The sequence below is a fragment of the Aliivibrio sp. 1S175 genome, from assembly GCF_001690985.1.
GTDB lineage: Bacteria > Pseudomonadota > Gammaproteobacteria > Enterobacterales > Vibrionaceae > Aliivibrio.
Map to the genome: position 1 here is coordinate 173015 of NZ_MAJS01000013.1, position 57671 is coordinate 230685.

Sequence of the window (57671 nt, forward strand, 5' to 3'; positions counted from 1 at the left end):
CACAAATAACAACGAAATCACCATAGGTTTGTTCCATTGCATTTCTTAGATTCCCCGCTTTAAAACCTGTATTTCCTTCCCTTGTGATATACCCAATATTCATCTCTTGTGCTAACTGAGCCATAGACTCTCTTTTACCATCATCAAGAATGAAAATATTGATATCTATATCGTGTGGGTACGTTACTTTTTGGGCATCAAGAATACTCAGTTTAACCAATTCAGGCTCTTCATCATAAGAAGGGAAAAAGACATCAACACTGATTGGTCTATCTTCTTCTGTATCTAATACGCACTCTTTAATTTTATGCGGCGGCGCTTTTTTCGGCTCGTCTTTTGTTTTCCACAAATTAAAGGTAAACAGCAAAGAACCTATAAATGCACAAGACTCAGCAAACGCCAATGGAAGAGAAAACCATAACGCATCATAATTCAAAGCAAAACTCCAACGCCACCATAGATACCAAATACCTAAAGTTAGATTACAGGTTGCTAAATATTGATATAATAACTCTCTCGAATTACTGTGGGGGACAGGTTCCGGTGGTTTTCGATGTTCGAATTTCTTAAAGTAAAAATCCATTTAATCACTCCAATAATGACGCAGAGGGCATCGAATTCCATCATTAGAATTCATTGCTTTCATAACAGTTAACTTAGGATATAAAAGGCTAAAAAAGTAATTAAAGCTGCCTTTTTTCATCAAGCTATCGCTGAAAGTTTTTCTCTTTCTATTTGCTTTAGAGACCAATGAACCATTTTAATGAATTCCTTTGGTTTACTAATGTAATAACCTTGAATGTAATCACAGCCCAATTCTTTAAGTTCACTAAACAATTCTTTATCTTCTACCCCTTCGGCAACAACGTTACACCCCAAGCTATGAGCAAGGTAAATAGTTGACGCTACAATCGCATAATCACTGTTACCAATAGCCATATTGCGAATAAAAGATTGATCAATTTTTATTTGATTAAATGATAGAACTCGAAGAAGAGACAATGAAGAGTAACCAGTACCAAAGTCATCAATACTGATATAAAAACCAAGTTCGGAGAGTTTTGATAGCATTAAATAAGCCGAATCAGCATCCGTCATTAATGCGCTTTCTGTTACTTCTAAAATCACATCAGATGGTAATAATTTTTGGTTGTGAACCAAAGTAAACAACTGGTCATAAAGATCATCATCATGAAGATCCAGCGTCGATACATTAATATGAACTTGTGGGTGTAAGTTCTCTCTCTTAAAACCGGCAATATCACGAGTGACCTGATTCACAACCCAGCGAGTTATCCCTTTGATATAATTATTATCTTCTGCAATTTTAATGAACTTATCAGGAGGGATCATCGTGCCATCTTCTTGAGGCCAACGTATCAGCGCTTCATAACCATGAATCGTTTTATCAATACTGTTTACTATTGGTTGGTAATACAATTCAAATTCATTATGAGGGATGGCATAAATTAATTTATTAAGAATATCTACTTCTTCATAAATAGATTTAGTATAAGTACTGCGGTAAAAATCAATAATTAACCCTAACTTTTTAGCTTTATAACAAGCGATATCTGCTTGCTTAATAACTTCATCAGTATTGGTTGCTTTTGATGTACAGATAACACAGCCCATAATGGGTTGAAGAAGAAAGTTTTTCTCATTCATTAAGATAGGCGATATCAACACATCGTGCATTTCTGTCGCAATCTCGGTAAGTTCATTTTTATTTGTTGCATAACTAATTATTATAATCTCACGGTTATCATGAAAAAAATCCAAATGCTTATTTTTTAAGGTTTTTTTTAACATCAATACGGCATGAGATATCACTTTAGTGAAGGTTTTATTTGTTGATGTATCAATTAATTTATTGTTGTTGTTAATTTTTATCTTAATAAAACTAAATGGGATCCCTGAACCTATTTTAGTAGATATGATTTTTTTATACGTAACACTCTTAATATTAGAGCTTAGAATCCCATAATTATTATTTATTTTTTTTATTAATAAAAAATGATTAAGTAAACGACTCATTACCAATAAACTCATAACTAACGTTTGAGTCGCTATTGTTGTTACAACTAAAACTACGGTATCAGAACGGTCAATAAAACCATAATTTATAAAATAACCTTCGATGTATAGAAAAACACCAAGGTAAACAGAAAAAATAATTGATAAATATGTTTTTATATACTTAACATTATGTAATCCTATCCTATTAATCAGGAAAGCAGAATAAAGTAATGCAATAATATTAAACACAGTTAATACATTAAAAACTATATAAACATTCATATAGAGTACCTCAATGTTAAGACAGAAAAATTATCCTAATGCTGACTCTAAATTTAGATTATTACTTGAAAATATAGTGTTTAACTTAATCAATGTTTCTGACTGTATTTGTCTAACACGTTCTTTTGATAATTCCAGATCACGGCCTAACTCTTCAAGAGTTTGAATATTATGACCAAATAATCCATAACGATTAATAATAATTTGCTTTTCTCTTCCATGTAAAGAGTTAATCCAAGATGACAAATTTTCTTCTAAATTAACTTTAGATAGATACTCATCAGGATCCTTAGCGCGATCATTAATGCATAAATCAACCATAATTGATGATTTATCCTCAATTAAAGCAGAGCGAAAGGTTGAAGAAGATGGCACTAATTCCATGATTCTATTAACTTTACCCGCCTCTTTTTTACAATATGAAGAAATATCGCTGATCGAGGGTTCCTTTTTAAGAGATTTCGTTAATTCACGAGCCGCTCTTAAGTAGACATTTAACTCTTTGGTTATATGAACTGGCAGACGTACCGTTCTTGAATGATTAAACAGAGCACTTTCAATCGATTCTTTTATCCACCAAACAGCATAAGTTGAAAAACGATATCCTAATTCAGGATCAAACTTATCAATCGCTTTTATCAATCCTAAATTACCTTCTTCAATAATATCAAGTGGTGATAAATCTGTTTGATTTCTGTTTCTGTATTTATTTGAAATTTTAACAACAAGGCGTAGGTTTGATTCAATCAATTTATTTCTAGATTTCATACATCCCATTTTATAAGATCGGCTATAGCTAACCTCCTCTTTTGCTGTAAGAAGTTGATATCTATTTATTTCTTTTAAATATAATGAATATGAATCTAACGTACTATTTACCGTGTTTTTTTTATCTTTACCTGAACTAATCATACAATATCCTTTACCTAGCAAACGTAATATTATTTATCTATCCATCTGTATATTCAGAGGTATAAATAAACTATGGTGCAAATACGTTTAATACACAATACTGTAACAATAATTTCACCTAGTAAATAAAGGTAATGGGAGTTCCGTCACGAATACTTGACACAAAATATCAAATTTAAGACGTCATGATATTGACACTGTTAAAAATATCCGTTAATGACAAATAAGGCAATAAAACACTTTTTATTTAAATAACCAGTTAAAATGTTAAATTTACTATAAATTCCATTATATTCACCTGCTTGTTATTGCAATAAATAGTAAACCACGCTGATTTACGTTATCCCCTCTTATTTAACTTCATTATTTATCATCCGTATTAATTGATGATTTTATCGTTAAACGCTACCAAGAGCCCTAAGTCCTACTTAACTTTCTTTTTATCTATGACTTTTAACTTATCGAAGGTATATCATTCTGATTTTATTTTGACTGAAACGTGTATTTACATCATGCATTGAAAAGTAGCATGATTCTCAATCATACCGACTCACAACTCGGATAAAAAATCAAAAAAGTACAATAAAATCAGCAATAAACTCACCTATATAGCAACAAAAAATTTCGTAATATCACACAAATGACTACTTTTTTTTGTTTAATATCCTATGCTTCCTAATATTAGGTCAGGACGAATGGCTTTTTCCAACAAGGATTGTTTTATGTCATTAATGAATAGGTTTTCTATCAAATTAAGGTTATTGACCTTAATTATTCTCCCTTTAATTGTCTTATTTTTTTTATCCGCAAAAGAGATACGTACACAATTTCATAATTTAAGTACTCTCAGTGCGATTAATGAACGATTGTTATTTAATGAGACCTTATCTAGTTACGCGACTGCCATGCATAACTTACGTTTAAACTCATTATATGAAAATAATAATGATGTTGAGAAATCCTCATCCAAAATAGCTTTAGAGCAATTACGCTCTCACATAAAGAAAAATGATCCCCCCGAACTGGACACTGCACTGAATGAACTAATAAAAATTAACTCTAAAATCAGTAATTTTTCTACTGATGATATAGAAGAGTGGTCAACTTCTGTATCTGATGTATTGAATACAATATACACACTAGAACATGCTGAGCAGCTACCATTCTCATCTAACGATATAAATAAAAAACAAAGGATAATCCTACAGCTCCAGTTACTCAATTATTGGGCTACACAAGAAAATTGGTATATAAATCTTGATGTGAACTCTGAAAAAACGCAGTATCACGACGAGTTATATTCTCTATTTTATCGTCAAGAACTGTACATTACCCAGTTCATATCTATGGATAAACACACCTCTAACATCGAACTTTTACTAAACACATTTACCAATGACAGCTTTACTAACAGCATGAAATTTCGCAACGATGTGATCAAAAACAAAGCAGCAAATTATTCAATAAGAGACATGAATTCAAGCATACAAGCACTTCACCATCGACTGCTATTAATCCAATCCGTAACCAAAGTACTGACTAATGAGCTGAAAATTAATCTACAAAATCAGCTACAGGTCAGTTACTACACGATTTTATTTTCTATCAGCGCCCTGTTGCTGTCTTTACTTGTTATGTCTTACCTTGGTATTTCATTATCAAAACGAATTAGTTCATACTTAACCACTGTCGTTCACTCGATGGCTTTAATTGAAAAGAATCATGATTTCACAACTAAAATTCATATTAGTGGCAATGATGAGCTGACTTTTTTCTCTAAAAAAATCAATGCATTAATATCAGAAAGAGCAAAAAATGAAGAAAGAATCATTGGCGAAAAAGAAGAAGCTGAACAAGCAAACTTAGCTAAAAGTACTTTCCTAGCCAATATGTCTCATGAAATAAGAACGCCCCTGAATAGTATTATTGGTATGTCGGGCATTTTATCAGAAACAAAACTGTCACCAATTCAATATGACTACCTCAATACAATAGAAACCTCTTCTCAAACGCTGTTAATTTTAATAAATGACATACTAGACATATCAAAGATCGAAGCGGGTAACTTAACTCTTCAGATTCACAGTTCCGATTTACGTGAGCTTATTTTTGACACCATATCCATCAGTCTCTCAAAAGCGACAGAAAAGAATCTTGATATTAATGTGGCTATATCTCCAGATTTACCTCGCTATTTAATGTTAGATGAGCACCGGATCAAACAAATATTAATGAATTTAACTTCCAACGCGATTAAGTTTACTCATCAGGGTCACATTACTATTACCGTTGATTTTATATCAACAAGCATGAATAAAGGGCGAGTCTCTATTTCAGTCTCAGATTCAGGTATAGGGATAAATAGCAAAGCACAAACAAAGATCTTTGAGCCGTTTATGCAAGAAGACAAATCTATTACACGTCAATATGGTCGAACAGGGTTAGGGTTAGCCATCACTCAGCAACTAATAAAACTAATGGGGAGTACATTAGAGGTCACTTCTGAAAAAAACAAAGGGAGCGATTTTTCTTTTTCAATTAATACTGACATTGTTCATGAAAACACATTACCCGCAACTGGATTAGATCGTACTTCAATTATTTTAGTTGGTAACAAGGCTAGTTTTGAAACGGCAATTCTAGAAGAATTAAAATATCAACACTTACTGAAATTCATCACTGTCGAATCTGTTGACGATATTATTTTGTTTGATAAAGAACAAGCCATCATCCTTTACTGCATTGATAACTGCGTGGATATGTGTTGTAAAAACAAACTATTAGCACTTCGTAAAACATACCAAAAAACATCTATTGTTTTAATTCAAAATCATCAAAATCGAGCCGCCCATTTTGAGTCAATCATTGATGGTTTAGTCACTTATCCTTTGCTTGGTTATCGCTTTACCAAAACATTAGCTCATTCTTTAGCTTTTCACTCAGAAAATATACCTATTACTTCTGTTCAACATCAACAAAATCCTATTTTCCAAACAGCAACTGATCATCGTCATTTAGAAAAAAAACCAACAACAGAACACATACTAATAGTTGAAGATAATCTTGTTAATCAGAAAGTAGCCTCTTTGTTTTTAAATAGTTCAGGATACACTTTTGATATCGCGAATAATGGCCAAGAAGCCATAGAAAAATTTAAAAAAAATGACATCTATAACTTAATCCTAATGGATTGCATGATGCCAATTAAAGATGGTTTTTCTGCAACTAAAGAAATCAGAGAAATAGAGAAGATACAAAACAGGAAGAAAATTCCTATAATTGCACTTACCGCAAGTGTTCTTGATCAGGATATTTCTAAATGCTATGAATCAGGAATGGATGACTATGTAGCCAAACCGTTCAAAAAAGAAATGTTATTAGAAAAAATAACAAGGATGAAATAATCTAACATTATGAATTTATTAAAAAACAGAGAGAATACAAAAAAAACAGACCAATTTAATATTTTAATTGTCGACGATTGTCGGGTATCGTCTTTGTCTCTATCTAAACTTCTCATGCTGTTAGGTTTTAAATCAATAAGTTATGCAAAATCTTACCAACAAGCTCTTCAAATGTGTTCTAAAAAACACTACTCTTTGTTATTTATTGATTATCACTTGGAGCAAGTCTTAAATGGTTCAGAACTTTATGATTTATTAAGAGAAAAGGGATTTATCCAACCTTATACACGAGTTATCACTATCTCAGGGGATAATACGACACAAACAGTACTAAGCACCCTCTCAAAAGGCAATGGGGATTATCTTTGTAAACCCATCAGCCAATCGATACTTAGCTATAAAATGGCCGATGCTTATCAAGAGTTTCAGTTCTTTAAGTATCTCTATTTTTTAAAAAAAGAAGGTAATAATGCAGATATTCTTAAAGAAAAAACCATCTCTTTAGCCAAAAATAAAAATCTAAATGAATTAGATCTCTTTTTATTTGATCTCTTCATTCCTAACGATAAAGAAAACTTAATTAAGTTATGTGAACAGCCAGAATTTATTAACAGACGAAATTACATTCTCACAAAATTACAGCTAGAAGCGGAACTTGAACTCACTACGCCTAGTGAATTGATTGATAAAACAGAATCTCTTTGCCGAAAACATCCTTTATTTGCCTCTGCTTTTGATTTTTTAAGTCAATTACAAATTAAACAATTGCGCTATGAAGACGCTTTGTTTTCAGCCCATACAGCGTTAGATCTTACTCCTAGCGTACCTTCAAGATCACTACAAGCAATGAAGCTTGCATTAAGCTGTAATAACAAAGTTTATTTTCTTAAGTCTTCTCATTTACTTGCAAATCATTTGCCTATTGCAGACCAAAATTGGGGTTCTTATGTCGCGGAATGTTTCAGTTATTACGAAAGTTACATTCAAAATTGCCAATCGGAAAGTGATAAAAAGCAGTTACGTCTTGAGCAGAAAAATTTTGTTCGTCGTTCTGAGTACCGTTTAACTGATACACAAAAAATACAATTGAGTGTTCTATTTAGCTTTAGTGAATGTAAACAGCTAATAACAAACGGCGATATTATTAAAGCAAAGCAAATCACCTTAAAAGTCGTTCAACCTTTTTTTGATAATTTACATCAATTAAATTCAGTGGTTCTTATTGAATTGCTCTATTTATTATCATTTTTTGGAGAGCTATGGTTACTTGAAAGAGTCAACTCTGTTATTAAAACTAAACATCGATTTAATGACTATTGCACAGATTACCTTAACATATTAAAGAATGACTCAGATCTAAAGGAGTCAATATTGTTATTGTCATACACTATCAATCAAATCGATAACCATCAGAATAAAGTTTTACCTGTTAATGAGTTAACAAATAACTTAGACCGTTATCAGAAAACCTTTGTTCAATTCCCATACTCTTCAGAAGTGATCATTGGCATCTTGGAGTATTATATCGCGTTGAGTATAGATAACCCGACAAAAATAAGCGCGATGGTATCTTTAATTAAAGATATGCCTTTATCTCAGAATCTAATGGATAGAAGAGACGTTGTCTTAAAAGCACTACATACACACGACAATTTTATTGAGGAAAAAAGTGCTACATCAGCAAACTCAACTCTAGTAAAGCATGTGATAACAAATGAACAGCGTCCATTTAAGACTCTTCCTACAAAATAATTAACAATTTACTCACTACTATAATGATACTCATTTTGCATTCATATTATCGAACTTAATATATCTAATTAACTTTCTTCTTTTCAAAAAGTTAACATTTTAAAATACGATCTTTCCTCTTTATTTACTCATCTCTATTTAACTTAATTTCACATAAGCTTCTTACTCTGCAAACTGCAATGCAAATTGAGAATGTCTTCAATAAAATCATTCGTAATGTAGTTATAAAACACATAACTACCTGAAATTTGAATATTAATTTTTTTGGCACACTTACTGCTCTATTAAACTTATCAATACAACATTGATTTATTCTTAGGAGATAATTATGGAACTACATCAATTTGAAACAAATCATGAAGTACTCGTTTTATCAGTACAAGGGGACATGGATGCTATCGGCTGCCGAGATATCCAACCAACTATCGATGAAGTCATTGAACAAGAGCATCGTCAAGTTCATATCGACTTAGCTCAAGTGGCGTTTTTAGACTCTTCAGGAATTGGCGCCATTGTTTATCTATACAAGCGATTAATTGAAAAGGAACGCACTATGCAAATTCAAAACGCGCATGGCCAACCTTTAGAGCTACTTAAACTACTTCGTATTGAAAATGCGATTCCTGTAAACAACATAACACATTAATTATTTCGCTTTAATGGATCGTCGAACACATGGAGAGGCACATCATGAACAAACAAAAATTGCTCATTCTAAGCGTTGGATTACTTTCTATTTCAGGTTGTACTTCGTTTGCCGAACCTGGTGAAGGTGGAGAAGCAGAAAATTATCCTCAAGCTGCATTTTCTCCCGTGATGCCAGACCAACCATTAGGCCCAGAACATGGATTACGTTTTGATTGGGAACTTGCCGCCCGCCACCTTGATATTCTTATTTTAGAAAAAGCAGAATGGTGCTTTCCTGCAACCGTTCATCAAGCAAAACAAAACGAAGCCCGTATTGCTCGTGAGTTAGAGGGAGGACTACAGCTAGATGCGGCTAATGACCTTATCATTCAACGAAATTTATTAACACGATTAGAGCGCCAACTGGATTATGTTAAAAGACAAGAAACTTGTCAGCCACCATCAGATTCAAATTCAGGGAATTCAGACATCGAGTTAGCACAAGAAATCTATGATCTCTTAAACCGAGACAATCAATTTGCTTTTAACTCTGCTGAATTAAATCCTAAGTATGTGGTGAACCTATCAGAGGCATCTCAATTACTGATTAAAAATAAAGATTTTAAATTACTCGTAACTGGCCATGCTGATGCGGTTGGTGAAGAGAATGGAAATCAAGAACTTGCACTTAAAAGGGCAAAACAAGTGAAGCGCTACTTGAGTATTTTTGGTCTTGAGCAAACCCGTATTCATGTTGATGCTGTTGGTTCAGACGACCCTTATTTTGAAGGGACAGAGCCTCACGTAAGATTAACCAATCGTCGAGTCACTATTGAATTATTAGAACTTGACCAACCTTTGCAACTTGAACAATAACAAAGGACAAAATCATGCGTATTATTCATATTTTATTCATCACCATTTTGTTCTCTTCTATCTCAATGGTGCACTCAAAAGACACGGAAAAAACCATTCGTGTTGGTGATGTCATCACCATCATGTTGCCAGGTGAAGAGTCTTTAAACAAAGATTTTCAAGTGGATAAACAAGGCCGAGTAATATTGCCAGAAATTGGACCTTTATTCGTTTCAGGAAAAACTGAAGCTCAGATGGTATCTAGTGTCACATTAAGTTTAAAAACCATATTACAAGATTTACGTAACCTGCAAGTCTTTGTAAGTAAGCGCCAACTTATCATCAATATTCAAGGTTATGTAAAACAACCTGGGGAATATACCTTATCAGATGGTGATTCTGTTCAACTGGCTCTTTATGCGGCTGGCGGCTTACGCTCTGGGGCTCAATTAAACCGCTTGCAACTCCGTCGTTCAGACAAAGTGACGACCTTTAATTACAAAGCGTTTTTAGACTCGGGTGATCAATCTTTACTTCCAAAACTTCAATCATTAGATACGTTATTTATCCCTGCATCCCCAATGGTTGGTAATATCGAGCAAGAGTTTGATCCATCAAAATTATCCCAAGCCGGTGATGCAACTGATGGTAAAAAAGCGATTAAAGTCTTTGGTGAGGTAAACGCTCCAGGGACGTTCTCTTATAAATCAGGAACCAATCTTGTTGATGTATTAATGCGTGCTGGTGGGGTTACCCGTTACGCTGGTGTCGAACAAATTCGAGTTATCTCAAAAAACCAACCCGCCCTATTTAATCTAAAACGTTATTTAGATACCGGTGATGACAGTTTACTGCCCCCACTTGAAGTCGGGTCAACCATCTTTGTTCCAAAACAAGAAGAAGAAATCAAATCGGGCTCAAACATGGTCTATGTCATGGGTGAAGTAGCAAAACCTGGTGCGTTTGAAGGTAAAAAAGGCGCTACCTTTATGGATATCTTAGCGAACTCAGGTGGACCAACACGATTTGCGGAATCTCGTCAAATACGAATTATTAAAGCCAATGGTGCGGTAATTAATTTTGATTTATCCGGTTATACTGAAGGAACAAACTACCAACGCCCACCTGTAATTTCGGCTGGTGACGCGATTTTTGTTCCTGAAAAAACAGACATGAATGAAAAGTCGTGGTTAAAAATAGCGCCAAGTCGTGCTGTTCGAGTATTAGGTGAAGTACAACATCCAGGCCGTATTGAATGGTCAGATGAAATGTCATTTTTAGATTTATTAGCTCATGTCGGTGGTCCAACCCTTCGAGGAGACACAACTCGAATCGAAATCGTAACCCCTGACCGTGAAGGTAATAATCAAGTTTATACTTTTAATTTAGATTCATTTATTACCAAAGGAAAACCAGACTCTGCCCTGCCAACCATTAGAGCAGGGGCAACCATTCGAGTTCATGATTTGCCTCAAGATCCATCAGACAATAAAGCACAATGGGTTCGTCAAAGCTCAGACAGTTCAATCTACGTGTTTGGTCAAGTAAATGCCGCGGGGCGTTACCGTTTCACCAATGAAATGCATTTTCTAGATATTTTATCTGCTGCTGACGGTCCAACTCTGGATGCCGATATTCATAATATTCGAGTGACGCATCGTGATAAAACTTACTCAAAAGTAAGTAAGTTAAATCTAGCGCTTTATTTTGAAACAGGCGATGAATCCTTACTCCCTATTGTAAAAACAGGCGATACCATTTATATCCCAGAAAAAAACCGTATTTGGATTAATGAAAGCAAAGAAACGACCATTAGGGTACTTGGTGCGATCAACAAACCGGGACGCTACCGTTTCAATGACTCAATGACGTTATTGGATTTATTAGCAGAAGCGGGAGGCCCAAGTAATGTCGCTTATCTAGAGAAAATCAGTGTGGTAAATCACTCTCTAGATAAAGGGCGAGCAAGAACATTTGATCTTGTAGAGTTCAGTCGTACTGCTGATTTCAGAAGCCTTCCTGTATTAAGAGCCGGTGATACTATCTACATTCCCAATAAAGATGAAAGTACAATGGAACAAGTTCGAGTCGTAATGAAAGATGTTTTTCAAGTCGTAGCAACTATTGCATTAATAGGAGCCTTGTAATGAAAATACCATCATGCAACATGGAAATTGAACAAGTCTTTTTGCAATTAGAACAACAAGAATGTCGTTCATTGTGTATTACGTCAACCAATTCAGGAGAAGGGGTTACCTCTTTAGCCCAAGCATTGACTGAGCGACACTTATTGGCAGGTTATCGAACGCTTCTGGTTGATCTTAATTTATTAAACCCAAGTTTAACGGCTTTATCTTTTATACCAGAATCAACACTCAACCCGACATCTACCCCACATTATCTCGCTTTGACAGTGCAAGATAATATCGTCTTATCAGGGCTTCCTACGCCAACCGATAAAGCCGACATTATGGAACTTCGTCAACCTAAAAACCTAAAAAAACAAATAGTTAAATGGCTTACTGAATTTGATAAGGTCATCATAGATTCGTCTTCACTATCTCAATTACACGCCGAAAGCATTCCCGCTCAAACCATTGCGGGCTCATGCGACGGAACCATCGTCGTCGTACTATCAGGACAAACCCTAAAAGCCGAATTTCAAGCCGCAATAGAGTTATTAGAAAAAAACAAAGCAAATATCACCGGGTATGTTTTAAATGATAAATACAATCTAAGTTTAAAAAAGGAACTTTGTAGCAAGATTGAACGTTTGCACTTTTTACCTAAGCGCCTTTCTACTAAGTTAATTTCTATGATTCAACGTAATCGATTCTTATCAACAGTGGTGTAATGATGACTAACTCCGTTTTATTTTTTGAAGACACTCAACCAACATCATTGAACTCAGTCAGAGTATTACGTCAGTCATTATCTAAGATACTCGACCGTTTAGATATTCATCAAACGTTTAAACATCAGTGCTTACTTTGCTTTTCTGAATGGAGTACGAACCTTGTTCTTCATCCAAAACAAACCAGTAAAAACATCACCGTCGCCTTAAAGAAAACAACAAAGTATTGGCAATTAGACATCACTGACACGGGAGAGGTTTGGGACCCAACAAAACAGCACATCAATGCAAATATAAGCGACTTTAGTTTAAAATGTGGCGGTCGGGGTATCGATATCATTCAAAACCAAACTGATGAGGTTGTTTACACTTCTTCGCATCAAAATAATGTTCTGACTTTAAAATGGGATCGCACTACTTTTCAAAAAAAACATCATATATTGATTGTCGAAGACGACGCTACACTAAGGATCCTTTATCAAGCTTATCTTCAAAAAGAATTCACAATTACCACAAAAAATAACGGGGAAGAGGCGCTTGAATTTTTAAATCATGAAACGGTAGATTTGATCATATCCGATATTCAAATGCCCAAAATGAGTGGATTAGAACTAAGATCGCAACTGGAAAAAAAGGACACGTTTTTTACTCCTTTTATTTTCCTGTCGCGTTTACAAGATACACATACCTTACAAAATGCGAATCAACTTGGTATTGATGATTACTTAGATAAATCCATTCAGAAAGAACAATTATTGCTCTCTATACATCGTGTATTAGCTCGCTTTGAACAAGTATATAAATCTCTTTCTCAACGGGTAAATCAAAAAATAACAAATACATTACTGCCACATACTGAACTTAATTCCTCCCATTGGAAAATCGTATCCCAGCAACGTAATACAGGTCAGGGCGGAGGCGATTTTTTACTTTCTAAAACAGAAGGAGGGACATCACTATTATTACTTGCGGATGTCATGGGCCACGATGAAAGTGCCAAGTTTTTCGCTTACGCTTATGCTGGATACATCCGAGGTTTAATGCAAAATACAGATATCACTCAACCCGCACAATTGTTATCTCACCTCTCAAATAATGCATTTAAAGACCAACTGTTGTCACAAACCATGTTAACAAGTTGTTGTTTAAGTTTCATTTCTGGTGATACGATAAAGATCAGTAGCGCTGGACACCCTGCCCCTCTCCACATTTCATCAAAAGGGCTACAGACTATCGATATCCAAGGGACATTGCCGGGGTTATTACCACAAACAAAATATAAGGAAAAGCCCTTAACACTAAAGAAAGGTGAGCGTTTAGCTCTATTCACGGATGGACTATTTGAATCCGGTGATTCCATTTCAGAAAGAGAAACGCTAGAAACCGCATTAAAAGAAAACTTAGTATCAACGCTACATAAGCCAATCGAACAAGCTCTAGAAGACGTAATGAAGTGCTTTGATAAATTAGCAGGGACACCTCCTAATGATGATGCATTATTGCTTTTAATTGAACGCAAAAACTAATGAAATGGCACTTTAGAGATGAGAGGCAACTTATGAACACATATAAAAAAACAGCACCAAAAACATGGGCCAGCATCATTACCTTTATTGTTCTTCTTATTTTAGCTATTCAATTTAGCTCAGGAGTCCTTCAACTAATATCGACAATCAGTATCGCTTTTTTTATCGGGGTATTAGTCACTCGAGCTCAGTTGCAGCCTATTGATACTCCGATAAAAGATCAAAAAATCGCCTCATCTAAAGTCGACATAAAAAAAGAAAAAAAATCAGAACAAGATAATTATCATGTTGATGAAACCATTTCAGAATCGCCAACACTACAAATGCAAACTACGTCACAAAATGAAGAGAAAGAAGAAGAAGACGAACCCTCTATGGTATTAATTGATGAAAAGATTATTCAACAAATCATCAAAGATACCGACGCTAGTGTCATGCCCGAATTAATTAAGTTCTATCTTATAGAATCCAAAGAGCGTGTTGAAACCATTACAAATGCCGCCCATACTAAAGACTTGTATGTACTAGAATTTGAAGCCCATACGCTAGGAAGCAGCTCTCTCACTCTTGGTAATGCTGCCTTATCTGCCATTGCTCGCCAAATAGAATTACACTGTATTCAACACCAATTTGATGATGCTTTGGCCAAGGCCCGTTTATTACCAGACATCGCACAAGAGTCATTTTTAGCACTAGAGCAACGAAACGCTTTAGGCTTCACAAATTAAAATCAAAAAAACAGTACAATAAAAAACTGCTAGGTAAAACAGGACGTTGCTTATGCTACAAAAAGTACTTTTAGTTGAAGATTCAACCTCTTTGGCTATCCTCTACAAACAATATGTAAAGGATGAGCCTTATGAATTCTTTCATGTCACCACAGGAGAGCAAGCAAAAGCTTTCATGGAGAAGAATCCACCACAGTTGGTGATTCTTGATTTAAAATTGCCTGATATGTCTGGGCAAGATGTTCTGGCATGGATGAAAGAAAAACAATTGCCATGTGCCGTCATCGTTGCAACTGCACACGGAACAATTAATATCGCCGTCAATTTATTACAAAGCGGTGCTGATGATTTCATTGAAAAACCCATCCAAGCTAATCGCTTAAAAGCCTCTATCGCTAATCATTTAAAACGTAATAAATTAGAAGGGTTAGTCGAAGATCTACAGAACACCTTTAACCGTAAAAAATATCAAGGGTTTATTGGCTCAAGCCTACCAATGCAAGCGGTATACAAAACCATTGATGCTGTAGCTCCAACCACGGCTAGCGTGTTCATTTATGGTGAAAGTGGTACTGGTAAAGAAGTCTGTGCAGAAGCCATTCATTATCAAAGCCAACGCAACAACAAAGCTTTTGTCGCAATAAACTGTGGTGCCATCCCTAGAGACTTAATGGAAAGTGAAATATTTGGTCACATAAAAGGGGCGTTTACAGGGGCAACAACCGATCGTAAAGGCGCGGCAATGATGGCTAACGGTGGCACGTTATTTCTCGATGAGTTATGCGAAATGGAATTGGAAATGCAGAAAAAATTACTGCGATTTCTACAAACGGGACGCTTTACCCCATTAGGCGGAAGTAAAGAACTCAGTACAAACATTCGTATTATTTGTGCGACTAACCGAGATCCTCTTACCGAGGTAAACGAAGGTCGCTTTAGAGAAGATCTCTATTATCGAGTTCATGTCGTTCCTATTCAAATGCCACCACTGCGAGATCGTGGCACTGATATTATTGATATTGCGTCTTTCTTCTTAAAGAAATACGCAAAAGAAGACAAAAAGAAATTCAAAGCCATGTCTCGTGAAGTTGAATTAAGACTGTGTAATTACGCATGGCCAGGAAACGTTCGCCAACTGCAAAATATCATCAGAAACGTCGTGGTTCTTCATAATGAAACTCATGTGGCAATAGAGCATCTACCACCACCATTAAATCAACCGTTAGCCTCTCCTATTGTAAAACCAATGGCATCACGAGAAGCACCAACACAAGTATATAAAGAGGCCGAGGCGGTAGCCCAACCAATAACTGAACCTACTCAAGCGCATCATCAAGACGTTAACACTAGTACGATTCGCCCTATGGCTGATATTGAAAGAGAAGTCATTCAAAATGCCATTGACCATTGCGATGGAAATGTTCTCAATGCTGCGGTATTGCTAGAACTAAGCCCATCAACCCTGTATCGAAAAAAACAGGCATGGGAAGCGTATGAAGAGTCAGATTCATAAAAAAAACACTGATATTTGGTTATTATTAGACAGCCAAGATGTGGGAGGCATTGAATCCCACATCTTGCAACTTGCACAAGGACTAAGATCATTCCAACGTTCGGTTCGAGTTATTTTTCTGCGTCAATACGAACACACGCACCCTCTGATCAGTTTGTTAAACGACGCTAATATTCCTTATCGCTTTTTAAATGGATCATTACGTGATTTATTTCGTTATGCTCGTCACCACTCCCCTTCTGTAATCCATTCTCACGGTTACAAAGCGGCGATATACTCACGGTTACTGCGTTTATCTTTACTTACCTCCCATCAAAAAATACGCTTTATTAATACGTTTCATGCCGGGGAAGTGAGTAAAGGTAAATTGGCAATTTATGATTTTCTAGACCGTTGGACCGCCCTATTAAGTCATCACAACTTTTCTGTCAGTGAAAACATTAATCTGCGTATACCAAGTAACACAACGGTATTAAATAATTTCATATCAACAAAAAATCTTTCTTTGTCTCAAGGAACCAATATTGCTTTTGTGGGGCGATTAAGCCATGAAAAAGCGCCGGACCGATTCATTCAATTAGCCGAGCAGCACCCAAAGCATCAATTTCATGTTTATGGCTCCGGCCCTATGGAAAAAGACATAAATCAACAAGCACCAACCAATGTGATGTGTCATGGCCATCAAAATTCAATGGATACTATCTGGCAGGACATTGGATTATTAATTATTTGCTCTCGCTATGAAGGCTTACCGATGACAGCCCTAGAGGCAATGGGAAGAGGGATCCCTGTTATTTCAACTCCTGTCGGTAATTTGAAAAAATTAATAACACACGGAGAAAATGGTTGGATAACTGCACCAGAACAGCTTTCTCACTGTTTATCAAACTGGTTTATACTCCCTCACTTACAAAAAGAATCAATACAACAGAGCGCACAGCAAACCATTAAAAAACACTTTTCTAGCGATGCGATTATCCCAATACTATTAAGTGTCTATCAGGTATAAGCCCCTATCAATGTATATTTCATTTCTAACGATTGTGCTTTTTTTAAATAGAAAATGATTCTCAATTTGAGAAAACGCAGTAGATATAAATTATAAATCGTTTAAAATCAAAAAGATAAAAGACATTACAATCTGGCACTTTCTTTGCTCTATCTCTATATGTTCAAGAGTAAAGTAAGGGAGGTGGCTCATGTCAAACAACATAAAAAAAACGTTACTGTTTATACATTATGAGAATGGTTGGAATCGTAGTTCTGAGATCTGTCTAATCAACCTCATCAAAAATATTAACCACCAAAAATATAACTGTATTTTATGGTGCAACCAACAATACCTTGCAGATAAAATACAGAAGCAAATCATTGCAAGCTATATCACACCGTTTACGGTATTACTTGGTTGGCAATCTCCCCGTTTTTCTCTTTCTAATTGGCATGAGTTTTATCAGCAGGGTAAAGATATTATACACCGACATCATGTTGATTTAATCCATTGTAACAGTGCCGTCCCCTGTCAATGGATGAACCTAGTCGCTCGTCATACTCATACTCCACTTGTGACCCACTTACATGCCCAATATTCATTACGAGATCGCTTAAGCTTAGGCCTTCATTTTAGCCCTAAATTAATCACGGTCAGTGACGCTGTTGGTCAAAACTTATTACTTGATGGCTATAAAGAGAGAAATATAACAATAGTTCCAAATGGGATAAATACAAAGAAGCTAAACGCTCAAAAATCCACGTTATTAAGAGAACAATTAAACATTGATAAAAGCGCTTTTGTCTTGGCTACGTCAGGCTCACTGATTTATAGAAAAGGCATTGATTTAATTATAGAAAGCTTACATAAACTCGATGCAACCTCACTTAACTTGCATCTGGTAATTATTGGAGATGGAGAAGAAAAAACCAATCTAGAATCCCAAGTTGAGCAGTTAAAATTAACAAATAATGTTCATTTTTTAGGTGAACAATGCAATGTTGTTGGACTATTAAAAAGTGATATCAATGCTTATATCAATGGCGCTAGAGACGAAGCGTTTGGATTAGCTTTAGTTGAAGCGTCTCTTGCTCAGTTGCCTGTTATTGCTCCTATGGTTGGAGGGATCCCAGAAGTCATCTCTCATTATGAAACCGGCCTATTAACCCAAGTAAATGACAGTGATTCTTTTGCCAAAGCCATCATGGTATTGATGAATAATCCATACTTGGCTAATCGAATGGGACGAAGAGGTAAAGAAACCGTATACCGTCACTTTACTCTGTCCCACTACACTCAACAATTTGAGCATATTTATGAAAAGCAACTCAGTACAACAACCAAATCAAGGTATTCAAGACCATTTTGGCAAACGATCCAACCTCTTTTATCCAATGCCTTCGACCTGTTTTTTAAAAATAATGAGATAAAATAATGGTAACCAACGACACACCACTTCAATCGAAAACTCTTCAATGGTTTACCGCTATTGCCTGCTCTCTATACGCAGGGATTTTGTGGCGCTTGTTCCCTCACCCTGCTTTGATTGTGGTACTTGGTATCTTACCTCTGGCCGTTCTTTATACCCTAAATCGCCCATTTTTAATGGTGTTGTTATTTGTTATTTTCTCTTTCTTTCGAATTCACGAAGTCTTCCCTCAGATTTATAATTTAAAAATACCTTTATTGCTCTCTCTTGCTTCTTTGGTAGCACTTAGCTGGCAAGTGATTATCACTAAACAAATTAAATTTTTTTGGTGTAAAGAGTTCACTTTGCTTACTTGTTTTATGGTGTTAATTGTCATCGGAATTATATTTGCAAGTAATCGTCCAATTGCCATTGAATACTTTAAAGGCATCTATTGGAAAATCATATTAATGACATTTGCCATTGCAATATTAGTACGAAGTCCTCAACAACTGTCATTTACATTAAAAGCCATTACCATTGCTGGCGTATTGGTTGGGATAGTTGCCATTCAAAATAAACTAGGGGGCATTGGGTTAGTGGAAGGAACGCGAGTCACTATCGGACGAGAATTTGGTTCTATGCTTGGTGACCCTAATGATCTTGCCTTAGTACTGATGTTCCCTATCTCTTTTGCGGTTGGCTTACTCGTTACCCATCAATTGCCTTGGCATCAACGAATGATTGGGGTTATTTCTATTCCTATTTTATTTTGGGCAGTCATGGCCACTCAAAGTCGGGGGGGATTATTAGGTATGATTGCTGTATTTGGCATTTATGGATTACAACGAATTAAATCTAAATCCCTTTTACTGTCTATTGCGTTTATTGCGGGATCAATCTTATTTATTATGGCCGGCATTTCAGACAGGTCGTCAGGTGGAGCAGCAGAAGCTGGTATTGATGAATCAGCCATGGGGCGCTTATACGCTTGGGAAGCGGCAGTTAAAATGGCTCTCGCACACCCGTTAACCGGCGTTGGCTTAGATAATTTTTACGCCAACTATTTTTATTACAGCCCTCATTGGGATGGGTTAAACCATGCCGTTCACAGTACATGGTTTGGGGTATTAGCAGAAACAGGGGTTCTCGGATTCATTATTTTTATTAGCTTGATTATCGTACTCATTAGAAATGCTCATAAAACCCTAAAAGCGGTTAAAGCGGTGCAAAATGAAATTGACCCTGCAATTTATACGTGCGCTCAAGCAGTATTTGCAGGCCTCATCGGTACCATTGTCTCTGGTACTTTTTTAACACAAGGGTTTAATTGGCCCATTTATATTTTAGCCGCGTTAGTTATTGCGGTAAGTAAGATAAGTGAGCAAGCACTCAATGAATTAACTCACTAATTTACATCACTTATTCCTCCTCAAATAGATTCTCAAAATGAGAATTTTAATTATCCATAAAAACAACCAAAACTATCTCATTGAAAATAAAGTAAAAAATAACTGGCACAATCCGTGAAGTATTCCTTGTATGCGTTATCAATAAAGGAATTTACACATGAATACTTTATCTGTTTATCGATTCAAACAATGGCTAAAAGAGGGGGACACTCCGTTAGCCTCTCGCCTATTTCGTATTGCGAAATTCATACGTCATTTTGAATTACCAACCCCCTGTCTACTAAATAAATTCTTCTATGGATTGCATAAAACGCTCACAACCCAATGGCAGGCGATAGTTCATCTTTTTTTCTACCTTCCCGCTTTTAAAGGGCGATTAAATTCATACGGAAAGCGTACGTTATTATATGGGGGGATCCCTTTCTTTAGTGGCCCTCTGATAATGAATATTGGAGACGATTGTCGTATATCAGGACAAACGACCTTTAGTGGCCGCACTAACTCAACTAATCCAACCCTTAATATTGGCAACAATGTCGATATCTGTTGGCAAACAACCATCGCTGTCGGTAATAACGTGATCATTAATGACAATGTTCGCATTGCTGGGCAGGGTTTTCTGTGCGGTTACCCAGGGCACCCTATTGACCCAATAGAACGCGCATTAGGTAAAGCCGATCTAGACATACAAGTGGGCGATATTATTTTAGAGAAAGACGTATGGCTTGGATCTCGCGTTAGTATTATCGGTAATGTCACCGTAGGGGAAGGCACAATTGTCGCATCTGGTAGCGTCGTAACCAAAAGCTTACCGCCGTTTGTCTTGGCCGGAGGTAACCCAGCAAAAGTGATCAAAAAATTAAAAATAGAACATTCAAAAGCAATCAAAGAGGACATTAGTTATGAAGCATGATCTGATTGTTTTTGGCGAAGATTGGGGCGGTTTACCATCTAGTACTCAACATTTAATAAAGCAACTAGCACTGACTAGAAAAATACTATGGGTCAATTCTATTGGGTTACGTCAGCCAAACTGGTCATTACATGACATTAAACGAGCTTGGAAAAAACTAACACAACCTAAAACAGAAGATATTGAGGCGACAACCACATATAGCCCCTTTCAAACGGTGAATCTAAAAACGATTCCAGCCCCAAAAGGACGCTTTACTCGATGGCTGGCAAAAAAATTAATCGTAAAACAATTAAAACCGCTCATGAAAAAAGCAGGATTAAAAAATCCGGTTCTATGGACGTCTTTACCAACCGTTGCTGATATTTGTGGCAGTTTAGGTGAATCACGCGTCATTTATTATTGTGGGGATGATTTTGGTGCCTTAGCAGGAGTAGACCACGATATTGTGCTTGAGCATGAAAAAAAATTAGTAAAAAAAGCAGATATCATTTTGGCTGCCAGCCCTATTTTGTGTGAGAAATTCCCAAAAAATAAAGTAAAATATTTACCTCACGGAGTTGATTTTATTCTATTTAATCAATCTGTTTATAGAGCAAAAGATTTACCCAATGATGGCCGACCTATTGCTGGGTTTTATGGCAGCCTATCGAAGTGGCTCGATTATGATTTACTTAATCACGTCATTAAAACTAACCCTGATTGGCACTTTGTTTTTATTGGTCAAAATGAACTGCCTTATAACCCTCTCGTTGCGCGAGACAATGTTCATATACTTGGTTCAAAACCACATCATTTACTGCCGCGTTATAGCCAGCATTGGCAAGTAAGCTTATTACCTTTTGTCAAAAATGAACAAATAAGAGCCTGTAACCCTTTAAAGCTACTTGAATATCTAGCAACAGGAACGCCAATCATTAGCACCGATTTTCCGGCCCTGAAGCCTTATAAATCAGCAATTCACACTGTAAATTCAGTCAATGAATTTAACGCGAGTTTAAATGCGATTCAAAAAAATTGGTTTTCTCCCAATAAATTAGAACGCCATAAACAAATACAAAAGCAAACGAGATTAATTAAAGCACATACATGGCAAGCCAAAGCAAAGCAACTTGATGCTTGGTTGGAGGCACTATGATTACGTTAAGCCGACGCATTTTTATTATTCTAGAATCCGCGTGGCGCAGGCGCTACCTCATTATGATCCCTGTTTTAATGATGCCAATAATAGGGTTCACGATAGCTAAATTAGCGCCTAAACATTACGATTCTCACACGAGTATGTTAATTCAAGAAACAGCAAAAATGAATCCATTTTTGGAAGATTTAGCTGTCTCTACCATGCTAAAAGAACGTTTAAGTTCATTACAAACCTTGCTACACAGTCGACATATCTTAGGTTTAGTTGCCAAAGAAAGAGGGTATGTACATGAATCAATGTCACCTCAAGCGATTGATAATGCGGTTGCCCATTTATCACAAAATCTATCCGTCACAATGGCAGGTAAAGATCTTATTCGTATCGATTATAGTTCAACAAAACAAGAGGGCATGAAAGACACCTTAGAAGCCGTCAGTCGACATTTTACAGAGCAATTACTTGCACCAGAACGGTCTTCAATGAAAGACTCAAGCCAATTTTTAGCGGAAAATATCGATTTTCGTCGCGAAGATCTGGATATTGCAGAAGAGAAGCTAGCTCAATTTAAAAGCAGAGAAAATACCACTCTTCCAGAAATGCAGATCACCAGTTTGGATCGATTAACCAAACTAAAACAACGTTTATACGAACGTCAAGCCGAACTTGCGGGCGCCAAAAAACGCTTAGGTTCTATTGATTTACAGTTATCAAAAACCAATCCAGTCATCGGTAAAATAGAAGAACAAATCATTCGAATTCGTGGCGAGCTTACCTTGTTGCAAGCGAGATACACCCCTCAACACAGTAAGGTGCAAGGAAAATTAAGAAACCTAAACCGCTTAGAAGAAGAACGAAGTCGTCTATTGTCTCAAACTCAGCCGAGTATAAGCAGTGAGCAATTGTGGGACATTGCAAGCAGTAATAGCGTAGAGGATTTAGCTAAAGCCCCTCCTATTTTACTTTCTCAGCTTGAAGAGCTGCAAAAAGCGACCGGTAAAGTCGATGCACTAACCGAAGAAACGAATGTTTTAGAAAGTATGATCAACGACCTTGAGATACAAGCAACAAGCTTCGGTAAAGATGAGAAAGAACTGTACCAACTGCAACGAAATTTAGCACTAAAACGTCAATTGTATACAGAGCTTGTTGAGCGATTTGAAATGGCTAAATTAACAAGCTCGCTAGGTGTGTTTGAACAAGATAAACGAATAAAAATAATTGATAGACCTTATACCCCAAACAGTCCGTCCAATTTACCTAATTTCCTCTTTATCATTGCGGGTCTTATTGGTGGATTAGCCTTAGGTATTGGACTCGCCACCATAGCTGAATTATGCGATACCACGATACGAAGAAAAGATGAAATTGCAGAACTAAGCTCAGCGCCAATATTAAGCCGTATACCGAAACAACCAATTAACTCTTTCTATCAAGATAATAAACCAATGAACCACGGTTATGCGACGCCACAATTATTTGATCATCATTCGTAATATTGTGAATTGCTAATTTCATTCTCATTTTGAGAAAACAGAAAACAAAATACATAAGAAATTGATTTTAAAGTAAATTAATTATGGCACAAACTCTGCAACTATTAATTAAATACATAAAAAGACATTTCAGAGTAAAGATTAAATTAAAGGAGTCCACCATGAAAACCATCATCCATGTTGTTCAACACCTTGCCCCTGGTGGACTAGAGGCCATGGTTTTAGATATGCTGACGTTTACTAACCCAAAGCACAATATTATGGTGGTTAGCTTAGACGGCACTATAGATAATGCGACTAATGCGTGGCCTAGGTTAAAAAGCCACCAAAATCAGCTGATATTTTTAAACAAACCTTCAGGATTTTCGGTATCCGTTATAAATCAATTACTGACCATATTTAAACAATATAATGTTGATATTGTTCATTCTCATCACATCGGCCCTTTGCTTTACTCTGGTTTTGCCGCCATGCTCAATCGAGACGTAAACCACGTTCATACAGAGCATGACGCATGGCATTTAACCGCCAAGAAACATCTTTATTTACAAAAGCTGGCTCTGTTTTTATCAAAACCAAAATTGGTTGCTGACGCAGACTTTGTAAAAATTACACTAGAAAAAACCTTCAATCAATATCCTATCCATACCATAAAAAATGGCATTGACCCTCACAAATTCACAACGGGAGATCAACATAAAGCGAGAAAATCATTAGGACTCAACTTGCCTAAAAATACGATTCTTATTGGTAATGCCGCTCGTTTAGAAGCAGTAAAAGCTCACCCAAATTTAATTGAAGCCATGATCTTCTTAGATAATAACTACCACTTATTATTGGCCGGTTCAGGGTCTCAAAAAGAGCACCTGCTACATTTAGTTCGACAATACAAACTAGAAAAGCGAGTTCATTTTCTGGGGCATATTGAACAGATGCCGACTTTCTATCAGTCGCTCGATATCTTCTGCCTTCCATCTAACAATGAAGGATTTCCTCTTTCAACATTAGAAGCTCAATCTTGTGGTATTCCTTGTGTTGCACATAACGTTGGCGGTGTTGCTGAAACTTTATGCCCAAAATCCAGTAAATTAATAAATAACAACCTTCCAGCCTCATTAGCAAAAGCAATAAAAGAACTCACAAACCAAAAAACAGAAAGCAACCCAAGAACCTTTATCTTAGATAACAATGATGCGCAATCTATGGCTGACGCCTACGAACACTTATATTTCTCAGGAGTAACCGCATGAATATTATTCTAACCGTTCTCACTTCTCTCAGTATTTTTGCTGTGGTCTATCATCATGTGTTATACCCTATTTTTCTACGTTGGTTTTCATCAAAACACCCGCAGCACAGTGTAAAAGTAATCCCAAGAGGATTTCACCAATCAAAACGTGACCGCTCTTTACCAACAATAACCATGATTATTCCTGCTTATAACGAACAAGAGTGGATTGCGGATAAAATTAGAAACCTATCTTGTCTCGATTACCCCTCTAACAAACTCTCTATTATCATTGCTTGTGATGGATGCACTGATAACACGATTAAGATCACTTATAACACCATTCAAGAAGCCGTGTGTTCTGATGTGCATATTGAAGTTCATGACTTTGAGCAAAACCAAGGTAAAGTGGCATTGCTTAATCAATTAATACCTCAATACAGCAGTGATATCATCGCCCTAAGTGACGTATCAGCCTTACTTTCATTCGATGCCTTACTTATCGCCGCAAAACACTTTGAAAATCCCAGAGTCGGCGTAGTGAACCCGACATATCACCTGCTTGATCCTAGCTCAGAGGGGGAGAAACACTATTGGAAATACCAAACAAAAATTAAGCAACAAGAATCAACCCTTGGCTCTAGCTTAGGTTCTCATGGCGCTTTCTACTTATTCAGACAAGAATTATTTATCCCATTAGATAAAGACACCATTAATGATGACTTTATTTTGCCAATGAAAATTGTCGAACAAGGTTATCAAGCCGTCTACGAACCAAACATTAAAGCTTTAGAATTAGAGCACGTAATGCATGATGAAGATTTCACTCGACGTCTAAGAATATCTGCAGGGAACCTGCAACAATTGCTGCGCTTATTTCCTCTACTTAACCCAAAATACAAGGGGACGGCATTTACTTTTTTCTCGGGAAAAGGATTGCGACTAACCATGCCTTATTTCATGATATTTGCTTATATTGGTTCTGCCGCACTTATCTCTAATCCTATATTTCTTGTTGCCTTTATTGGACAAACTTTAGGTTATGGCATTGGATTAATGGGGTTTCTTTTTCCTCGCTTGTTTTCAAACAAATATTGCCAAACCTTAACCTATTTAGTCACCGGACATATTGCTAATTTATTTGGCGGACTAAACTACGTATTCAATAAACCCATTACTTTTTGGCGTCGTGTGCATAAATAATTAAAGGACAATAATATGATGGACTCTCATTACACAATTAACCAACCGACTATTCGTGCAAAACGCACATTTGATGTCAGTTTTTCTTTAATTGGTTTATTACTAACCTTGCCTCTTTTTCCATTGATAGCATTAGCGATAAAGCTTAATTCAAAAGGACCCATATTCTATCGTCAATTACGGGTTGGAAAAGCAATGCCAGATCAAGTTCATGTTTTTGAAATGATCAAATTTAGAAGCATGGTACAAGACGCAGAAGTAACAACAGGGGCAACCTTAGCAACCAAAGATGACACCAGAGTGACTCTTGTTGGACGATTTTTAAGAAAAACCCGTTTAGATGAATTACCACAATTTATAAATGTCTTAAAAGGAGACATGTCTTTAGTTGGACCAAGACCAGAAAGACCAACATTTTATAATAAATTAGAACATGAAATTCCTTACTTTAGTGAACGAACCTATGGGGTGTTGCCCGGAATAACAGGGCTTGCCCAAGTTAATCAAGGTTACGATACTTGCATTGACGATGTCCGTTCAAAAGTGGGATTTGACCATAGTTACGCTTTATCACTACGATCTATCTCTAGCTGGCTAAGAACCGATCTTTCAATTTTATTGATGACGATAAAAGTAATGCTTTTTGCTAGAGGGCAATAACCAATTGATTAATTAAACCAACAGATACAATCGTTTACTTTAATAAGTAGCAAGGCGTCTCAGTATTAAAAATAAGACGAATACAAAACAGATTTACCTGCTAATATGTGACGATATGTAGAATTTTACTTCTTATTGGGCACCTTAATATGCAGAAGTCCTTAACGTCCTCGATTATCATTCCTGAAAAGATACAACAAGATTGGCAAAACATGCTCAATGTCCTTGCCGATCTTGCTAAAGTACCTGCGACTTTAATAATGAGAATTAATAACGAAAATATGGATGTATTTTCATGCAGTGATTCTACAAATAATCCTTATACCAAAGGAGATAAGCAAGATCTAAATCAACATTTATATTGTGAATATGTTGTTAAACATCGCCATCAATTAATTGTGCCAAACGCCTTAAAAGAACCAAAATGGAAAAAAAATCCTGACGCCGCGCTTAATATGATTGCCTACTGCGGATTGCCTCTATTTTGGCCAGATAACAGTCCGTTTGGAACCATCTGCCTTCTTGATAATAAAGAAAACACATTTAACCCAACTTACCAGTTATTATTAGAAACCTATCAACAATCTATAGAAGCGCAACTTGGCACTTTATTTCAACATTCTGAACTATTAAAAAACCATCAAAAATTACAACAAGAAATTGCGATAAGTAATAAGCATATTACTGAAATAAATATAAAATTAGCGAACGAAATAGATTGCCGTCGAGCAGCAGAACAAAACGTTGAATACCATAAAAATCACGATGCGGGTACTGGCTTTCTAAATCCAACGGCGCTTCATCTACACATGGATAAGCTAATAAATACAAATCAAAATTTTGTTCTACTACAAATTCATTTTGCAAACAGTCGCAAAATACAACAAGAGTATGGGCATTATATTTTCGATCGTTTATTAACAGAGTATCGTTCTAAGCTAACAAAAATAACGGATATGTCAGTCACTGGACGTTTAGGCTCTTCTGATATTTTATTGATTATTCATACCAATAAAGAAAAACTACCTCAACTATGCCAACACCTTTCCGAAATAGGCCAAACCCAATTTTCAAAGAACGATAAACCTATCCATTTACGAAGCTATATTGGCGCCGTTCACTCTAAAAATAGAGTATCTCGTTCCGATTTATTGCAATGTGCTTACAATACCGTTGTAGAATGTCAAAACTTAGGTAAAACCTTCACTATTTCAGATCGTTCGCTCCCCTTACAATCAAGCTTTTCAGAGCATAAAATTGAAGGGTATTTATTAGAGGCCGTACGTAATAATGATCTGTTTTTAAATTATCAGCCTAAAGTGTGCCCGTATACAAAACGTTGGTTAGGCTGTGAAGCTCTATTACGTTGGGATCATCCACATTTAGGTTCAATTTCTAACGAAGTCTTAATCCAATTAGCCGAACGTAATGGATTAATATATGAATTAGGTAACTTCGCCCTTAGAAGTGCCGTTCAACAAACCTCTGAATGGATCCTGCATTCACCAAACTTTGTTACTGCCGTTAATGTTTCAGCTATTCAATTAAAAGACCCGTATTTTGTTCAGCACATCCAACAACTATTAGAACTTTACAACCTCCCTGCTAAAAATTTAGAACTAGAAGTTACAGAGAGTGGGTTAATTGCAGATGAAGTATTAGCTATTGATACGTTAAATCAACTACATAAAATGGGAATATCAATTGCTCTTGATGATTTTGGAACCGGTTATGCGTCTTTTCAATATTTAAAAAAATACCCATTCGATACCTTAAAAATAGATAAAAGCTTCATTAAAAATATAGAACGAAATACTGCCGATCAGAACATTGTATGTGCCATGATTAATATAGCTAAAAAGCTGAAATTAAAAGTGGTTGTTGAAGGTATTGAAAACATAAACCAAGAACATTTCGTTACCCAGGAAGGGGTTGATATTATTCAAGGGTATCTTTACTCAAAGCCCGTGACTTCTGACAAACTGGAAGAGGGATTATTTAATCAATCTTCTATAGGAACCCCCTACTTTCGATTTATATAGATAAACTTTCCGAATATATTTATAAAAATGGGGAATAAATGCAATTACTCGCAGACAAAAATGGTGAACAGTTTTTACAAATTCACGAACAAAATAAAGATCGTGTTATCGTTCAATTCATCGATACATTTGGGCAACTAAAGGGAAAGGCATTACCGAAGATCTGGAAGTTAGCTTTGCACTTCATCAACGCTTTCCTCTTGGACGAAAAGTTAAACTCCCTTCAGGTGTCATCGCAACCATTGCTAGCTACGCAAATACCCACTCTGATGGTTATTACCTTTACGTTCGAGTAGAAGAAAGAATTGAACGTCATTTACTGACACCTAATTGGAAAATTCTGCCTTCAGAAGAACTATTGCGCTTACCTTATTACCCAAAACCATTAACACAACAAGAATTGAATACGATTTCAGAATTTGATACGTGGGCTGGTGGTTTCTAAACTCAACAATAATCTGTTATTCTTGCCAAAAATATTATCCATAAAAATGAAGTCAGCATGAATACTCAAAAAATAGAGCAAGAAGTTCAACAATGGTTAGAAGATGTGGTTATCGGCCTTAATCTTTGCCCATTTGCGGCGAAACCAAACCGTAATAAGCAAATCAAAATTTTTGTATCTGAAGCGACAACAGAAGAAACTCTGCTTGAAGATATATTACAAGAATTAATGAATTTAGATTCTAAAACAGCAGAAGAACTAGAAACCACGCTCGTTGCTATTCCAAATATGCTACAAGATTTTATGGATTATAACTTCTTCTTAGATTGGGTTGATGCGCTTATTAAGCAGCAAGAATGGGAAGGTACATTCCAAATTGCAACTTTCCATCCTGATTACTGTTTTGGCGGAGCTGCTCCTGAAGATGATGAAAATCTAACAAACCGCTCTCCGTATCCAGTATTTCATCTTATCCGTGAAGAAAGCATGGCAAAAGTGTTAAAGCACTATCCAAACCCTGAAGCCATTCCTGACACAAACATCGCTCGTGTCGAAGCATTAAGCCCTGAAGAGCGTCGTAAGTTATTCCCTTACTTGTTTGTATAACCTACGCTAGTTGTATAACCAGATTTACTTGGAGAGAGCCTAATGAAACGTATTGTTTTATATGTCGCAGACAAATGCCCACATTGCAAAGACGCGCAACGTTACCTTGATTCTAAAAAGATCGCATATAGATTGACCAATGCAAAAATGCAACGAGGACGTAAGGAACTACAGGCCATGGGGGCTCGTTCTATCCCTGTTCTTAAGATTGGTGATCAAGTGATGGTTGGTTGGAATCAGAAGAATTTCGATAAAATGTATAACAGTTAATCGCTCTATATCGCAGATATAGTAAAAATGGAGCCTAATTGGCTCCATTTTTTAACTTAAAGAAAATGCATTACCCAAAGATCTTACTCCAAATACTTGGGTTACGCTTTTTATGATATTCCACTCTCAGCTCATCAATTTGCGCTAATGTTTCTTTTGCTTTATCTAAATTACCCGCTTCTAAGTCCAATTTAATAAGCTCAACCGATACTGATAACTTATTAAAACCTTCTTGATACATTTCTTCTTTTTCTGGGGTATATGTTTCTTGTTTTAGATAATCAATTAATGATTCAAGCTTCATTACCGATTTGCTCATTTCTTCAATAGAGTCGGCTCGTTCACTTAGCTTAAATTCTAATCTCATTTCTTTCATCGCTGCTTTTGTATCAACAGGGGCGCTAATGAAAGTTGATGTTATCTCAATCGCATCTGTAGATTCATTCGTAGTATTTGCAGCAACGCCAGCAGAAAAAGTCAGGGCTAACGTTAAAAATAGAGTTCTCATAGTAATCCTTTAAATAAACGAGATGGGCAGTGTAATGTATTGCCTCTCATACTCACAGGATTAATATGTTTCAATACCATAACGTCTCATATTTTCATTAATCAACAGTGATGCTATCTACATAAATAATGTAATTATCTTCTTTATTTACTTCACCCTTAAGCGTCACCTTATCGTTTGGTTTTACTTGTGAGCTTGGCATTTTATCGCCATCAATTTTGACATTTAATGTTCCTGTATCATCCTTAAATACATACACTTCTTTTCCTAAAGGCTCGACTAAATACCCTGTAAGTAAGATCGGTGTATCTTCAATGACAGCACTGGCATTCAATACAGATTCTACTGTATTTATCCCATTAACAGGTTTTGAAAATTCATCCTGATAATTAGCAGTTTGGTCATTAGCAGATGCGAGAGTAGATGAACATGCTAATATAATGGTGAATAAAACATTTCTCATTTTCATAATTAAATACCTTTAATGTCATATATGAAAAATTAAAACCACTCTACTATTTTCAACCTAATCTAATATATTTATTAAAAAATCGGGCTCAATAGTTAGTGGTCTTAAAAACTCTATTTTTCACATTACTCTTTGTTTAAAACCATATCAACTATTTCTTTACTCTTACTGATTGTAGATTATTTAAAGTAAATAACATCGTCTTATTAACTTATTTTAAATAACAATATTGATATGTATGGCGTTTATATTATTCGAATAAAACAATCCCGCAACCTTAGGTAACCAGAGTTTAACTCATTGATATACATCACTCTCCAAGCATAAAGTCCCAATCAAATTTCTACTTTTAATTTTTAACTTTAAGGCGTAAAGTCCTAATAAATATATTCATCAGGATAAAATAATGAACTCAACAGATAAGCGACTATTGGATCAAATACTAGAATTAGAAGGCAAAGACCTAACCAAACTCACTAAGCAAGAAAAAGAAGTATTCGATACGTTTGAAGCAAAATCTCATGAATTTGGTTTAAAAATTGAGATTGCAACAGAAGCGCCTATTAATGATATTAAACAAGGAACGTCATCTTATTCTGTTAATCAGATAGAAAACCATTTCCCAAATCAAATCATTATTAAACGTATTTAAGATTAATGTTGGATAACATTCACAACTTATCTTTTGTTATTAATGTCACATTAATAATATGGCATTAATAACATCAGAATAAATATATGATAAATAAAGATGATAGCTTATTTTTTATAATCTACATCCATCATCTTAGATACATTCTCTTTCACTGCTGATATCAACTCATTTCTAAACCATTTATGGCTTGGATCGTGTTTTAGTTTTTTTAACCAAATTAGATAATTAGAAATCTGTTTTGATTCAAAAGGCGGTTTAAGAACTTGAAGTTGTAAATGCTCTTCAAACTGCAATGCCATTGAGAGTGGCACTGCGGTAAGATAATCAGACTGACTACATAATAGCATGTTACTGAACATTGAGCGTCCATGGTAAGCGACTTTACGCTTGGTGATGTCTATCGAAGTATAATGACCAAGTGTATACATCTGGTTTCTTGTTCGCTCTAAAACGGCGTGTGTTTCATTCATATATTGAGAGATATTCAATACTTCTTTAATTCTTGGATGCCCTTTGCGACACACAATCACAAACTCACCATCAAAAAGATGGGTGGATTCTATATTAGGGTGAGTTGGTGGGACAATATCGATCATCACATCAAACTTTTGAGTCAACAATCCATCGTACATGGTTTCATCGTTGTCTGACTGCTCAAACAATTCTAATGAGATGTTCTTTTTTGGTCGATCAGCAAAGGTTCTGAGCAATATCCATTGAAGGTGCTCTGGTGCTGTCATAACAAAATTTCGTACTGAAGTATTAGGGTCAAACTCACCAAAGCCTTGAAACACACCATTAAGCTGTTGAATTGGGGCTTGGATTTCTGCGTATAAACTGGTGGCATAAGAGGTGGGTACAACACCACGACCACTACGTATAAAAAGCTCATGCCCTATTTCTTTCTTTAATCGTCCTAGAGCTGTACTGATCGTCGATTGGTTGGTATTTAGATGATCTGCGGCCTTGCTTAAACTTCCCTGCTCCATTACTGCTACAAATACCGCTAATAGATTAAAATTTGGAATATCATTACTCATTAGGCTCATCTTAATTGCATTCACATCACCTGAATAATTTACCGTAAAGCTACTATATATGAGATCTCAATTCTTATTTATTGAGATACGACCCACATTAAAATCGCCTTTATCCACCACTATCACTTTAAAACCTATCGTAAAACCGATGAATTGAATTCGGATTAGCCTCTATTTCTCCTCCTTTCAGGTCACTATGATTAACGACAAGAAAATTACTTTATTATTTAAAAATAAAAGAAGGTCGTTATCATGACTAATAGATTTAAAAAACTAACTCTACCTATCACCATTGCAGCGGTTTTATTCACATCACACGCAACGGTTGCAACCCCTATGACTGAAGCGACCTCTAAAATAGGTCAAGAGCTGCAAACTAGCTCTGCTGCGCAATATCAAAATCTAGATCTTAATGCTCGTTATAAAAGCGACGTGTTATTTGAGCACAAATCAAACCTATTTTGGGGGAAAGGCGATCGAATTAAAGTCTTGTCTAAAACAGGAAAATCACTGGCTTATACTGAAGAATCAGATCATGTACACCCTAGCCTAACAAAGCATGGTCGTAAAATGGATCAAGCCATCATTCAAGTGGATGATAATGTGTACTTAGGTTATGGGTTTGGTCTTGATACTCCCGTAATGATTGAAGGTGATGACGGTATCATCATCGTTGATCCAGGCGAATCAGTACAAATGGCTGAATCAGTGCGCGAACAATTCCGTAAGATCACTGATAAGCCAGTTAAAGCTATCATCTATTCTCACAACCATATTGACCATATCTCTGGTGTTCGAGCTTGGACTACCGATGCTGAAGTCGCTTCAGGTGAAGTAAAAATCATAGCTCAAGAAGGCTTGACTGACGCAGTAGCAAACTGGTCTTCTAACTTAGGTACTTTATTTGGTCACCGCACTTCTTACACTGGTGCAAAACACGTTGAAGAAGGTGAACATGGCACAGTAAACGATGGCCTTGGTCCTCGCTTCATGCAAGGTGATATCTCTTTCATCGAACCAAATACGCTTATTGAAGCTAATGGTACGCTAGACATCACTATCTCAGGCGTACATATGCAGATCGTAAACGTGCCATCTGAAACTAAAGATGAGATCGTTGTTTATCTTCCTGAACAAAAAATCTTGCACGCAGCGGAAGTTCTACAAGGTGAAAACTTCCCGAACTTACATACTATCCGTGGTACTAAATTCCGTGACCCATCAATGTGGTTCAAAGGCATCGATACCATGCGTCAGTTTGATACTGAAATCATGATCAACTCACACGGTCGCCCTGTTGAAGGCAAAGAAGCTGTCGCTAATGTTCTTACCTCTTACCGTGATGCGATTCAATACACTCACGATCAAACCATTCGTTACATGAACAAAGGCATGACGCCTGATGAGCTAGTTGAAGTGGTTAAACTACCTAAACACCTTGCTGAGCACCCTTGGTTAGGTGAGCACTACGGAACCGTTGCACACGCCGTTCGTCAAATTTATGTAGGTTACAATGGTTTCTTTGAAGCAGACCCTTGGCAGTTAGAGCCAATGGCTTATGATCAACGTGCAAAAGCGTTTGTTGAGATCATGGGCGGTCGTGACAACATCATCAAAACGGCAAAAGCGGCCATTAAAGCTGAAAACTACACGTTTGCTGCTGAGATCCTTTCTTACCCAATTACGGTAAACACAGAAGATACTGAAGCTCGTCAATTGAAAGCCGTTGCTTACAAAGCATGGGCAGCAGATCAAGTGAACATTAACTGGCGCAACTGGGGACTTAACGCTGCTGCCGAATTAGAAGGTACTCGTGATTTTTCTAATATGATCAGCTTCGCTTCGGTAGATGTGTTAACCGCATTACCAAGTAAGCAAATTTTCGACATGATGACATCAACTCTAATTGCAGAAGAGACGCTGAATGTTGAAATGGCGTTAACGTACAATTTCTCAGATACTAACGAATCATTTACGATAGAGATCCGCAACGGTATCGCTCAACTACACAATACCGCATTAGATAATGCTGATGTGCAAATCAATACCTCTCGTAAAGTACTAAACCAAATCTTGATAGCAGGACCTAATGCTCAACAGGTGATTGGTAAAAACTTACAGTCAGGTGATTTTAAGTTCTCTAACGGCAGTATCAAAGATTTTGGTCTTTTCATGAGTTACTTTGATAAACCAATGAGCCCTGAAAATATCATGCTTATCGTTCGTTAATACTGTCAATAGTTAGCGTCCAATAACCTAAGAAGGGGATCAACATTGGTCCCCTTAATTTTGTGTAAGGAGTCATACCTATGATTAAAAAATTCACCTTACTGTTAGCATTTTTTTCTTCACTGAGTTTTGCTTGTGGACTGCATCAAGACACTGGGTTTAGCTTAATTACCGAGCCTGGTTCATTAGATGTATTTGCAGAAATCATTGAGGTAAGAAAAAATGATACTTTAGGTAATACCAATAAACCTGAGCACTTTCAATTGTTCGCCATTAAATCAGCGTTAGCCAAACCAAATGATCACCAAATTAATTTTAGTTTATTTGAAGCAATCAAAGGGCATTACAGCAAGGTGACGCTTGAGCAAGGCATCAATATTACGGGCAGAGAAACCTTACCTGAAAAAGAAGAGTTGCTGCTAATCACAGAACTTGATGTGCTAGATGCACTTGCAACAAAAAAATTATCGTGGGATGACGCGAAGAAAAGCCAATTGGTCATCATTAATGGCAATAAAAATGATGTAGAAACGCTAGATCGTTGGTTTAGTTCTCTATTTAAATCAATATGAACCCAAATAAAAAAGCCCTGTTACTGCATTCACAATAAAAGGGCTCGAGGTTTACCTTACTTTAATGGTTTTAATAGCTGCTTAATCACACTCACCAAGCTCATAAACACAATCATCATGGCTAATAATGGCAACACAATCCACATTCCGATGTGCAGTGTTGGTTCAAGTTTAAAGCCCCATTTCACCAAGCTAAAAACAATCGCCTCAGCGCCCATCACAGCAACAAAACCGGCGGCTAATGCCATTACCCCGTATTCACTCCATAACGTCTGACTAATACGCTGACGGCTTGCGCCAAGCGTTCGATAAAGGGTGATTTCACGTTGGCGCTGATACAAACTCAAACGAAGCAAAGTGAATATCAATAATACGCCACTCACCACACCTAAACCGGCCAATACACTTAACGACCACGTAATTTGCGCGAGCATCGCTTGGATCTTCCCACCCATGGTTCTAAAATCCAATAAACTTACGGTTGGGTAATCACGAGCTAATTGATTCAGCAATGTATTTTCATTGTCATCTATTTTAAAACTCACTAACCACGTCGCAGGTAAATCAACAATCACATCCGGTGTAAAGATAAAATAGAAATTCGGTTTCATGCTTTGCCAGTCGACGATTCGGATAGAGTTAACCACCGCAGAAAAAGGCTGACTGTTCACAGAAAAGCTTAATGTATCTCCAATTTCAATGCCTAAGTCATTAGCAACGTCTTGCTCAACAGAAACGCCATTCGACGTTGTCCACTCTCCTGAAACTACTTCATTATGGATAGGCAATGCATCACGCCATGTAAAGTTAATTTCCCGACGTAGTGCTTCTGAACCTTGCCCTTCTCCTTTCATTTTGTCTTTGGTGCTTTCGTTATTAATCTCAGTTAAGCGACCACGAACAATCGGGTATCCTTCTGAGCGATCTAATTTCTCATTATCCAGCTTTTGCAAATACTCTTGCTGTTCATAAGGGGCAATATTCATCGCAAAAACATTGGGCGCATCAGGCGGAAGTGTTTGTTGCCAATCACCCAATAGATCGGTTCTTACTAACCAAATCACCGCAACAAGCATTAACGAGCCTGATAAAGCGGCTAACTGCATCATGCTGTTTTTTGGGGAACGTTTAATTCGGCTAAGTGCCAATGTCATGGCTGGGCCCCACTTAAAGCGACCAAATAAATGCACTAACCCATAACTGATCCCTGCTAATAGAACGAACAGCACCACCAAACCAACCGATACCATCCACACTAAACTGTTAGTGCCATACATTAATAAGAATGCCACCACTGGTACGGCAATAAGCCATAATCCCTTTTTAGAAGAAGCGGTAATTTGAGATTGCAATACCGCTATCGCAGGCGTATCAAGTAACCGTAATAACGGAATACCCAATGCTGGTAAACCGATAAACAACGCCACGACGGAACCAAATACAAATGGTTGCCAACCATAACTTGGTAGATCCTCAGGTAAGATCCCTGCCAGTGGAATACGCAGTAATAACTCTAGCCCAAGACCAATTAGAGAGCCCGCCACCACTCCGGTAAAAAACATCAATCCGACTTGGCTTAATAACCAACGCTTCAACCATTGTTTACTCGCGCCCATGCTTTTTAACATGGCAACGGTATTGGCACGGCTGGTCGCATAATGTTGGCAGGTTAATACCAAGGTCACGGATGCCATTAATATCACCATCAAAATAGTTAATGATAAATACTGTTTGGCTTTTTGCATTAAATCCGCCGTTCGACCTTGCGTTTCTTCGCTTATCCAACGCTCTCCGGCTTGCAATTCATAATCACTTTGCAGTAACGATATCGCACTATCTTCGCCTTTAAATAAGGTTCGATATTGAACACGGCTGCCAAGTTGAATTGCACCTGTTTTATCAAGATCAGATTGATGAATAAACACACTTGGCATGGTTCTGAATGGGTTAAACGCTAACTCAGGTTCAGATTCAATTACACCACTGATTGGCAACTCTGCATCACCAATGGCTATCACATCTCCAATATTAAGTTCGAGTAATGATAAAAGACGATCAGCAATCCATACTTCACCTTGTTGAACATGAGTGTGTATTTCATTGTTAACCCCATTTAATAAGAGCTCACCGCGAAGTGGGTAGTTACTTTCTACCGATTTCACACTCACCAATTGCATTCCAGTGTCGCTGAATGCCATGGTTTGAAAACGCACTTGAGAAGATAAAACTAAATTTTGGTCATGCGCTTGTTGCAGAATCAATTCGGGGGTTGGATTGGCAGAGCGAAACACAAGATCGGCAGCCATCATGGAACGGCCTTGATCCGTCATTACTTTCTCAACTCGAATGGCCAAGGCAGACAAAGCAACCACACACGCCACTATTAAAGTTAATGCCGCCATCACCGGCCATAATTGACCTTGCCATATCTCCCGCCAACTCCAGCGCAATATCATTTTATTTCCTGAGGCGTTTGGCCTCATTGATTGCTCACTCATATCGCTTTTACCTCTTCATTAATCTGTCCTGCATTAATGGTTAGTGTGCGCTCACATCGCTGTGCGAGTTTAGGATCATGAGTGATAAGTACTAAGGTGGTGCCATGTTTTTGATTCATCTCAAACAGCAATTCAATGATGTGCTCTGCTGTATGTTGGTCTAAATTTCCGGTTGGTTCATCTGCAAACAAAATACGAGGTTGAGTCATAAAGGCACGCGCTAATGCCACACGCTGCTGCTCTCCCCCTGAAAGTTGAGAAGGAAGATGCGTTTCACGGCCAGATAAACCGACAGAATCGAGTAACTGTTTCGCTTTTTGAATATCTTCGCCTTCACCTCGTAAAATCGCAGGCAGCGTGACATTTTCAAGCGCGGTTAATGATGGGATAAGTAAGAAGCTTTGAAAAACAAAACCAATGGATTCACTGCGAATTTGAGCACGAGCTTCATCATCTAATTGGGAAAGACTTTGTCCTAATAATTCAATGTCACCAGCAGTGGGAATATCTAATCCTGCTAATAGAGTCATTAATGTCGACTTACCCGCACCAGATGTACCAACAATCGCCACACTTTGGCCTGACTGAACCTCAAAAGAGATGTCTTTTAAAATGGTTAATTCAGCGTCATTTGAAATTACTGATTTCCCTACTGAGCTCACTGTTATGGCAGCTGTCATCGTCATTTCCTTTTGATATTATTTTTATGTTATTACACGTATTGTATATGTAAGTGCCCATTAATCAGCAATCCCTTTACACTTCTTTAACTAAAACACTCTCGTCATATGAATCGATAAATACGATCACCATTACATTTAGGATTACTTATCCATAATAAATTAAGCTGTACGAGGAGATATTGCTCGTAATATAACCATTCACATTTAACGAATCATAGACATTGTAAACCCTCTGAAATAGGCTATTTCATATGAATCATCACAAAAAGCCTAGTTTTCTAATCAGTAAGGTTTTTCATTTCTATGAGTATTTATCAACTTAAACCTAGATTTCAATCTCTCTTACGTCCTTGTGTTAATCGACTTGCAAATGCAGACATTTCCGCAAATCAAGTCACTCTCTTTACTCTTATCTTCACGTTTGGAGCATCTGTCGCGCTCTTCTCTATTGGAGAAAGCGTATGGTGGGGAGTTTTACCCATTGTTCTTTTTATACGCATGGCCTTAAATGCTATTGATGGCATGCTTGCTCGTGAGCACAACATGACCTCTTCACTTGGGTTAGTGTTAAATGAGGTTTGCGATTTAATTTCTGATGCTGCTATCTATTTAAGTTTTATCGCGATAACCGGATTCAACGCTTATGCATTATTTGGCTTCGTTTTGCTTGCATGGTTAAGTGAAGTGATTGCTATTCTCTCCGTTCAAATAACACAGAACCGAGCTAACCAAGGCCCACTGGGTAAAAGTGACCGAGCTTTTTTATTTGGCGTTCTGGGCTTACTAGTTGCCTTGGGGATAGATTTCACCCCCATCGGGCTGTGGATAATACTCATCGCCAACCTCGCGATTGTTGTCACCATATACAAACGTTTACACACTATTATTTAGGCAAATTATGACATTAAATCACCAAAGCTTTTCGTCTTGGGATGAGACAAAGATTATCTACCGCTCTTGGAACCAACAACCTGATACCAAAGGGATCATCTTGTTGCTACACCGAGGACATGAACATTCAGGAAGAATGGAAGCGATGGCTAATTTCTTTGTGGACCATAATTATACCGTTTATGCTTGGGATGCACGTGGTAATGGATTATCTGAAGGCCCACGAGATGATGCAGAGCATTTCTCAGTCTTCGCTAAAGATCTTCAACTTTTTGTAGAGCAGATTAGTAAAGAAACCCAACGTTCAACTGAAGATATGTTTGTTATTGCCAGTAGTATGGGTGCTGTTATTGCCACAAGCTGGGTTCATGATTATGCTCCCAATATTAGAGGAATGATCCTCGCTACCCCAGCGTTCAACATCCGTTTATATGTCCCTTTTGCTATCGCGCTATTAAAAGTAGCAAGGAAGCTATCCCTGTTACCTAAAGTCACCAGTTATGTAAAATCAAAAGTACTGACTCATGATAGAGCTCAACAAACGATTTATAATCAAGACCCACTTATCTCAAGATCTATATCGACCGATCTTTTAATTGATACCTACCAAACAGGACAAAGGATCATTGATGATGCAGAAACAATCCATACACCAACCTTGGTACTGTGTGCAGGGCAAGATTGGGTAGTGAGTCGCTCAGCTCAACGTAAATTTTATAATCGCCTCTCTTCTACAAAAAAAGAATGGACTTACTATCCTGATCTTTATCACGCTATTTTTCATGAAGATAAAACAACAGACGTTTTCAACAGATGCCAAACTTTTATTGATGAATGCTTTGTACAACCTAGCACTAAGGTTAATTACAGCAAAGCCAATCACTATGGAGTAAGCAAAGATAAGATGGATTCGTTACTATTACCTAGCATAAATCCAGTCTATCCAATCACCAGAGTGGTACTGAACTCAATTGGTCGTTTAAGCCAAGGAATTAACATTGGTTTACAGCATGGATTCGATTCAGGCCAATCACTCGATAATGTTTATACTAATAAGGCACAAGGGAGCACCTTTATTGGTAAAATAGTGGATAGAATTTATCTCGATAGCCCAGGCTGGCAAGGCATTCGCTGTAGAAAAGTAATCATCGCCGAGCTACTCAAAAAATACATTGATGCCACACAAACATTCCATGTACTTGATATCGCAAGTGGTAATGGTCGTTACCTATTTGACCTTATGGAATCAAATCCTCTGATCTCTGTTGAAATGAGAGACTTTGACCCATCAAATATTCAAATAATGGCTTCACGTATTGAAACCATGAATTTAGAAACACGCGCCACCTCTATTCAAGCCGATGCATTTTCTAAAGAAAGTTATCTTAATAAATCAAACTACGATCTTGCTATTGTTTCAGGGCTATTCGAACTCTTTCCTGATAACACCATAATCAAAACGGCGTTAGAGGGTATGATTAATCAACTCGCTCCCGGTGGTTATTTACTTTATACCAATCAACCTTGGCACCCACAGCAAGAGTTTATAGGCAGAACCCTCAATAATCACAGAGGGGAACCATGGATTATGCGCTGTCGTTCTCAAGCCGAAATGGACGCTTTAGTTACAGAAGTAGGATTAACAAAAGTGGATATGGATATTGACCCTAGTGGCATATTTACCGTATCTATTGCTCAAAAGAGTCTCTAAGCATGAAGCCAAATACCAAGAGTAACCAAATACCAGGGAAGCATAAAGATAAAACATTTGAACATACGATGCTAATGTCTGGTGGTGGTTCACGATTTGGTTATTATCTTGGAATGTATGCAGCAGCCATTGACTCTAACAAACACCCCGATGCTATTTTTGCCACCTGTGGCGGTGCTATCGCTGCAGGTATTATTGGATCATTTAACTCAATTGAAGAGCAAAAAGAAGCACTGTTAAGTCATGAACTACACCAGATGTCTCAACGAATTCAATGTAATAGGAGGCATTCGCTTATCAAGCTCTTTCTCGATCTTGGTAAACGGTATCTCCATCGTAAAGCAACAGATATTTTCCCCGACCTCCATCACGATGCGATTTTTACGATCGATGATGAAACAAAGCCTTTGTTCCCTTTCATTCCTAATTACGCTTCAAACAGCTGTACCATTGCGATAATTGGCTCAAAACTCTGCTTTAATGAAAGCCAAGTCGGGACAAAAAGACACTCTTCACCTCTATTTGAAGAAGTTGTTTTTAGCAATAACAAGGGAATTTCAGCTTTATCAAAAGCCCCCTATACCCCTCATTCTTCTCTTATCAAAAACGTTTTTAAAAAAGAAGATTCTGTCTCTTTTCAGAATGCGATTCGTATCTCAGTGTCTGATATTTATTATTTACCCCCATACTCAGTTGCAGGAAATAACTACATGGGAGGAATGTTGGATCTAGTGCCTTTTCATCTTGCTCAACATTGTTCAACAATGCTCTCACTAGAAGAAAAACAGCCTTTCTCAAGCTTTAGTGCCATCCCCGCTTTTTTACATCTTCTAGGCTATAACCCTAATGATGTTCAACAAACTATTCCACGCAGGGCGCAAGATATTTGGATCGATACAGCCGACTCACCAAAGAAACTCAAAGCCCATCAAATCAATAAAAAGATACAATGGTTATCCAACCAAATAGAGATTAAAACCCCAAACTATGATCAATTTCGTACAATGATGCAAGCTCAATGGGATTATGGTTACCACAAAGCCTCTATGGCATTTAATCAACACAAAAAGTAGGAAGCCACATGAATGTAATCATTATTGGTGGAACAAGTGGAATTGGCCTCGCTCTAGCAAGGTATTATCTAAATACAGGCAATCAAGTCGTTATTTGCGGACGAGATATTACCAAGGTACCAGCAGAGCTAATAACACCCTCCTTATTCCTGATAAATGTAGATGTGAGCCATTATGATGAAGTCATTAAATTTTTTGATTCGTTAAAAAAAAATCCAATGGATATTCTGATCTATTGTGCCGGAAAGTATTTTAATGAAAGGCGTTTAGATCTCACTCAGGATGAGCAAAATGAAATGAAGTTGGTAAACGAAACAGGGTTTAATCTCTGTTTTAAGCTAGCATCACAAAAAATGACCGCTCAAGGCTACGGTCATTTGGTAACCATCTCTTCAATCGCAGGGTTAGTGCGATCTTCTTCACCAACACTTTATAGTCGCTTAAAAGCCGATATGATTACACAAACAAAGCACTATGCAACAACCTTAACAAAACATAATATCAATGTAACGGCTATCGCACCGGGTTATATAAACACCCAAAAACTCAGAGAATTAAATGGAGGAGATGCCTCTCATAAACCCTTTTTATTAGAAGAATATCAAGCCGTAAATTGTATAATCAAAGCCATTAAGCAGAAAGCGGCTCTCAGTATTTTCCCTCTAAGAATGAAGCTACTCGTTACGCTTTTAAACTGCTTACCTTCACGTTTGGTTACTAAAGTATTAAAAGCTCGACAATAAGTAGAAATATTGGCGTAGCTAACAGTAAGCTATCAATACGATCAAGCAGTCCACCGTGCCCAGGGAGTAAAGTCCCCATATCTTTAACACCAAACTTACGCTTTACCCATGAAACACAGACATCTCCTGAAACGCCTAATGTTGTTAAGGTAAAACTCATCGCTATGGCTGAGACTAAAGAAAAAGGGGTAATAAATAAAGCAAGGATAGTCGCTAACACTGATACAATTAACCCACCTCCAATTGCCCCTTCCACCGTTTTATTAGGACTTATTGTTGAACACAATTGGTGTTTACCAAATTGTTTACCAACAAAATATTGAATCGCATCATTAAATTGCGTCACAAAAATAAGATATAACACATAACTCATCGCTACTTCACTCTCTTTATGACTAAGTAATAGGGTAAAAGAGAAAAGAAAAACAGCAAGTAAAACCATAATGCTTAGCAATGGGACAACCTTATTATTTCTTCCTGTCACCAACTCGTTTTGGGATATAAAAAGACAAATTAGAGCGCAAGTAAACCCTATAACTCCAGTTATCAGCATAATATAAAAAGACCAATAACTTAGTAGTATTGGTAGCGTCATTGACATTATCAAAGCACGGGTTGTTAAGGCGTTTAATCGACTCACCTTTGCTATTTCTTGAGCCCCCATTAACCCTAAGAATAAAATAAATAAAGGCATACATGAAATAGGCAATAACACAAAGAGAGTGAGCACAAATAGCATCCACCACCATGATCTAACACGTAAATAAAACTCAGAACTAAGAGATTCTTTTTTGATAAAAGCAGCAACCGTAGCAACAGAGATAAAAATAAACATTATCAACATAAAAATTAAATTAGGGCTCATAGCTTATCTTTCTCTACGCTGTATTCACTTAATTTTTGTAGTAGCTCTTGATCTAAATAACACTCTCTCAACATAACATGGGGGTTTAAAGTCGATAAATACGCCTTAACATCACACGGTTCACATTCGCCTGATCGCACAAGATAACTTGCGATCATGGCATAGCTGCGACTAATCCCCATCGTACAATGTACATAAACAGAAAAAACTTCATTATTTCTTTTTATCATTTCTATAGATTCACAAAAAAGCACCGCATCAACCATTGTGATCGGCTGTAAATCTAATAAAGGTAAATATCTATATTGATTATCGCTTTGATAGGCATCATCGTAATGAAGAGTCGACATTAGTGATAGCTCTGAACTCAAATCAATAACATGTGTAAATTTTTCTCGTTCATCGAACTTCGATAATCGTCGGCCAACACTTAACCATGGCAAGATAGAAACGACTGGCTGTTTATCAACCCAAGAACGCATCTTCCACATAAACCAATAGACAAATCGATAAGGAAATAGACAAACAAGATAGATCATCCCTATTGTGCCATTGCGACGCTTACCAAGCACATAAGGTTTATTCATAAAATAAGCAATGAATAGCAGGCCAAATCCTATTGATAAATAGCCAAACAATAGACTTAATATTGGATTAACGAGCATCAATATCATACTCAATAACCAACAGGTTGATGCTAACGATAAATAGACTTGTGACAGATAGCTCAACAGATAATATCGAGTGAAGCAGATAACACCAACAGCAACAGCAACTCCGCTAATCACATCAAGAATCCGATGTTGGTAAGTAAATAGTGTTGATACCAACATTAATGCAATACTCACCGTAATGACCCAATTGAGTGTACTATTGAGTCGCCCAAATAATGAGAACCATAATAAAATGCCGTAGATAATATGCAAAGAAGGTGCTTGATTATAAGGTTTATCAAAAAAATACACCAAATCAAAACCAAGCTCCCAAGGGTAATTAATCACCAACTCAACCGAGCCAAAATAGAGTGGGTATAAATAAAAACACCACCCTGAGATTAAAACGGCAAGTAACATATTTTGATTTAATTGTTGATACTTTTTAGAATCATTAACATAAAAAAAGGCAAGCAAGAAATAAATAGCAGAACTTAAATAAGGGATGATCATCCATTCAATAAAAGGAAGAGCTAAATCAAATTCAGTAATAATACTTCGAGTTATCCCTTGATGTTCTGCATACCAATTATTACTGATATAAATAAGCATAAATATCAAAGATTGAAATAATATCAACATGGTTTTTGTAATAACTGATTTCGTATTATTTTTAGTTTTATCCTGCACGAGGTTTTCAATATCCTTATTGGTAAACGAGCTGCTACTTGAGTCACGATATCTATCGTTAATGATGTTTTAATTTGAAAGACATACTTCGATCCCTTTCAAATTAAAATAAATATTGCAATATGTTCTCATCCTTATCATTGTATGTCTCATCATATCTACTGAGCTTGTATATTATGCGTCGTATTTTTACTTTATTTCTAGTTCTTCTTGCTAGCCTATACTTTCCATTACAAAATGCATATAGCCAAACGCTTCTTATCCTTGGTGATAGTTTAAGTGCTGGTTACAATATGCCAATAGAGCAAAGTTGGCCTTCGTTATTGCCTGCTAAATTAAATAAACTAAATAAGCCTACAGAGGTAGTTAACGGCAGTATTTCAGGTGACACCACAGGAAATGGATTAAACCGCCTACCGGCCTTGTTATCCCAACACAAACCTAATTATGTATTAATTGAGCTAGGCGCAAATGATGGCTTACGTGGTTTTCCACCACAAAAAATAAATGCCAATTTAGAAAATATGTTTGCTCAGATTAAAGCCGCTAACGCCCAACCTCTATTAATGCAAATTCAAGTGCCACCTAACTATGGTAAACGTTATAGCCAAGCGTTTGGTTCACTTTATCCTAAACTTAGTGAAAAGCATGACATTGCTTTACTGCCCTTTTTTTTAGAACACGTAATTATAAAACCAGAATGGATGATGAAGGATGGGCTTCACCCAACACCAGAAGCACAACCGTGGATTGCTGAGTTTATGGCAAAAGAACTTTCACCTTATTTGAAATAAATAGATTTCAGGGTAAAACCAGCCCAATAAAAAAGCCGAATACTAAAAAGTATTCGGCTTTTATTTAATATTAGAAAATTTTATCTAATCAAGATCATCTGATGACGAATCACTGTGATCATCAGAACTGTCATCTGATGAACGCTGAGTGCCACACAACGTATAGTACTTAGGTTTAAAGTTAATCTTATTTTGATACTTCAACCAACATTGTGCAAATTCTGAAATCGCAGCAGGCTGATGCTGTACTTGCTCAACAAATCGTAATTCAGCTTCTGATTCAGCTACCACTACACCGTTTAGTAATGATTGCATTGTTCGACCATAAGTTTCTAAAATCAACGCTTCGCGGATTGTGAAACCACTACGACTAAAACCTCTTTTGAAGTTTTTGTCATCATAAAATTTAGTAAGAGTTCGCATTGATGCTTCTTCGTGACCACAAGAAACGTATATGTAATTCAGAGTGAGCTCGTTGTACAACAAAAAATATTAGCGCTTTCAATCAAAATATTTTATTGTTGGCAATATCACCATCAAAGAGATGAAAACATTGGATACGGATCTGCTTAAAACCTTCTTAGAAGTCACAAAAACGCGTCATTTTGGGCGTGCTGCAGAGCATTTATTTCTTACCCAATCCGCTGTAAGTTTTCGCGTTCGCCAATTAGAATCGCAATTAGGGAATCCTCTTTTTACGCGTCAACGCCATAATGTACAACTTACGGCTGCGGGCGAACGTTTACTTCCTTATGCTGAAGCTATTTTGCAAACGTGGGGGCGAGCTAAACAAGATGTCGCGCTAACGGAAGAATACAACTCGCAAATAACCATCGGGGCAAGTGCTTTAATTTGGGAATTTGATGGTATTTCTGACTGGATTAATAGTATCTACGAAACGATACCAGGTTTGGCTTTACGTTTAGAGTCGATACCTCGTCAAGATCTCGCAAAAGCATTATTAGATAAAAGCGTTGATCTCTTTATAACAAGTGAACCCCCTAAAATTGATGGGATCCGAGTCTTTAAAATCAGAGATTATCAACTTCAATTAGTGTCTAAAGAGCTGAATTGTACGTTAGCAAGCACACAAACCATGCCATTAGTTTATTTGGATTGGGGGGCTCGTTTCGCCATCCAACACAGTAAAATCACTGAATTACAAAAAACACCGATTTTACACAGTCACTCTTCTAGAATGGCGTTAGATTATTTACTGACTCACACAAGTGTTGGCTATTTACCTGCACCAGTGATTAACCAAAACGTTGAAAATAAGGAGCTTTATTTAGTCGAAGGGGCTCCAGTGATGGAACAGGCATTGTATTTGGTATGGCAAGAAAAGAGCGAGAAAGCTGAACTTATCGAACAAATTACCAATATTAATCCTAAAATGGTGACAAAAAGCGTGTAAGTAACCTCTCTCTTAAAAAAAAGAAGGACTCAATTGAGTCCTTCTTTTTTATCTCATAAAAATGGCAACAACGAAAAATCATTATTGCCATAATATAAATCAACGAGTTCTTTATTTATTTTATGAGTGCTTACATGCCAACCGACATATGCAATCCATAAAATACACCGCGATTAATTAATTCAGAAACCAACACACAACCAAAGCTAAGTAGCATCATTGGTAGCGCAGGCTTACTTGAAAGTAAACGTGGCGAGAACATTAACGCAAAACCAATAAACAACAGACCAATGCGTAGTACCTGCAGGGTCATCATGTTTGGAATGAGATCTGACGCTTCAACAATCGCAGATGATATATGACTAAGGCCAATCATTTGGCTAATCGTCACAATCACACTGATCGCTAATGCAATCGCAGCAACCGTCGGTAATACATTATCAAGATCACGATGGTTATGCTTTGAACCCACCAATAAAGTATGGGCAAATACCAATCCAGAAATAGTCATGGTTAGTAGAAACGCTAATGGTGTATAAACACTGTTCCACGTTGGAACGGTATTGATAAGGTACACCTTAATCATGGCGTACATGAAACCAGCGCCAATCAACATCGCTAGCAACAATAACGCTTTTTTCACACTTTCAGATCCTTTATTTAATACGTTAAGTAACCAATAAAAGCCACCTGCTGCAAAGAATAAACTTGATGCGAAAATTTCATTAGATAACCATGAGCTACCCACGCGATTAAGTGCATTAAACGCTCTAAATGGACTGCCTAGATGCATTATAGATGCCATTAGACCTAAACCCATTAATGCCCAAAGAAAAAACATACTGCGATGTAAACGCGTATCTTCATCTTTTGATAGTTTGCCACTTAACGTAACACAGCCTAATACTAAAAAAGCGCCGACAGCGGTTTGAGAGAGTACCGTAAATAAAATCAACGGCCATTCATGCCAAGCCATGTTATACCTCCTTAGGGTTTGCTAGATGACCGGTTTGATCATCAGTAGGACGAGCGTTACGGTTAGGTTTAATGACGATGTTTGGTTTAGTGATCAATGATGATGGTAATGGTGCAACATCAGCATTTGTACCGTACTTAGCACGTAGCTCCGCGATTGGACCAAATTCCAATGCACGTAATGGGCAAGAACCAACACAAATAGGCTCTAAACCTTGACCTACACGTTCATAACACCCATCGCACTTAGTCATGTGACCTTTTTCTTCATCGTATTGTGGCGCGCCGTAAGGACAAGCCATGGTGCAATATTTACACCCGATGCAGATTTCTTCATCAACAACTACAAAGCCATCTTCACGCTTATGCATCGCTCCTGATGGGCACACTTTAGTACACGCCGGTTCATCACAATGGTTACAGGCGATTGAAAGGTAATATGAATACACACTCTGGCGGTAGATTTCGCCTTCTTTTAGCCAATCTCCACCTGCGTATTCATAAATGCGGCGAAAGTTTACACCCACATCTAAATCTTTGTTGTCTTTACAAGAAAGTTGGCATGTTTTGCAACCAGTACACTTACTTGAATCAATATAAAAGCCGTATTGTTTCATTGTTTAACCCTTATGCCTTCTTAACCAGTTGCACATCTACTAAATTAGTATGTTGCGGATTGCCTTTTGCCAATGGACTTGGACGTTGCGTAGTCAGTACATTGATACAACCACCATGATCGATTCGCTGACCATCTGGTGCGTACCAGCCACCCTCGCCTAATGCCACAACCCCTGGAAGAATTCGCGGTGTTACTTTTGCTGCGATATGTACTTCACCACGGTCATTGAAAATACGAATTAAATCACCATTGTTGATGCCACGTTGTTTAGCATCCATTGGGTTAAGCCACATTTCTTGTGGTGCGGCATCTTTCAAGACACTCACGTTGCCATAAGTTGAGTGAGCACGTGCTTTGTAATGGAAGCCAGTTAATTGAAGCGGGAAGTTACCTGTTTTTGATTCTTCATACCCTTCAAAGTTAGGTACATAGATTGGAAGAGGGTGAATCACTTCATCGTCTTTTAATGTCCATGCGTCAGCTAACTCAGCCAGTTTCTCTGAATAGATTTCGATTTTTCCTGTTGGTGTATTTAGCGGATTTGCTTCAGGATCATGACGGAAATCTTTATAAGCAACAAAATGCTCTTCAACTTTACGTTTGTAGATCCCTTGCTCACGCATCGCGTCAAACTCAGGTAACGTTGGATCTTGTGCGCGAGTCAGTTGATACAAGTGACGTAACCAACCTTCTTGATCTCGCCCTTCAGTAAACGCTTCTTTCACGCCTAACTTATCAGCAAGACCCGTACAAATGTCATAAATGCTTTTTGCTTCAAATTGAGGTTTGATCGCTTGAGAAGCAAAAATGAAATAAGGCATGTTGCCAGCCGATGCATCCATACAGAAATCAGATTGCTCAGACGTTGTTAAATCAGGCAGTACGATATCGGCGTATTTAGCAGAAGATGTCATGTGATTATCAACAACAACGATCATTTCACAAGCGCTATCATCTTGTAAGATGGTGTGCGTGCGGTTGATATCGGCATGTTGGTTGATGATACAGTTACCCGCATAGTTCCAAATGAACTTGATAGGCACATCTAGTTTTTCTTTTCCTCGAATACCATCTTCTGTGGCCGTCATTTCAGGTCCACGAACAATAGCGTCTGTCCAAAGGAACATAGGAATAGATGCTTCTATCGGGTTACTTAACGTAGGGAAACGAACAAATGGAATGCTAGAACTTCCTTCACGAGCACCAGTACCACCCCCGTTAATACCGACATTACCGGTAAGTAGTGACAACATTGAAATTGCACGAGAAGCGATCTCGCCATTAGCAGTACGTTGTAAACCCCAACCTTGAATAATAGCACAAGGCTTTGTTGAGCCAATTTCACGAGCAGCCTTGATAATAATATCTTCAGGGATCCCCGTGATTTTTGAAGCCCATTTAGGTGTTTTTTCCGTATTATCACCACCTAAACCTAAGATATAAGATTTATAATCGCTGTTTGCTGGTGCCGATTCAGGTAATGTTTTTTCATCATAACCAACGCAGTATTTATCAAGGAACGCTTGGTCTACCAAATTTTCCTTAATCATCACATGAGCCATCGCAGCAACAAATGCCGTATCGGTTCCCGGACGAATAGGGATCCACTGATCTTCACGGCCACCCGCGGTATCGGTATAACGAGGATCAACCACTATCATACGCGCATTCGATTTCGCTTTACCTTCCATGAAATGGTGAATCACACCACCACCAGACATACGAGTTTCAGCAGGGTTGTTACCAAATTGGACGATTAACTTCGTATTCTCTAAATCAGAAGGAGAGTTGTTTGCTGCAAAGCCACCATAAGTATGGCTTAAGCCTTCAGCAATTTGCGCTGTAGAATAATCACCATAATGGTTAAGGTAACCGCCATTTAAATTCATTAAACGAGCAATCAAACTGCCGCCTGGAGGCCAAGATTTAGTTACAGTGCCACCTAAGGTGCCAGTGCCGTAGTTTAGATAAATCGCTTCATTACCGTAGTCTTTCTTAATACGATTGATATTATTTGCAATTTCAGTAAACGCTTCATCCCACGTAATACGCTTAAATTTGCCTTCACCACGAGCGCCAATACGCTTCATTGGGTACTTTAAACGGTCTGGATTATAAACACGTCGACGCATAGAACGTCCACGTAAACAAGCTCTTACTTGATGATTACCATATTCGTCATTACCGGTATTATCGGTTTCAACCCATTTAATTTCACCATCAGAAACGTGCATACGTAATGGACAGCGGCTACCACAGTTAACGGTGCACGCACTCCAAACGACTTTATCTTCACTCACTGGGGCTTGCGGTGCCGCAACTGCCGAACGAGATAAAAAAGGCAGTGTAATACCACTGGTAACCGCGGCGAATCCACCGAATATAGAACCACCCTTAACAAAGTGACGACGGCTTATCTTTGGCGTTAGCAATTGTTTTAATTTCATGTATCGACATTCTCTATATTATATATCTATGACTGATATATTCCGATGGAAATTATTATCATTACGATCACTACCTCTCTTGGGGTAGTCATTAATATAATTTAATTTTTCCACATAAATAAACATTGTTTTTGATCAATCAAATGCAATAGAGTAAAAATATTAATATCAATAGTTGATTTTTTATTCATTTGCATTATCTAAGTCACATTATTTATCTACTATTAATATATCTGTAAATTATATGTCTTTATTTTTTGAGCGAAAACAAATAAAAGGCAGTAATTTTATAGTAGGATTTATTTGTTGATTACAATTTATATAAGAGTATTAATGGAAAGTATAAGCGCAGCAGCAAAAATATTAGGCAGTTTCTTCTATTACCCTCTAAATAATGAGAATAATACTCAATACATAGAGATAATAAAAAACAGTGAGGATTTGAACGACTCTGGATTTTCAGACTTTATTTATGCCTATGAAAATACTGACAAAGACTTTATCGCTAGTGACTTCCAACAATTATTTGAAGGCTGTGACGTCATGCCCGCTCCACCTTGGGGATCGGTTTACCTAGACAGAGAGCAAGTTATTTTTGGCGATTCGACATTACGCTTCCGCCAATTTCTATTAACACATAATATCGAGTTAAATACCGGAATGAGAGAGCCAGAAGATCAGTTTGGGCTTTCTTTGTTAGCAATGGCAATGATGATAGAACAAGGTAAAAGCGAAGACGTTATCTCTGAGTTACTTTCTGAACATTTATTACCTTGGGCCTATCATTATTTAGAATTAGTTCAAAAAAATGCAACCACAGAGATATATACCTCGTTATCTTCCATTACTTTTGATTGGTTAACTGCATTACAAGAAGAATTTAATATAACGCCTCATCAATATAAGCTGTATTTCTAATGTCCGACAAACGAGATGAAAACTATTATCGTTCTTATTTAGAGCATAACACGGTTAGCCGACGAGGATTATTTCGTGGGTTATTATCAGGTGCCAATAAATCACTAAAAGAATCATCTCAGAAGGCCATTAAGCCCACGGTTCCTCGACCACCTTACGCGGTTGAGGAAGGGATGTTCATGGAATTATGCCAATCATGTGAAACCTGCAGTTCATCCTGCCCTCAACACGTGATTGAAATGGTTGATAATCGCCCTCAATTAAACCTTGATTATAATCACTGTACGCTTTGTGGTGAGTGTCAATCAAGCTGTGAGTCAGGTGCACTTGGAGAAAAGAAAGGGACGATTAATTTACGCCCAAAATTCCTTTCCAGTTGTAATAATAAATTGTCTGGCGGATGCGAAGTGTGTGCGGATGCCTGCCCACAAAATGCGATAATTATCGAACCAAGAAAGTTACCGACCGTTGACTCTTCATTGTGTAATGGTTGCGGATTATGTCGTTCAGCCTGCTTTATTGGTTCGGTACAAATGGAATTCACGATTTTCTAACCTGACAACTTTTCATCCCTTCACCCTAATTGATTAAATTATGTTCTTTTATAATAAATAAAAGTAACAAAATTAGTTCGTTAAAAGCATCGCGTTGCATTTTTCCTATTTTCTTTAGCTTATATATAGGCTATCTTTCTTTCTAAATAGCTGGTTTTTACAATTCATTTAAAAAATCTGCTATAAAAAGTAGTTAAATTCCAATAACTGACTACCGCATTTAATATTTTACTTATTATTTTTTGAATACTGCTGCCGCCAATGGAGTACGACATTGAACGAACATCAAGACCTATCCTTTCAAATTGAGACGCTTTTTAACGTAGAGCAAGAAGAACAATTTAAACTTCTCGGTGAATACGTTGAAAATGGCTTAGATAACGGTTCATTTGCTCGTATATTAGAAGCCTTCCCTGTTGATCAACGTGTGCAGTTATGGCGTCGTCTGCCACTCGAAATGCACATTGATGTATTAACAGAAATGCGTGCTGATGCTCGTGTCGCCATTCTAGAAGAGCTGTCAGAAGCAGAGTTAAACTTCACCTTAGCTAAACTGGATAACTTATCGTTAATTGAGTGGGCAGAATCTCTCCCTGACGATATTTTCAGCCTTGCTTTGCAACTCATCAACCGTGATGAATTGGATTTATATGATGATGCAAAGCAGTATGATGATGATGAAGTGGGCCACTGGGCGGACAGGAAAATCGCCACACTGCCTTTTAACGTCAGCGTAGGACGAGCGAAAAAGCTTTTAAAAACCAATTTATTTGAATCTCATCAATATATGCACTTAATTAACCGAGCGCATAAGTTTCACGGTATTGTGCAATACACGGATATTTTAACTGCTGACGATTCAGTTAAAATCAACACATTGAAATTAGAAGATTGCTTAGTTCTTAATGTGCACCAACCTCTCAATGAAAGTATTGAAGCCGTTGAACACTCAGCCGTACCCAGTGTGGCGATTATCGACGACGATAACGTTTTAATTGGGCAACTTGATTGGCAATTTGCGATTAATACCCAACGTGAAATTTACGAAACTCGTTTAATGGCCGGTACCGGTATGGATGAAGGGGACGATCTTTTCTCTCCTATCCTTAAGAGTTCAAAAAAACGTGGCGTGTGGCTGGGTATTAATCTTTTGACTGCAATATTAGCGTCTGTAACGATTGGGTTATTTGAAGATGTCATTACCCAAGTCGTTGCACTGGCAGTATTAATGCCAATCGTGGCCTCTATGGGCGGTATTGCTGGCAGCCAAACATTAACCTTAATGGTTCGTGCAATGGCACTAAATCAAATCACTCCTGGTAACCGTTTTGCATTATTAAAGAATGAATTGGGGATTGGCTCAATCAACGGTTTGTTATGGTCATTAATCATCGGTGGTCTTGCTGGTGCTTGGTTCCAGTCGTTCGCGTTAGGTGCCACAATTTCACTCGCCATTATTGTAAACATTATTACGGCGGCTCTGTTTGGAGTTCTTATTCCTATCACCTTAGATAAGTTTAAGTTAGATCCTGCGCTTGCTGGTTCTGTTATTTTAACCACAGTCACGGATGTGGTCGGCTTCTTTGCTTTCTTAGGAACGGCAAGTTTGGTGATGATGTAAACACGAGATCGTAACAATAGCCCCTAACAGATAAACACTGAGTCACCCCTTTGGCTCAGTGTTTTTTATTAGCCTTTCAAATTTATTCATTCGCTTTCAACGCACCAAACCTTTCAAAAAGAAAATCTAAAAATAATCGAATTCGTTTTGGCTGATATTTTTTACTAATGTATACCACATTCAAATCGGCGCTTGATACCGACGTCGATGTATTGAAATTTGCCATATAACCATTAAGCACCGTCACAAGGCGTAAGTTATTAATATCATCCTGCACATCTAATATCGACTTCAAAGCAATGCCTGAGCCTTCTAATGCCCAATATCGAACGACTTCACCATCATCTGAAAATCGTTTAGGTAATACCGTTATTACATTCTTCTTATCTGTATCTTGAAAATGCCACGTTTTAAGCTCTTCGTTACTGCGCACCATAGCAAGACAATTATGATTGACTAAATCTTGTGGCGTTAACGGCGTACCATACTTTGCTAGATATTTAGGTGATGCACATAATACTCGATGGCTTGACGATAACCGTCGAGATATCAAACTACTATCAGCGAGTTCTCCGTATCGAACCACAATATCAATGCCTGATTCAGCAATATTTGAAACATCATCATTCAAATATAAATACGGCACCACCTCAGGGTATTTTTCACAAAACTCAGACAAAATAGGAAGGATATATTGCTTACCAATGTCTTTTGGCGCACTGATTTTAAGTGACCCTTTTACTTCTTTCACCCCATTTAATATCAGGTTCTCTGTCTCTTTTACATTATCAAGGATCTCAAGACACGCCTTATGATACAGGTAACCAGAATCGGTAAGGGATATATGCCTTGTGCTTCGATTCAGTAGCTTTACACCATATCGCTCTTCTAAGCCCTGTAATCTTGCTGTCATCGCTGCAGGAGAAAGACCCAACTCACGCCCAGCCGCCGCCAACCCTTGATGCTTGATGACACTTACAAACATTGTCATATCAGAAAACTTATCCATTGCCACCTTCTCGGTTATTTCAATCTTATATATTACCAATTATCATTATTCAGAAAACCTGAACAATGATTTTATATTTTACTCAATTATCAAATTAAAGCGAATGTATATAATCATCATCATTAGGTCACAACAATAAAATAAGTTAAAGGTACATCATGAATAAAGAAAAAATGCCATTTCAAGTCTGGATATTAACATTAGCGGCCTTCGCAATTGGCACTGCTGAATTTGTTATTGCGGGTATCCTTCCGCAAATAGCTACGTCACTGTCTATTACTGAAGGCCAAGCTGGCTACTTAATCAGTGCCTATGCATTAGCCATTGTTATTGGCGGTCCTATCTTAACCATTTATTTAGCCCGTTTTAATAAGAAGCTCGTTTTAACTGGATTAATGGCTCTATTTATTATCGGTAATATTTTATCAGCACTAGCGCCAACCTATCACTTACTACTCATTAGCCGCGTTGTTGCGGGTCTTGTTCAAGGGCCTTTTTATGGCATTGGTGCTGTTGTTGCGACCAATTTAGTCTCTGAAAAAATGGCTGGACGTGCTGTAGGTCAAATGTTTGCGGGCTTAACGCTTGCCAATGTTCTAGGGGTTCCTGCTGGTACTTGGATCAGTTTACAGTTCGGATGGCACACTACTTTCTTTACAGTTGCAGCCTTTGGTGCCATTGCAATGATTTCAATTCTAACCTCAATTAAATCAACAGGACACGGTGAAGCGAAAGACATTAAAACTCAGCTTGCTGCATTCAAAAATCCAATGTTGATCATTAGCTTAGCGATCACTGCATTATCATGGTCTGGTTTTATGACTCTGTATGGTTACCTTGCGCCTATTGCTATGCATACAACGGGTTATGGTGAAGCCGCTGTAACATGGATTTTAGTGATTGTTGGTGCAGGCCTAATCATTGGTAATATTTTAGGGGGTCGCTCTTCTGACAAAAACCTAAACAAAGCATCTATGTTCTGGGCTGTTGCAATGATCATTTCATTAATTGTTGTTGGCCTGGTTGTTGATAACAAGATCCTCTTTGTTATTGCTGCGTTTATCTTTGGTATTGCCTCATTTGCGAATGTACCCGCTATGCAACTTCGAGTAATGAATCACGGCGGTGAAGGTCAAGAGCTTGCAGCGACAGCAAACATATCTGCATTTAACTTAGCAAATGCGTTCGGTGGTTTCTTAGGCGGAATGGTGCTTGATAGTCAGCTCGGTGCAAGCATGATCCCTTTTGCTGCCGTAGTCGTCCCTATCATAGGTTTACTATTCATTGCGAAAGCAAATAGAAAAGAGCTATCTCCAATACAAGTAACTCCTAATCTTAGCTAATTTCTCCCCTTCTAAAAAGGCTCATAACCTGAGCCTTATAACAAAGGAACATTAGGATGCTTTTAAATTCAAAAATAAAAAAAGACCCCTCGTGCCAAGGCAGTATCAACAACATTTCCTTTTGTTTAACAACAGAGGACATAGGTATTTTTGATTACAAATTAGTACAGAGAATAGAAAGTCTAGTACTTATTTTTTCAGGGCTTTTATTTCTATCTTTACTCTGAATAATTCCCATGCACCGCACTATCTCACTACGATTTCAGAAGGAACGCATTATGAATCAAGGCAAAACTACGTTCGTCATCATTGGCGGAACATCAGGGATTGGGGAGGCTGTAGCCCAACATTTCACTAATGAAAGTAATATTGTTCATGTTGCCAGTCGATCTACCGGACTAGACATCAGTGAT

Annotated in this window: 50 protein-coding genes and 1 pseudogene (2 of these 51 running past the window's edge); 36 read left to right on the top strand and 15 right to left on the bottom strand. The window is 37.4% G+C overall.

Annotated elements, in window-relative coordinates:
- From A6E06_RS07125 to A6E06_RS07135, 3 genes are all read right to left on the bottom strand, one after another.
- On the bottom strand, window positions 1–583 hold the 5' portion of the coding sequence (locus tag A6E06_RS07125; RefSeq protein ID WP_065591946.1) for a glycosyltransferase. The gene continues 1280 nt to the left of window position 1, outside the view; only the first 583 of its 1863 coding nucleotides appear in the window; it begins with the start codon at window positions 581–583; its stop codon lies beyond the left edge, outside the window.
- A gap of 119 nt (window positions 584–702) precedes the next feature.
- Entirely contained in the window at window positions 703–2301 is a 1599-nt protein-coding gene (locus A6E06_RS07130) for a GGDEF domain-containing phosphodiesterase (protein ID WP_065591947.1), read from the bottom strand.
- Between the two features lie 30 nt (window positions 2302–2331).
- Window positions 2332–3213 (bottom strand): sigma-70 family RNA polymerase sigma factor, encoded by an 882-nt coding sequence (locus A6E06_RS07135; RefSeq protein WP_065591948.1) that lies wholly within the window; start codon window positions 3211–3213, stop codon window positions 2332–2334.
- 722 nt (window positions 3214–3935) lie between these two features.
- Here A6E06_RS07135 and A6E06_RS07140 point away from each other — a divergent pair.
- The 22 genes and pseudogenes from A6E06_RS07140 (at window position 3936) to A6E06_RS07245 (ending at window position 30284) form a co-directional block, all read left to right on the top strand.
- On the top strand, window positions 3936–6617 hold the full coding sequence (locus tag A6E06_RS07140) for an ATP-binding protein (RefSeq protein WP_065591949.1): 2682 nt from the start codon (window positions 3936–3938) through the stop codon (window positions 6615–6617).
- 9 nt (window positions 6618–6626) lie between these two features.
- Window positions 6627–8369 carry a response regulator gene (locus A6E06_RS07145; protein ID WP_065591950.1) on the top strand — a complete coding sequence of 581 codons (1743 nt, stop codon included), beginning with the start codon at window positions 6627–6629 and terminating at the stop codon, window positions 8367–8369.
- Window positions 8370–8697: 328 nt separating this feature from the next.
- Window positions 8698–9015 carry an STAS domain-containing protein gene (locus A6E06_RS07150; protein ID WP_065591951.1) on the top strand — a complete coding sequence of 106 codons (318 nt, stop codon included), beginning with the start codon at window positions 8698–8700 and terminating at the stop codon, window positions 9013–9015.
- Window positions 9016–9044: 29 nt separating this feature from the next.
- Window positions 9045–9872 carry an OmpA family protein gene (locus A6E06_RS07155; protein WP_065591952.1) on the top strand — a complete coding sequence of 276 codons (828 nt, stop codon included), beginning with the start codon at window positions 9045–9047 and terminating at the stop codon, window positions 9870–9872.
- Window positions 9873–9886: 14 nt separating this feature from the next.
- Window positions 9887–11998 (top strand): SLBB domain-containing protein, encoded by a 2112-nt coding sequence (locus A6E06_RS07160; protein ID WP_065591953.1) that lies wholly within the window; start codon window positions 9887–9889, stop codon window positions 11996–11998.
- The gene (locus tag A6E06_RS07165; RefSeq protein ID WP_065591954.1) at window positions 11998–12705 is read left to right on the top strand and encodes a CpsD/CapB family tyrosine-protein kinase; all 708 of its coding nucleotides are present in this window, start codon (window positions 11998–12000) and stop codon (window positions 12703–12705) included. Before A6E06_RS07160 ends, A6E06_RS07165 begins: the two co-directional genes overlap by 1 nt.
- Window positions 12705–14231 (top strand): SpoIIE family protein phosphatase, encoded by a 1527-nt coding sequence (locus A6E06_RS07170; protein ID WP_255312062.1) that lies wholly within the window; start codon window positions 12705–12707, stop codon window positions 14229–14231. The genes A6E06_RS07165 and A6E06_RS07170 overlap by 1 nt, the downstream gene beginning before the upstream one ends.
- A 32-nt stretch (window positions 14232–14263) precedes the next feature.
- Complete coding sequence (locus A6E06_RS19555) at window positions 14264–14959, top strand: Hpt domain-containing protein (protein ID WP_255312063.1); 696 nt, start codon at window positions 14264–14266, stop codon at window positions 14957–14959.
- A 52-nt stretch (window positions 14960–15011) separates the two neighbouring features.
- Entirely contained in the window at window positions 15012–16472 is a 1461-nt protein-coding gene (locus tag A6E06_RS07180) for a sigma-54 dependent transcriptional regulator (protein ID WP_065591956.1), read from the top strand.
- Complete coding sequence (locus tag A6E06_RS07185) at window positions 16453–17481, top strand: glycosyltransferase family 4 protein (protein ID WP_065591957.1); 1029 nt, start codon at window positions 16453–16455, stop codon at window positions 17479–17481. Before A6E06_RS07180 ends, A6E06_RS07185 begins: the two co-directional genes overlap by 20 nt.
- Before the next feature lie 190 nt (window positions 17482–17671).
- On the top strand, window positions 17672–18898 hold the full coding sequence (locus tag A6E06_RS07190) for a glycosyltransferase family 4 protein (protein ID WP_065591958.1): 1227 nt from the start codon (window positions 17672–17674) through the stop codon (window positions 18896–18898).
- On the top strand, window positions 18898–20283 hold the full coding sequence (locus A6E06_RS07195; RefSeq protein ID WP_065591959.1) for an O-antigen ligase: 1386 nt from the start codon (window positions 18898–18900) through the stop codon (window positions 20281–20283). Before A6E06_RS07190 ends, A6E06_RS07195 begins: the two co-directional genes overlap by 1 nt.
- A gap of 157 nt (window positions 20284–20440) precedes the next feature.
- The gene (locus A6E06_RS07200; RefSeq protein WP_065591960.1) at window positions 20441–21196 is read left to right on the top strand and encodes an acyltransferase; all 756 of its coding nucleotides are present in this window, start codon (window positions 20441–20443) and stop codon (window positions 21194–21196) included.
- Window positions 21186–22334 carry a glycosyltransferase gene (locus A6E06_RS07205; protein ID WP_065591961.1) on the top strand — a complete coding sequence of 383 codons (1149 nt, stop codon included), beginning with the start codon at window positions 21186–21188 and terminating at the stop codon, window positions 22332–22334. The genes A6E06_RS07200 and A6E06_RS07205 overlap by 11 nt, the downstream gene beginning before the upstream one ends.
- Entirely contained in the window at window positions 22331–23830 is a 1500-nt protein-coding gene (locus tag A6E06_RS07210) for a chain-length determining protein (protein ID WP_065591962.1), read from the top strand. The genes A6E06_RS07205 and A6E06_RS07210 overlap by 4 nt, the downstream gene beginning before the upstream one ends.
- 161 nt (window positions 23831–23991) lie before the next feature.
- On the top strand, window positions 23992–25080 hold the full coding sequence (locus A6E06_RS07215) for a glycosyltransferase (RefSeq protein ID WP_065591963.1): 1089 nt from the start codon (window positions 23992–23994) through the stop codon (window positions 25078–25080).
- A complete protein-coding gene (locus tag A6E06_RS07220) occupies window positions 25077–26261 on the top strand; it encodes a glycosyltransferase family 2 protein (RefSeq protein WP_065591964.1) in 1185 nt (394 codons plus the stop codon). The genes A6E06_RS07215 and A6E06_RS07220 overlap by 4 nt, the downstream gene beginning before the upstream one ends.
- A gap of 15 nt (window positions 26262–26276) precedes the next feature.
- Window positions 26277–26921 carry a sugar transferase gene (locus A6E06_RS07225; RefSeq protein ID WP_065591965.1) on the top strand — a complete coding sequence of 215 codons (645 nt, stop codon included), beginning with the start codon at window positions 26277–26279 and terminating at the stop codon, window positions 26919–26921.
- 149 nt (window positions 26922–27070) lie between these two features.
- Complete coding sequence (locus A6E06_RS07230) at window positions 27071–28963, top strand: bifunctional diguanylate cyclase/phosphodiesterase (RefSeq protein WP_065591966.1); 1893 nt, start codon at window positions 27071–27073, stop codon at window positions 28961–28963.
- 38 nt (window positions 28964–29001) lie between these two features.
- Window positions 29002–29408: pseudogene (locus A6E06_RS20205) on the top strand (hypothetical protein).
- A 57-nt stretch (window positions 29409–29465) separates the two neighbouring features.
- Complete coding sequence (locus A6E06_RS07240; protein ID WP_065591967.1) at window positions 29466–30014, top strand: DUF1415 domain-containing protein; 549 nt, start codon at window positions 29466–29468, stop codon at window positions 30012–30014.
- A 42-nt stretch (window positions 30015–30056) separates the two neighbouring features.
- Entirely contained in the window at window positions 30057–30284 is a 228-nt protein-coding gene (locus A6E06_RS07245; RefSeq protein ID WP_012551652.1) for a glutaredoxin family protein, read from the top strand.
- 70 nt (window positions 30285–30354) lie between these two features.
- On the opposite strand, the gene A6E06_RS07250 is transcribed toward A6E06_RS07245, so the two are convergent.
- The gene (locus A6E06_RS07250; RefSeq protein WP_065591968.1) at window positions 30355–30792 is read right to left on the bottom strand and encodes a cytochrome b562; all 438 of its coding nucleotides are present in this window, start codon (window positions 30790–30792) and stop codon (window positions 30355–30357) included.
- A gap of 97 nt (window positions 30793–30889) precedes the next feature.
- Window positions 30890–31261 (bottom strand): YgiW/YdeI family stress tolerance OB fold protein, encoded by a 372-nt coding sequence (locus A6E06_RS07255; RefSeq protein ID WP_065591969.1) that lies wholly within the window; start codon window positions 31259–31261, stop codon window positions 30890–30892.
- Window positions 31262–31667: 406 nt separating this feature from the next.
- Here A6E06_RS07255 and A6E06_RS07260 point away from each other — a divergent pair, with 406 nt between their 5' ends.
- A complete protein-coding gene (locus A6E06_RS07260; protein ID WP_065591970.1) occupies window positions 31668–31913 on the top strand; it encodes a hypothetical protein in 246 nt (81 codons plus the stop codon).
- 107 nt (window positions 31914–32020) lie between these two features.
- On the opposite strand, the gene A6E06_RS07265 is transcribed toward A6E06_RS07260, so the two are convergent.
- The gene (locus A6E06_RS07265; protein WP_065591971.1) at window positions 32021–32956 is read right to left on the bottom strand and encodes a LysR family transcriptional regulator; all 936 of its coding nucleotides are present in this window, start codon (window positions 32954–32956) and stop codon (window positions 32021–32023) included.
- 252 nt (window positions 32957–33208) lie between these two features.
- Here A6E06_RS07265 and A6E06_RS07270 point away from each other — a divergent pair, with 252 nt between their 5' ends.
- Both A6E06_RS07270 and A6E06_RS07275 read left to right on the top strand, forming a co-directional pair.
- Window positions 33209–35185 carry an alkyl sulfatase dimerization domain-containing protein gene (locus tag A6E06_RS07270; RefSeq protein ID WP_065591972.1) on the top strand — a complete coding sequence of 659 codons (1977 nt, stop codon included), beginning with the start codon at window positions 33209–33211 and terminating at the stop codon, window positions 35183–35185.
- An 80-nt stretch (window positions 35186–35265) separates the two neighbouring features.
- Window positions 35266–35757, top strand: coding sequence for a hypothetical protein (locus A6E06_RS07275; protein WP_065591973.1), 492 nt, complete (start codon window positions 35266–35268; stop codon window positions 35755–35757).
- Window positions 35758–35813: 56 nt separating this feature from the next.
- Here A6E06_RS07275 and A6E06_RS07280 read toward each other — a convergent pair whose 3' ends face one another.
- Window positions 35814–38255 carry an ABC transporter permease gene (locus A6E06_RS07280; protein WP_065591974.1) on the bottom strand — a complete coding sequence of 814 codons (2442 nt, stop codon included), beginning with the start codon at window positions 38253–38255 and terminating at the stop codon, window positions 35814–35816.
- Window positions 38252–38935, bottom strand: a complete 684-nt coding sequence (locus A6E06_RS07285) for an ABC transporter ATP-binding protein (protein WP_065591975.1) — start codon at window positions 38933–38935, stop codon at window positions 38252–38254. Before A6E06_RS07285 ends, A6E06_RS07280 begins: the two co-directional genes overlap by 4 nt.
- A 306-nt stretch (window positions 38936–39241) precedes the next feature.
- On the opposite strand from A6E06_RS07285, the gene A6E06_RS07290 reads away from it, so the two are divergent.
- From A6E06_RS07290 to A6E06_RS07305, 4 genes are read left to right on the top strand one after another with little or no spacing between them, the layout of a single operon-like run.
- Window positions 39242–39829 (top strand): CDP-alcohol phosphatidyltransferase family protein, encoded by a 588-nt coding sequence (locus tag A6E06_RS07290; protein ID WP_065591976.1) that lies wholly within the window; start codon window positions 39242–39244, stop codon window positions 39827–39829.
- A 7-nt stretch (window positions 39830–39836) separates the two neighbouring features.
- On the top strand, window positions 39837–41540 hold the full coding sequence (locus tag A6E06_RS07295; RefSeq protein ID WP_065591977.1) for a bifunctional alpha/beta hydrolase/class I SAM-dependent methyltransferase: 1704 nt from the start codon (window positions 39837–39839) through the stop codon (window positions 41538–41540).
- A 2-nt stretch (window positions 41541–41542) separates the two neighbouring features.
- On the top strand, window positions 41543–42613 hold the full coding sequence (locus A6E06_RS07300) for a patatin-like phospholipase family protein (protein ID WP_065591978.1): 1071 nt from the start codon (window positions 41543–41545) through the stop codon (window positions 42611–42613).
- An 8-nt stretch (window positions 42614–42621) separates the two neighbouring features.
- Window positions 42622–43356, top strand: a complete 735-nt coding sequence (locus tag A6E06_RS07305; protein ID WP_065591979.1) for an SDR family oxidoreductase — start codon at window positions 42622–42624, stop codon at window positions 43354–43356.
- Here the strand turns inward: A6E06_RS07305 and A6E06_RS07310 are convergent.
- Both A6E06_RS07310 and A6E06_RS07315 read right to left on the bottom strand, forming a co-directional pair.
- A complete protein-coding gene (locus A6E06_RS07310; RefSeq protein WP_065591980.1) occupies window positions 43331–44221 on the bottom strand; it encodes a phosphatidate cytidylyltransferase in 891 nt (296 codons plus the stop codon). The genes A6E06_RS07305 and A6E06_RS07310 overlap by 26 nt on opposite strands.
- The gene (locus A6E06_RS07315; RefSeq protein WP_176713278.1) at window positions 44218–45486 is read right to left on the bottom strand and encodes a dual specificity protein phosphatase family protein; all 1269 of its coding nucleotides are present in this window, start codon (window positions 45484–45486) and stop codon (window positions 44218–44220) included. The genes A6E06_RS07310 and A6E06_RS07315 overlap by 4 nt, the downstream gene beginning before the upstream one ends.
- A gap of 254 nt (window positions 45487–45740) precedes the next feature.
- Between A6E06_RS07315 and tesA the strand changes: the two genes are divergently transcribed.
- Window positions 45741–46358: a multifunctional acyl-CoA thioesterase I/protease I/lysophospholipase L1 gene (gene tesA / locus A6E06_RS07320; protein WP_065591982.1), complete on the top strand. Its 618-nt coding sequence runs from the start codon at window positions 45741–45743 to the stop codon at window positions 46356–46358.
- Window positions 46359–46442: 84 nt separating this feature from the next.
- Here tesA and A6E06_RS07325 read toward each other — a convergent pair whose 3' ends face one another.
- Complete coding sequence (locus tag A6E06_RS07325; RefSeq protein WP_083190298.1) at window positions 46443–46841, bottom strand: DUF413 domain-containing protein; 399 nt, start codon at window positions 46839–46841, stop codon at window positions 46443–46445.
- Between the two features lie 70 nt (window positions 46842–46911).
- On the opposite strand from A6E06_RS07325, the gene hdfR reads away from it, so the two are divergent.
- Entirely contained in the window at window positions 46912–47772 is an 861-nt protein-coding gene (gene hdfR / locus A6E06_RS07330; RefSeq protein WP_065592050.1) for an HTH-type transcriptional regulator HdfR, read from the top strand.
- 130 nt (window positions 47773–47902) lie between these two features.
- Here hdfR and A6E06_RS07335 read toward each other — a convergent pair whose 3' ends face one another.
- Genes A6E06_RS07335 through A6E06_RS07345 form a run of 3 tightly spaced genes read right to left on the bottom strand, consistent with a single transcriptional unit; the run spans window position 47903 to window position 51813 of the window.
- Window positions 47903–48748, bottom strand: a complete 846-nt coding sequence (locus A6E06_RS07335; RefSeq protein ID WP_065591984.1) for a DmsC/YnfH family molybdoenzyme membrane anchor subunit — start codon at window positions 48746–48748, stop codon at window positions 47903–47905.
- A gap of 1 nt (window position 48749) precedes the next feature.
- Complete coding sequence (locus A6E06_RS07340) at window positions 48750–49364, bottom strand: DMSO/selenate family reductase complex B subunit (RefSeq protein ID WP_065591985.1); 615 nt, start codon at window positions 49362–49364, stop codon at window positions 48750–48752.
- A gap of 10 nt (window positions 49365–49374) precedes the next feature.
- Window positions 49375–51813, bottom strand: a complete 2439-nt coding sequence (locus A6E06_RS07345; protein WP_065591986.1) for a DmsA/YnfE/YnfF family dimethyl sulfoxide reductase — start codon at window positions 51811–51813, stop codon at window positions 49375–49377.
- A gap of 333 nt (window positions 51814–52146) precedes the next feature.
- Between A6E06_RS07345 and A6E06_RS07350 the strand changes: the two genes are divergently transcribed.
- The 3 genes from A6E06_RS07350 to A6E06_RS07360 all read left to right on the top strand — a co-directional run bounded on the left by A6E06_RS07350 (window position 52147) and on the right by A6E06_RS07360 (window position 54906).
- A complete protein-coding gene (locus A6E06_RS07350) occupies window positions 52147–52731 on the top strand; it encodes a molecular chaperone TorD family protein (RefSeq protein ID WP_065591987.1) in 585 nt (194 codons plus the stop codon).
- The gene (locus tag A6E06_RS07355; protein ID WP_065591988.1) at window positions 52731–53285 is read left to right on the top strand and encodes a ferredoxin-type protein NapF; all 555 of its coding nucleotides are present in this window, start codon (window positions 52731–52733) and stop codon (window positions 53283–53285) included. Before A6E06_RS07350 ends, A6E06_RS07355 begins: the two co-directional genes overlap by 1 nt.
- Window positions 53286–53559: 274 nt before the next feature.
- Window positions 53560–54906 (top strand): magnesium transporter, encoded by a 1347-nt coding sequence (locus tag A6E06_RS07360; RefSeq protein WP_065591989.1) that lies wholly within the window; start codon window positions 53560–53562, stop codon window positions 54904–54906.
- An 82-nt stretch (window positions 54907–54988) separates the two neighbouring features.
- Here A6E06_RS07360 and A6E06_RS07365 read toward each other — a convergent pair whose 3' ends face one another.
- Complete coding sequence (locus tag A6E06_RS07365) at window positions 54989–55915, bottom strand: LysR family transcriptional regulator (RefSeq protein ID WP_065591990.1); 927 nt, start codon at window positions 55913–55915, stop codon at window positions 54989–54991.
- Between the two features lie 158 nt (window positions 55916–56073).
- Here A6E06_RS07365 and A6E06_RS07370 point away from each other — a divergent pair, with 158 nt between their 5' ends.
- A complete protein-coding gene (locus tag A6E06_RS07370) occupies window positions 56074–57258 on the top strand; it encodes an MFS transporter (RefSeq protein WP_065591991.1) in 1185 nt (394 codons plus the stop codon).
- Window positions 57259–57536: 278 nt separating this feature from the next.
- Window positions 57537–57671, top strand: the 5' end (the start) of a protein-coding gene (locus A6E06_RS07375) for an SDR family oxidoreductase (RefSeq protein ID WP_065591992.1). It continues 534 nt past the right edge of the window; only the first 135 of its 669 coding nucleotides appear in the window; the start codon lies at window positions 57537–57539; its stop codon lies off the right edge, out of view.

Coding starts and splice junctions, on each gene's coding strand:
- A6E06_RS07130 (WP_065591947.1), bottom strand. CDS start 2,301: ATGAATGTTTATATAGTTTTTAATGTATTAACTGTGTTTAATATTATT.
- A6E06_RS07135 (WP_065591948.1), bottom strand. CDS start 3,213: ATGATTAGTTCAGGTAAAGATAAAAAAAACACGGTAAATAGTACGTTA.
- A6E06_RS07140 (WP_065591949.1), top strand. CDS start 3,936: ATGTCATTAATGAATAGGTTTTCTATCAAATTAAGGTTATTGACCTTA.
- A6E06_RS07145 (WP_065591950.1), top strand. CDS start 6,627: ATGAATTTATTAAAAAACAGAGAGAATACAAAAAAAACAGACCAATTT.
- A6E06_RS07150 (WP_065591951.1), top strand. CDS start 8,698: ATGGAACTACATCAATTTGAAACAAATCATGAAGTACTCGTTTTATCA.
- A6E06_RS07155 (WP_065591952.1), top strand. CDS start 9,045: ATGGAGAGGCACATCATGAACAAACAAAAATTGCTCATTCTAAGCGTT.
- A6E06_RS07160 (WP_065591953.1), top strand. CDS start 9,887: ATGCGTATTATTCATATTTTATTCATCACCATTTTGTTCTCTTCTATC.
- A6E06_RS07165 (WP_065591954.1), top strand. CDS start 11,998: ATGAAAATACCATCATGCAACATGGAAATTGAACAAGTCTTTTTGCAA.
- A6E06_RS07170 (WP_255312062.1), top strand. CDS start 12,705: ATGATGACTAACTCCGTTTTATTTTTTGAAGACACTCAACCAACATCA.
- A6E06_RS19555 (WP_255312063.1), top strand. CDS start 14,264: ATGAACACATATAAAAAAACAGCACCAAAAACATGGGCCAGCATCATT.
- A6E06_RS07180 (WP_065591956.1), top strand. CDS start 15,012: ATGCTACAAAAAGTACTTTTAGTTGAAGATTCAACCTCTTTGGCTATC.
- A6E06_RS07185 (WP_065591957.1), top strand. CDS start 16,453: ATGAAGAGTCAGATTCATAAAAAAAACACTGATATTTGGTTATTATTA.
- A6E06_RS07190 (WP_065591958.1), top strand. CDS start 17,672: ATGTCAAACAACATAAAAAAAACGTTACTGTTTATACATTATGAGAAT.
- A6E06_RS07195 (WP_065591959.1), top strand. CDS start 18,898: ATGGTAACCAACGACACACCACTTCAATCGAAAACTCTTCAATGGTTT.
- A6E06_RS07200 (WP_065591960.1), top strand. CDS start 20,441: ATGAATACTTTATCTGTTTATCGATTCAAACAATGGCTAAAAGAGGGG.
- A6E06_RS07205 (WP_065591961.1), top strand. CDS start 21,186: ATGAAGCATGATCTGATTGTTTTTGGCGAAGATTGGGGCGGTTTACCA.
- A6E06_RS07210 (WP_065591962.1), top strand. CDS start 22,331: ATGATTACGTTAAGCCGACGCATTTTTATTATTCTAGAATCCGCGTGG.
- A6E06_RS07215 (WP_065591963.1), top strand. CDS start 23,992: ATGAAAACCATCATCCATGTTGTTCAACACCTTGCCCCTGGTGGACTA.
- A6E06_RS07220 (WP_065591964.1), top strand. CDS start 25,077: ATGAATATTATTCTAACCGTTCTCACTTCTCTCAGTATTTTTGCTGTG.
- A6E06_RS07225 (WP_065591965.1), top strand. CDS start 26,277: ATGATGGACTCTCATTACACAATTAACCAACCGACTATTCGTGCAAAA.
- A6E06_RS07230 (WP_065591966.1), top strand. CDS start 27,071: ATGCAGAAGTCCTTAACGTCCTCGATTATCATTCCTGAAAAGATACAA.
- A6E06_RS07240 (WP_065591967.1), top strand. CDS start 29,466: ATGAATACTCAAAAAATAGAGCAAGAAGTTCAACAATGGTTAGAAGAT.
- A6E06_RS07245 (WP_012551652.1), top strand. CDS start 30,057: ATGAAACGTATTGTTTTATATGTCGCAGACAAATGCCCACATTGCAAA.
- A6E06_RS07250 (WP_065591968.1), bottom strand. CDS start 30,792: ATGAGAACTCTATTTTTAACGTTAGCCCTGACTTTTTCTGCTGGCGTT.
- A6E06_RS07255 (WP_065591969.1), bottom strand. CDS start 31,261: ATGAAAATGAGAAATGTTTTATTCACCATTATATTAGCATGTTCATCT.
- A6E06_RS07260 (WP_065591970.1), top strand. CDS start 31,668: ATGAACTCAACAGATAAGCGACTATTGGATCAAATACTAGAATTAGAA.
- A6E06_RS07265 (WP_065591971.1), bottom strand. CDS start 32,956: ATGAGTAATGATATTCCAAATTTTAATCTATTAGCGGTATTTGTAGCA.
- A6E06_RS07270 (WP_065591972.1), top strand. CDS start 33,209: ATGACTAATAGATTTAAAAAACTAACTCTACCTATCACCATTGCAGCG.
- A6E06_RS07275 (WP_065591973.1), top strand. CDS start 35,266: ATGATTAAAAAATTCACCTTACTGTTAGCATTTTTTTCTTCACTGAGT.
- A6E06_RS07280 (WP_065591974.1), bottom strand. CDS start 38,255: ATGAGTGAGCAATCAATGAGGCCAAACGCCTCAGGAAATAAAATGATA.
- A6E06_RS07285 (WP_065591975.1), bottom strand. CDS start 38,935: ATGACAGCTGCCATAACAGTGAGCTCAGTAGGGAAATCAGTAATTTCA.
- A6E06_RS07290 (WP_065591976.1), top strand. CDS start 39,242: ATGAGTATTTATCAACTTAAACCTAGATTTCAATCTCTCTTACGTCCT.
- A6E06_RS07295 (WP_065591977.1), top strand. CDS start 39,837: ATGACATTAAATCACCAAAGCTTTTCGTCTTGGGATGAGACAAAGATT.
- A6E06_RS07300 (WP_065591978.1), top strand. CDS start 41,543: ATGAAGCCAAATACCAAGAGTAACCAAATACCAGGGAAGCATAAAGAT.
- A6E06_RS07305 (WP_065591979.1), top strand. CDS start 42,622: ATGAATGTAATCATTATTGGTGGAACAAGTGGAATTGGCCTCGCTCTA.
- A6E06_RS07310 (WP_065591980.1), bottom strand. CDS start 44,221: ATGAGCCCTAATTTAATTTTTATGTTGATAATGTTTATTTTTATCTCT.
- A6E06_RS07315 (WP_176713278.1), bottom strand. CDS start 45,486: ATGCTTATTTATATCAGTAATAATTGGTATGCAGAACATCAAGGGATA.
- tesA (WP_065591982.1), top strand. CDS start 45,741: ATGCGTCGTATTTTTACTTTATTTCTAGTTCTTCTTGCTAGCCTATAC.
- A6E06_RS07335 (WP_065591984.1), bottom strand. CDS start 48,748: ATGGCTTGGCATGAATGGCCGTTGATTTTATTTACGGTACTCTCTCAA.
- A6E06_RS07340 (WP_065591985.1), bottom strand. CDS start 49,364: ATGAAACAATACGGCTTTTATATTGATTCAAGTAAGTGTACTGGTTGC.
- A6E06_RS07345 (WP_065591986.1), bottom strand. CDS start 51,813: ATGAAATTAAAACAATTGCTAACGCCAAAGATAAGCCGTCGTCACTTT.
- A6E06_RS07350 (WP_065591987.1), top strand. CDS start 52,147: ATGGAAAGTATAAGCGCAGCAGCAAAAATATTAGGCAGTTTCTTCTAT.
- A6E06_RS07355 (WP_065591988.1), top strand. CDS start 52,731: ATGTCCGACAAACGAGATGAAAACTATTATCGTTCTTATTTAGAGCAT.
- A6E06_RS07365 (WP_065591990.1), bottom strand. CDS start 55,915: ATGGATAAGTTTTCTGATATGACAATGTTTGTAAGTGTCATCAAGCAT.
- A6E06_RS07370 (WP_065591991.1), top strand. CDS start 56,074: ATGAATAAAGAAAAAATGCCATTTCAAGTCTGGATATTAACATTAGCG.